Annotated in this window: 45 protein-coding genes and 1 pseudogene; 10 read left to right on the forward strand and 36 right to left on the reverse strand. The window is 62.2% G+C overall.

The features are described 5' to 3' along the window. Positions 1-111: 111 nt before the first annotated feature. Positions 112-501 (reverse strand): hypothetical protein, encoded by a 390-nt coding sequence (locus VGM51_13640; protein ID HEY3414078.1) that lies wholly within the window; start codon positions 499-501, stop codon positions 112-114. A gap of 380 nt (positions 502-881) precedes the next feature. Here VGM51_13640 and gspE point away from each other — a divergent pair, with 380 nt between their 5' ends. Both gspE and VGM51_13650 read left to right on the forward strand, forming a co-directional pair. Then, the gene (gene gspE, locus VGM51_13645; protein HEY3414079.1) at positions 882-2621 is read left to right on the forward strand and encodes a type II secretion system ATPase GspE; all 1740 of its coding nucleotides are present in this window, start codon (positions 882-884) and stop codon (positions 2619-2621) included. Positions 2622-2695: 74 nt separating this feature from the next. Then, entirely contained in the window at positions 2696-3790 is a 1095-nt protein-coding gene (locus tag VGM51_13650; GenBank protein ID HEY3414080.1) for a type IV pilus twitching motility protein PilT, read from the forward strand. Between the two features lie 96 nt (positions 3791-3886). On the opposite strand, the gene VGM51_13655 is transcribed toward VGM51_13650, so the two are convergent. Continuing rightward, a complete protein-coding gene (locus VGM51_13655; protein ID HEY3414081.1) occupies positions 3887-5179 on the reverse strand; it encodes an alpha-glucosidase/alpha-galactosidase in 1293 nt (430 codons plus the stop codon). 438 nt (positions 5180-5617) lie between these two features. Here VGM51_13655 and VGM51_13660 point away from each other — a divergent pair, with 438 nt between their 5' ends. After that, complete coding sequence (locus VGM51_13660; GenBank protein HEY3414082.1) at positions 5618-5917, forward strand: hypothetical protein; 300 nt, start codon at positions 5618-5620, stop codon at positions 5915-5917. A 154-nt stretch (positions 5918-6071) separates the two neighbouring features. Here VGM51_13660 and VGM51_13665 read toward each other — a convergent pair whose 3' ends face one another. From VGM51_13665 to VGM51_13690, 6 genes are all read right to left on the reverse strand, one after another. Beyond that, a complete protein-coding gene (locus VGM51_13665) occupies positions 6072-7178 on the reverse strand; it encodes a hypothetical protein (protein HEY3414083.1) in 1107 nt (368 codons plus the stop codon). Positions 7179-7352: 174 nt separating this feature from the next. Continuing rightward, positions 7353-10025 (reverse strand): pyruvate, phosphate dikinase, encoded by a 2673-nt coding sequence (gene ppdK, locus VGM51_13670; protein HEY3414084.1) that lies wholly within the window; start codon positions 10023-10025, stop codon positions 7353-7355. Positions 10026-10319: 294 nt separating this feature from the next. Further along, positions 10320-11087: an ABC transporter permease gene (locus VGM51_13675; protein HEY3414085.1), complete on the reverse strand. Its 768-nt coding sequence runs from the start codon at positions 11085-11087 to the stop codon at positions 10320-10322. Between the two features lie 10 nt (positions 11088-11097). Continuing rightward, positions 11098-11886 (reverse strand): ABC transporter ATP-binding protein, encoded by a 789-nt coding sequence (locus VGM51_13680; GenBank protein ID HEY3414086.1) that lies wholly within the window; start codon positions 11884-11886, stop codon positions 11098-11100. 27 nt (positions 11887-11913) lie between these two features. Continuing rightward, positions 11914-13950 carry an alpha-galactosidase gene (locus VGM51_13685; protein HEY3414087.1) on the reverse strand — a complete coding sequence of 679 codons (2037 nt, stop codon included), beginning with the start codon at positions 13948-13950 and terminating at the stop codon, positions 11914-11916. Then, positions 13947-15038, reverse strand: a complete 1092-nt coding sequence (locus VGM51_13690; GenBank protein ID HEY3414088.1) for a serine hydrolase domain-containing protein — start codon at positions 15036-15038, stop codon at positions 13947-13949. The genes VGM51_13685 and VGM51_13690 overlap by 4 nt, the downstream gene beginning before the upstream one ends. Positions 15039-15240: 202 nt before the next feature. On the opposite strand from VGM51_13690, the gene VGM51_13695 reads away from it, so the two are divergent. Then, a complete protein-coding gene (locus VGM51_13695; protein ID HEY3414089.1) occupies positions 15241-17733 on the forward strand; it encodes a zinc-dependent metalloprotease in 2493 nt (830 codons plus the stop codon). A gap of 7 nt (positions 17734-17740) precedes the next feature. On the opposite strand, the gene VGM51_13700 is transcribed toward VGM51_13695, so the two are convergent. After that, a complete protein-coding gene (locus VGM51_13700; protein HEY3414090.1) occupies positions 17741-18640 on the reverse strand; it encodes an alpha/beta hydrolase in 900 nt (299 codons plus the stop codon). Positions 18641-18788: 148 nt separating this feature from the next. Here VGM51_13700 and VGM51_13705 point away from each other — a divergent pair, with 148 nt between their 5' ends. Next, positions 18789-19742, forward strand: a complete 954-nt coding sequence (locus tag VGM51_13705) for an NmrA/HSCARG family protein (protein ID HEY3414091.1) — start codon at positions 18789-18791, stop codon at positions 19740-19742. Positions 19743-19851: 109 nt separating this feature from the next. Here the strand turns inward: VGM51_13705 and VGM51_13710 are convergent, their stop codons facing one another. From VGM51_13710 to VGM51_13730, 5 genes are all read right to left on the reverse strand, one after another. Beyond that, the gene (locus VGM51_13710) at positions 19852-21882 is read right to left on the reverse strand and encodes an alpha-L-arabinofuranosidase C-terminal domain-containing protein (protein HEY3414092.1); all 2031 of its coding nucleotides are present in this window, start codon (positions 21880-21882) and stop codon (positions 19852-19854) included. Between the two features lie 147 nt (positions 21883-22029). Further along, positions 22030-22605 carry a DsrE/DsrF/DrsH-like family protein gene (locus VGM51_13715; GenBank protein HEY3414093.1) on the reverse strand — a complete coding sequence of 192 codons (576 nt, stop codon included), beginning with the start codon at positions 22603-22605 and terminating at the stop codon, positions 22030-22032. Between the two features lie 39 nt (positions 22606-22644). Further along, the gene (locus VGM51_13720; GenBank protein ID HEY3414094.1) at positions 22645-22896 is read right to left on the reverse strand and encodes a sulfurtransferase TusA family protein; all 252 of its coding nucleotides are present in this window, start codon (positions 22894-22896) and stop codon (positions 22645-22647) included. Positions 22897-23161: 265 nt separating this feature from the next. Further along, the gene (locus VGM51_13725) at positions 23162-23938 is read right to left on the reverse strand and encodes a prepilin-type N-terminal cleavage/methylation domain-containing protein (protein ID HEY3414095.1); all 777 of its coding nucleotides are present in this window, start codon (positions 23936-23938) and stop codon (positions 23162-23164) included. A gap of 104 nt (positions 23939-24042) precedes the next feature. Continuing rightward, on the reverse strand, positions 24043-25599 hold the full coding sequence (locus tag VGM51_13730; GenBank protein ID HEY3414096.1) for a hypothetical protein: 1557 nt from the start codon (positions 25597-25599) through the stop codon (positions 24043-24045). A gap of 210 nt (positions 25600-25809) precedes the next feature. Here VGM51_13730 and VGM51_13735 point away from each other — a divergent pair, with 210 nt between their 5' ends. Then, positions 25810-27270, forward strand: a complete 1461-nt coding sequence (locus tag VGM51_13735; protein HEY3414097.1) for a metallophosphoesterase — start codon at positions 25810-25812, stop codon at positions 27268-27270. A gap of 243 nt (positions 27271-27513) precedes the next feature. Next, a complete protein-coding gene (locus VGM51_13740; GenBank protein HEY3414098.1) occupies positions 27514-29064 on the forward strand; it encodes a hypothetical protein in 1551 nt (516 codons plus the stop codon). A 79-nt stretch (positions 29065-29143) separates the two neighbouring features. On the opposite strand, the gene VGM51_13745 is transcribed toward VGM51_13740, so the two are convergent. Next, on the reverse strand, positions 29144-29902 hold the full coding sequence (locus VGM51_13745) for a LamG-like jellyroll fold domain-containing protein (GenBank protein HEY3414099.1): 759 nt from the start codon (positions 29900-29902) through the stop codon (positions 29144-29146). Between the two features lie 553 nt (positions 29903-30455). Here VGM51_13745 and VGM51_13750 point away from each other — a divergent pair. Continuing rightward, complete coding sequence (locus VGM51_13750; protein ID HEY3414100.1) at positions 30456-31262, forward strand: prepilin-type N-terminal cleavage/methylation domain-containing protein; 807 nt, start codon at positions 30456-30458, stop codon at positions 31260-31262. Positions 31263-31327: 65 nt separating this feature from the next. Here VGM51_13750 and VGM51_13755 read toward each other — a convergent pair whose 3' ends face one another. From VGM51_13755 to VGM51_13835, 17 genes are all read right to left on the reverse strand, one after another. Then, positions 31328-31714 carry a VOC family protein gene (locus VGM51_13755; protein ID HEY3414101.1) on the reverse strand — a complete coding sequence of 129 codons (387 nt, stop codon included), beginning with the start codon at positions 31712-31714 and terminating at the stop codon, positions 31328-31330. A 34-nt stretch (positions 31715-31748) separates the two neighbouring features. Then, positions 31749-32171, reverse strand: coding sequence for a DoxX family protein (locus tag VGM51_13760; GenBank protein ID HEY3414102.1), 423 nt, complete (start codon positions 32169-32171; stop codon positions 31749-31751). A 261-nt stretch (positions 32172-32432) separates the two neighbouring features. Then, entirely contained in the window at positions 32433-32873 is a 441-nt protein-coding gene (locus tag VGM51_13765) for a hypothetical protein (protein ID HEY3414103.1), read from the reverse strand. Next, positions 32870-33046 carry a hypothetical protein gene (locus VGM51_13770; GenBank protein ID HEY3414104.1) on the reverse strand — a complete coding sequence of 59 codons (177 nt, stop codon included), beginning with the start codon at positions 33044-33046 and terminating at the stop codon, positions 32870-32872. Before VGM51_13770 ends, VGM51_13765 begins: the two co-directional genes overlap by 4 nt. Then, a complete protein-coding gene (locus VGM51_13775) occupies positions 33027-33500 on the reverse strand; it encodes a PIN domain-containing protein (protein HEY3414105.1) in 474 nt (157 codons plus the stop codon). Before VGM51_13775 ends, VGM51_13770 begins: the two co-directional genes overlap by 20 nt. 8 nt (positions 33501-33508) lie before the next feature. Continuing rightward, positions 33509-34510 (reverse strand): KpsF/GutQ family sugar-phosphate isomerase, encoded by a 1002-nt coding sequence (locus VGM51_13780; GenBank protein ID HEY3414106.1) that lies wholly within the window; start codon positions 34508-34510, stop codon positions 33509-33511. Beyond that, the gene (kdsA, locus tag VGM51_13785) at positions 34503-35324 is read right to left on the reverse strand and encodes a 3-deoxy-8-phosphooctulonate synthase (protein HEY3414107.1); all 822 of its coding nucleotides are present in this window, start codon (positions 35322-35324) and stop codon (positions 34503-34505) included. The genes VGM51_13780 and kdsA overlap by 8 nt, the downstream gene beginning before the upstream one ends. A 318-nt stretch (positions 35325-35642) precedes the next feature. Continuing rightward, a complete protein-coding gene (locus tag VGM51_13790; GenBank protein HEY3414108.1) occupies positions 35643-35996 on the reverse strand; it encodes a nucleotidyltransferase domain-containing protein in 354 nt (117 codons plus the stop codon). Positions 35997-36046: 50 nt separating this feature from the next. Continuing rightward, positions 36047-37777, reverse strand: coding sequence for a heparinase II/III family protein (locus VGM51_13795; protein ID HEY3414109.1), 1731 nt, complete (start codon positions 37775-37777; stop codon positions 36047-36049). A 165-nt stretch (positions 37778-37942) separates the two neighbouring features. Then, complete coding sequence (locus VGM51_13800) at positions 37943-39223, reverse strand: Glu/Leu/Phe/Val dehydrogenase (GenBank protein ID HEY3414110.1); 1281 nt, start codon at positions 39221-39223, stop codon at positions 37943-37945. A gap of 58 nt (positions 39224-39281) precedes the next feature. Beyond that, on the reverse strand, positions 39282-39731 hold the full coding sequence (locus tag VGM51_13805) for a DinB family protein (GenBank protein HEY3414111.1): 450 nt from the start codon (positions 39729-39731) through the stop codon (positions 39282-39284). A gap of 101 nt (positions 39732-39832) precedes the next feature. Next, entirely contained in the window at positions 39833-40174 is a 342-nt protein-coding gene (locus VGM51_13810; GenBank protein ID HEY3414112.1) for a hypothetical protein, read from the reverse strand. 16 nt (positions 40175-40190) lie between these two features. Further along, on the reverse strand, positions 40191-40424 hold the full coding sequence (locus tag VGM51_13815; GenBank protein ID HEY3414113.1) for a thioredoxin family protein: 234 nt from the start codon (positions 40422-40424) through the stop codon (positions 40191-40193). A 16-nt stretch (positions 40425-40440) separates the two neighbouring features. Continuing rightward, positions 40441-41505, reverse strand: coding sequence for a permease (locus VGM51_13820; protein ID HEY3414114.1), 1065 nt, complete (start codon positions 41503-41505; stop codon positions 40441-40443). Between the two features lie 81 nt (positions 41506-41586). Further along, entirely contained in the window at positions 41587-41898 is a 312-nt protein-coding gene (locus tag VGM51_13825; protein HEY3414115.1) for a metalloregulator ArsR/SmtB family transcription factor, read from the reverse strand. An 18-nt stretch (positions 41899-41916) separates the two neighbouring features. Continuing rightward, positions 41917-42609, reverse strand: a complete 693-nt coding sequence (locus VGM51_13830) for an aromatic aminobenezylarsenical efflux permease ArsG family transporter (protein HEY3414116.1) — start codon at positions 42607-42609, stop codon at positions 41917-41919. Continuing rightward, complete coding sequence (locus VGM51_13835; GenBank protein HEY3414117.1) at positions 42609-43112, reverse strand: nitrophenyl compound nitroreductase subunit ArsF family protein; 504 nt, start codon at positions 43110-43112, stop codon at positions 42609-42611. Before VGM51_13835 ends, VGM51_13830 begins: the two co-directional genes overlap by 1 nt. Before the next feature lie 287 nt (positions 43113-43399). Here VGM51_13835 and VGM51_13840 point away from each other — a divergent pair, with 287 nt between their 5' ends. Next, complete coding sequence (locus tag VGM51_13840; GenBank protein HEY3414118.1) at positions 43400-43909, forward strand: hypothetical protein; 510 nt, start codon at positions 43400-43402, stop codon at positions 43907-43909. Between the two features lie 11 nt (positions 43910-43920). Beyond that, complete coding sequence (locus VGM51_13845) at positions 43921-44427, forward strand: hypothetical protein (GenBank protein HEY3414119.1); 507 nt, start codon at positions 43921-43923, stop codon at positions 44425-44427. Between the two features lie 454 nt (positions 44428-44881). On the opposite strand, the gene VGM51_13850 is transcribed toward VGM51_13845, so the two are convergent. The 4 genes and pseudogenes from VGM51_13850 to VGM51_13865 all read right to left on the reverse strand — a co-directional run bounded on the left by VGM51_13850 (position 44882) and on the right by VGM51_13865 (position 46303). Beyond that, complete coding sequence (locus VGM51_13850) at positions 44882-45058, reverse strand: hypothetical protein (protein HEY3414120.1); 177 nt, start codon at positions 45056-45058, stop codon at positions 44882-44884. Positions 45059-45276: 218 nt separating this feature from the next. Continuing rightward, positions 45277-45435: pseudogene (locus VGM51_13855) on the reverse strand (phosphomethylpyrimidine synthase ThiC). Between the two features lie 14 nt (positions 45436-45449). Beyond that, a complete protein-coding gene (locus VGM51_13860; protein ID HEY3414121.1) occupies positions 45450-45923 on the reverse strand; it encodes an antitoxin in 474 nt (157 codons plus the stop codon). Then, positions 45920-46303, reverse strand: coding sequence for a DNA polymerase (locus VGM51_13865; GenBank protein HEY3414122.1), 384 nt, complete (start codon positions 46301-46303; stop codon positions 45920-45922). Before VGM51_13865 ends, VGM51_13860 begins: the two co-directional genes overlap by 4 nt. Between the last annotated feature and the right edge of the window lie 153 nt (positions 46304-46456).

The following is a 46456-nucleotide window of genomic DNA, read 5'->3' on the forward strand; positions in this document are numbered from 1 at the left end:
GTCGAGCGGCTTTTTGCCTGGCTCGGCAACTACCGACGGCTTCTTGTGCGTCACGAATACCACTGGGATAACTTTCTCGGCTTCCTGCATCTTGGCTGTATGCTTATCCTGCTACGGCAGGGTTTTTGAGATGGCTTCTAGTGTGATCGTCTCCTTCAATCCGCCGGGTGTCGGCGCAAGGTTGAGGTTGGCATTGCGCCAAAGACCCGTCCATTTGGCGTCCGATGTCGTCGCCGATGTCAATACAGTTGACGTTCCGAGAGGACGGAACAACACGGCGCCTTTGTCCGTTTCCGCGCGCACCCATCCGTCCGTGTCGGACGGCAGATAGGATCTCAGCGTATTGTGCTCATTGGCGCGGGTGAATCCGGCCTTTGTGGTGCTGGAGAGGGCCGTGTCTATGGGCTGCCAGGATCCGTCCGTCGCCTTGAAATGGATGGGCGCTCCATGGACTTCCACGCGGTTGGCGCCGTCGGCCAGAAGAAGGGTGCGGGAGTTCATCGTGCGCCGTTCGGCAAGTTCACGAACGGCGGGAGATTCAGGCCCTGCTAATGCAGGGGGGGGGGGGGCACAACAAAATGCTGCCATGCCAAATGCGAGCGCGAACGGGTAACGCATACTGCCTCCATCGTAACGGTCGTGCAGCGAGTGCGAAGCGGCAACCGGCTCAAGTTGCCTCATGAACAAGGCTACCAAACAAACGGGAAATTGTCAATCGGCCGGAATCTATTACTTGCAGTAACGTATTCCGGGCTCTGATGCCGGATGCTCACATCCCGCCCCCACTCATGGAAAGACCTACATGAAAGGTGAGAGGTCGCTCTCCCGCCCGTTCATTACCGCGCGTGGCACACCCGCGTCTGGACATCTTGGCAGAAATCATGCTCGCAGCGCCCCGCAGAAAACGACAACTGGGTGATATCTTCGTAGACTTCGGGCTGGTCACATCGGACCAGCTGGAAGTCGCCGTCGAACGCCAGCGCCAGTCCAAATCACACGTCTCCATCGGTGACGTCCTCGTATCGCTCAACATGGTCGGCGAAAAGGACAAAGTCCGCTGCCTGGCCGAGCAGTGGGGCGTCCCCTTCATGGACCTCGTGGAGTACCAGCCCGACCCGGACCTCATGCGCCTCATCTCTCAGGAGATGGCCCGCCGCCTCAAATGCCTCCCCATCGCGCAGACCGACGGCCGCCTCACGCTGGCCATGAAGAACCCGCTCGATATCTATGCCATCGATGAGGTCCGCCTTATCTCCGGCATGGAAGTCGATGCCGTCATCGCCAGCGAAGAAGAGATCGCCGCCGCCGTCGCGCACGCCTACCGGGATGATAACGACGTTTCCGATGCGGTTAATACCGCCATCGCTGACCTCAGCGTGGGCGACGATTTCGGCATTTCCATCAACCAAAGCGACAAAGAGACCGACGAAGTCAGCCTCGACCAGCTGAAGAGCGCCGCCCAGGACGCCCCCGTGGTGAGGATGGTCAACCTCATCATCACCCAGGCCATCCAGGAGAAAACGTCGGACATCCACATCGAGCCGATGAAGGACCACGTCCGCGTCCGCTATCGCATCGACGGCATCATGCAAGAAGGCATGAAGCTCCCGAAAACGGCGCAAGCCTCGCTGGTTTCCCGCGTCAAGATCATGTCCGAAATGGACATTTCCGAAAAACGCGCCCCCCAGGACGGCCGCATTTCCCTGATTATCGACGGCAAAGAGTTCGATTTCCGCGTCTCGTCGCTCCCCAGCGTCTTCGGCGAGAAGATCGTCATGCGCATTCTCGACAAGTCCAGCATCAGCATCGGCCTCAGCAAACTGGGCCTGCTGCCGGACATGATGGAGAAATTCGAGCAGGTCATCACTCGGTCGTACGGCATTATCCTGGTAACCGGGCCAACCGGCTCCGGCAAGTCCACCACCCTGTACTCCGTCCTGAACAAGATCAACACCGGTGACCGAAATATCATCACGATTGAGGACCCCGTAGAATATAACCTGGCCGGGATAACCCAGGCCCAGGTAAATGTCCGCGCCGGCATGACGTTCGCCTCCGGCCTTCGAACCATGCTGCGGCAGGACCCGGACATCATCATGGTCGGCGAAATCCGCGACTCCGAAACGGCGCTGATTGCCACCGAAGCAGCGCTCACCGGCCATTTGGTCCTCTCGACCCTGCACACAAACGACGCGCCGGGTTCGATCACGCGCCTTGTAGACATGGGGATTGAGTCATTCCTCATTGCGTCGTCGCTGGCAGGGGTTATCGCCCAAAGGCTCTTGCGCACCATCTGCCCCAAGTGCAAAGAGGCGTACAGCCCTTCAAAGCAGGCAATGGTGAACCTCGGCCTGGAAGCGGACAGCAACGTTCAGTTTTTCCGGGGAAGAGGCTGCCCGCAGTGCAGGGGCACGGGCTACAAGGGGCGCGTCGGCGTGTACGAACTGATGTCCATCAACGACGAGATGCGCGAGCTGATCCTGAAGAAGGTTGGCGGGCCGGAATTGCAGCAAGCGGCGCTTCGCGGAGGAATGCGCACGCTGAGAGAAGACGCCATGGAGAAGATTCTCCTTGGCATTACCACCCTTGAGGAAAGCCTGCGCGTGCTCTACGTGGGCTGAAAGAGCATCCCGCCACAACGCCGTGGAACGGGATCCGGCACGGGTGATCCGCGCCGCTGATGAGGAGACAAGAGATGATCGCCGAACCGAATATCGCGCTCGCGGAACTACACCTGGACGACTTGCTGTCATACGCCATCCAGCATCGCGCCAGCGACCTTCACCTGACGGCAAACCTGCCGCCGATGGTTCGCGTTGACGGCAGATTACAGCGCTCCCCGTGGGACCACCTGCGGCCGAACGATATCCAGCGGCTGCTGTACGACATTCTGACGGGCGAGCAGATCCAGCGTTTCGAAGCGACTAACGAGCTCGATTTCTCCTACTGGATCGGAGAAGAGGCGCGTTTTCGCGGGAACATGTACCGGCAAAGGGGCTCGGTTGGCGCCGCTCTCCGCGCGATCCCGGTGAAGATTCCCTCGATGACCGAGCTGCATCTGCCCCGCATTCTGGAGGACCTGGCGAGCCTCCCAAGCGGACTGGTGCTGATTACGGGGCCAACGGGAAGCGGCAAATCCACCACCCTCGCCTGTTTGATCGACATGATCAACTCAGACCGCGATTGCCACGTGATGACGGTTGAAGACCCGATCGAATATATCCACAAGCACCGCAAGAGCATGGTGAACCAGCGCGAACTTGGCACCGACACGAACTCGTTCGGCAACGCCCTCCGCGCCGCCTTGCGCGAAGACCCGGACGTTCTCCTCATCGGCGAAATGCGAGACCTTGAGACGATTCAGACCGCGCTCACCATGGCGGAAACAGGGCACCTCGTCTTCGCAACACTGCACACACGAAGCGCGGCACAGACAATCGACCGAATCGTTGACGTCTTTCCGTCTCATCAGCAGTCTCAGATCCGGACGCAACTCGCATCCGGTCTGGAAGCGGTTGTGGGCCAGCAGTTGTGCTCCAAAGTGGGCGGCGGGCGCGTGGCCGCGTGCGAGGTTATGATGGCCTCCAGCGCGGTGCGCAACCTGATCCGCGAGGGGAAGTCGTTCCAGATCCCGAGCGTCATCGAGACGAGTTCGCGCGTGGGGATGCAGACGATGGATAAAGCGCTTTCGGAATTGTATCGCTCCGGCCAGATCACTCTGGATGAAGCGATGAGCCGCACCCTGGACCGGGACGCGTTGAAACGCCTGCTCGGCGGCGGGATGTACTGAGGTTCGGGGCTGAGGGCCGAGATGCGAGGGCTGAGGGGCTGTGCGCACCACCTTCGCCATCCCGGCCCTCAGCCCTTTCCTCTCAGCCCTATCCTCTCACCCCTGGAATTGCGGCAGCCAGGCCTCGTGCGCTGCGAACAACTCATCCACCATGCTCTGGATCTGACGGAGGTCCAGCATCGCGGCGGTGAGCGGATCGAGCGCGATGGCCTGGAATGCCTTCCGGGCGTTGCCCTCCAGCGCCGCCTCAACAGCCAGCGCCTGCACATTGATGTTGGAGCGGTTCAGCGCAGCCAACTGGTTCGGCAGATCTCCCACGAAACACGGGTGCAGTCCCGCCTTATCTACCAGAATGGGCACCTCGACGCAGCATCCGTCGGGTAGGTTCTTGATGAGGCCTGCATTCGGCACGTTTCCGTTGATGCGCGCCGGTATATTCGTTTCGCTGGCGCGGATGATCACGCTGGCGTATTCGAGTGAGCGTTTGATCTCCACAGGCTCCTCGCCCGCGGCCTGGCGCTTCACCTGGTCGTAGTGCGGCTGCCATCCGTCGCGGCAGAGGTCCAGGTAGTCCCAGCGCGGGGTGGCGAACTGCTCGATGAGGTCCTTGCGCTTGCGGAAATACGGCACGTACTCGCTCATGTGATGCGTGCTCTCGGTGACGTAGTAATCGAAGTGGCGCAGAACCTCGAAGCGTGTCTTGTCCTTCGCGAAAACCTCCGGGTCTTCCATCCCCTTCCGAATGATCGGATAGGCGTCACGCCCGTCGTACTCGTATTTCAGGTACCAGGCCATGTGGTTGATGCCGGCGCACCAGTAGGAAACCTTGCTGGAATCCAGGCCCAGGTAGCCCGCCAACTGCTCCGCGGTGCCCTGCACGCTGTGGCACAGGCCAACGGTCCGGATGGACGTCGCTTTGGTGACGCCCCAGCAGTTGATCGCCATCGGATTGCTGTACTGGAGCATGATCGCATTGGGGCAGAGCTCCTCCATTTCCCGCGCGATGTCCACCAGAACCGGCACGGTCCGCAGTCCGCGAAACACGCCGCCGGGTCCGAGGGTATCGCCAACGCTCTGGTCGATGCCGTACTTCAGCGGAATCGCGATATCGTGCTCAAATGGCGCGAGCCCGCCAACCTGGATCATCACGATTACATAGTCTGCGCCTTCGAGCGCCTTGCGGCAGTCCGTTGTGGCTTCGATTTTCGTGGGCAGATTGTTGTCCGCGACGACACGCCGTGCGAGCGATTCGATGACGCTGAGGCGCTCCGCATCGATGTCCATGAACGACAGCGTCGACTCACGCAGTTCGGGCCACGAGAGGATATCCAGGATCAGGTTGCGCGAGAAGACCACGCTTCCCGCGCCGATGAATGCGGTTTTCATAATGGGATCAAGTTTCGAGTTTCGAGTTCCTAGTTCCGGGTTTCGGGTTTCTGGTTTCGGGTTTCGGGTTTCGGGTTCCGTGTTCCGGGTTCAGGGTTCCCAGTTTTGGGTGCCGGGTCTCGGAACTTGGGACTAGGGACTCGAAACCTACTCCGTCACTTTGATTGTAGTTCGCAAATGGGGTGGTTGGCCCGATGAAACGACGTGGCGCCGCTGGTGATGCCTGTGCGGGTTTCCGGCATGACGACGACGCGGTCAGCATTCCGGGGCAACAGGCGCCAAACAAAACGTGGGGATATTGGCTTTGTTCATGGTCCCGGTAACATTCTTTGCGAAGGGGCCGGACACTGTGTTTCGGCACGCCTGGGTGATTACCGAAAGTCCTCGCGCCCGGGTGGGCGCAGAAAGAGAACGGTCAGAGGGATGAACCAAGGAACCTTGATGGCGATCGCGTTTTGGATCCTCGCGGTGGCGCTGTTGATCACTGTCGTTTCGGCGTTTGCCGCCGCGGTGCCTCACATCCGCAGCAAAGAGCCGGACGTGCCGGGTACAATGGCGGCGGATTTCCTTCCCGGCTTCGCGCTGATGATGCTGGCGCTGCTGGCGCCCGGCGGCCGGGGAATGACCGTGCAGACGCTCGCGCTCTTCACGATTGCATCCGGCGTCACGATGTACGCGGCGATACGGTTCGGGTCTCTCTCCCATACGAGCTCGGAGAAGAACGATCCCGACCGGAAGTAGCCACGAGGCCCTCGAGGTGAAGGCCGCCGATCAGCGTCGCGGGCGGCAAAATGCGGTCCCGGCCCTTGTAAGGAGGGCCGGGGCCGTTTCGGGTTTCAGGTGGCGGGTGTCGGCTGTCTGGCCGGAGCCCGGCGGCTGACACCCGCAACCTGGTCTATTCTTCGCGCGAGGCGCTGTTGCCCTTTTCCTCGGTTGCGGCCGGCAAATCTAGTTGGTCGCTGACCTTCCACCCCGGAGGCAAATAGCATTGGAGGTCCGGAAATACCTGCATCGCACTCCAGACACTTGGGGCGTTGTCTGGGTGTACGTATAGCGTGCCTCTGAGCCTGCAGCAAGACCAGTCCCACGAGTGCGGCACCATCACCAGACCCGAGATTCGCGACGATTTACCACTACGGAACAGACCGTTCGTTTGGCGGTGAGCGATTCCGCCGCCGCCAGGCCGAAGACGATCGAACGTGAACACCTCATCGCCGTAAAGCACGTTCGCCATCGTTTCTGGCCGGATCATCAGTTCCCAAACCGCCTGAAGAACCACCAGGTTCACCTGGCTGCGCCCTGGCGGGCGGGTGAATGTCTTGCCGGCTTTGCTCAGATCAGTGTGGACGGCTTTCCTCCTCACCGCTGTATTGATCTCACGCATCAACCCATTGGACGCGCTATACGCATCGATCACGCCAACTTCCATATGGCTGAGACGACTGCATTCACTGACACCATATTTAACAATGGGATTCACGGGGTCAGGCCAGCAATATGACAGAATATCCAAATCGTGTGTCGGTGGAGCCGGGCATAGGCTTCCAACTTCAGCTTTCAGGTGGGTCAGGAATCGATCCGCGTCTTGCCGCTGGATCCTATCCGATAGCCAGTAGTGCAACAACCAAGGCATTGATATGAATTGCAATCGCGCTTCGCACCTGCGTTGGAAATGGTCCTTTGCATCCCGACTCTCAAGCGAGCGGAGGCGTTTGACCTGGATGTCCAATCGCGTTCCGTCGGCAAAGCACCGGAAGTCAGGCGGTCGACTCTCGGTGTCCGGTTCGTACTCGACATTCGTGATCGATTCGTTAGCGAGTAATTCGCAGCACACCCCTGCCTCTAGCAGGACATCCATAGCTGCCTCGCCGCTCCGAGTGATCACGTTTTGGACAAGCCGATCGAATCCCGCCTTGTGGATTGCATTGATGAGGGAGTTCAAGGATCCCAACCGTACGGGATCATCCACTATGCCGGGGAAATCGGTGAACGAACGATGCATTCGGTGAAGTCAGGCATTTGGCATCGGTGCTCCATTGTTGGAATCAACGTAGCAAACAGCCCAGCACAATCACAAACGGCGGGCGGACCGAGTTGGTCCGCCCGCCGTTCTTTGGAAGACTGAGGCTGGAAGTTGGAGGTTGGAATCCAGCTTCCAACCTCCAACTTCTCACTTCTACTTGTCGCGCGAGGCGCTGTTGCCCTTTTCCTCGATCGCCGCCTGGGCCGCCGCGAGGCGGGCTACCGGGATGCGCTTCGGGGAGCAAGAGACGTAGGTGAGGCCCAGCTTGTGGCAGAACTTCACGCTGTCCGGCTCGCCGCCGTGCTCGCCGCAGATACCGAGCTTGATCTTCGGGTTCACCTTCTTGGCGTCTTCAACGCAGATCTTCATCAGGCGGCCGATGCCCTTCTGGTCGATGGTGTCGGTCGGGTCGTTCTTAAAGATCTGCTTGTCGATGTACAGCGGCAGGAACTTGCCGGCGTCGTCGCGTGAGATGCCGTAGCCCATCTGCGTCAGGTCGTTGGTGCCGAAGGAGAAGAACTGGGCTTCCTTGGCGATCTCGTCCGCGGTCAGGGCGGCGCGCGGGATCTCGATCATCGTGCCGATCATGTAGTCGACCTCAATGCCCTCCGCCTTCATGGTCTTCTTCGCGACCTTGATGAGCTGGGTCTTGAGGTAGGTCAACTCGGTCACGGTGGCGATCAGCGGGATCATGATCTCGGGATGAACGTCGATACCGGCCTTCTTGACCTCGCAGGCCGCGCCGATGATGGCGGCGATCTGCATGTTCACGATCTGCGGGAAGTAGATGCTCAGGCGGCAGCCGCGCAGGCCCAGCATTGGGTTCTGCTCGTGCATGTCTTCAACAGCGGCCAGAAGTTTGCTGGCCTTGGCCATAGCGGTTCCGCTGGCATTGCTGTCCATCATCTGGCGCATTTCCATCTTCACGGTGTCGGCGTGGGGGAGGAACTCGTGAAGCGGCGGGTCGATGAGACGGATGGTAACCGGCTTGCCGTTCATGGCGCGGAAGATGCCTTCGAAATCCTCGCGCTGAAGCGGGAGGAGCTTGTCGATGGCGGTCTGGCGGCCGGCGTCATCTTCGGCGAGGATCATGTCCTGCACGAGAGCGGCGCGGTCTCCAAGGAACATATGCTCCGTGCGGCAAAGGCCGATGCCTTCGGCGCCCAGGGCGATGGCGTCCAGAGCGTGCTCCGGCGTATCGGCGTTGGCGCGAACGCCAAGCTTGCGATACTCGTCGCACCAGCCCATGAAGGTGCCGAAATCACCGGTCATCGTGGCGGGTTCGGTTTCCAGTTCGGTGTTGTACACCAGGCCGAGCGTGCCGTCAAGCGTGATGATGTCGCCTTCCTTCACAACCACGCCGTTAGCCGTGAACTGGCGGGCGGTTTCGTCGATCTTCACCGCGCCGCAGCCGCAGACCGTGGGGATTCCGTACTGGCGGGCTATAAGAGCCGCGTGGCTCGTGCGGCCGCCGAGGCTGGTGAGGACGCCCTTGGACGCGAGCATTCCACCCAGGTCGTCCGGGTTGGTCTCCTTGCGGACGAGGATGACTTTCTTGCCTTCGGCCGCGTAGGCGATGGCGGTTGCGGCGTCCAGGGCCACGTGGCCGGAGGCGCCGCCGGGGCCGGCGTTCAGGCCCTTGGCGATTTCCTTGATGCCCTTCGCGCTTTTGATGCGCGGGTGGAGCAACTGCTCGAGGGCTTCCGGCGGAACGCGGACCAGGGCCTGTTCCTTCGTGATGAGGCCTTCGTTCACCTGATCGATGGCGATCTTCACCGCGGCAACGCCCGTGCGCTTGCCGGAGCGGCACTGCAGGATGAAGAGACGACCCTTCTCGATGGTGAACTCGATGTCCTGCATGTCGTGGTAATGAAGCTCGAGGTTGCGCGCGATGTCCGCGAACTGCTTGTAGATGGCGGGGAACTCACTCTCGAGCTCGGCGATTTCTTCCGGGGTCCGCACGCCGGCGACCACGTCCTCGCCCTGGGCGTTCTTCAGGAACTCGCCGAACAGCTTGTTCTCGCCGTTGGCGGCGTTGCGGGTGAAGGCCACGCCCGTGCCGCAGTCATCGCCCATATTTCCAAAGACCATGGACTGGATGTTCACGGCGGTGCCCAGGTCGTGGGCGATCTTCTCGCGGTTGCGGTAGATGACGGCGCGCTCGTTGTTCCAGGACTTGAACACGGCGACTACCGCGAGTTCCAACTGCGTGAGCGGGTTCGTCGGGAAGTCATCGCCCGTCACGTCCTTGAAGTACTTCTTGTAGAGCTCACACAGATCCTTCAGGCCGGCCGCGTCAACTTCGGTATCCACCTGGGCGCCGGTCTTGGCTTTCAGGGCGTCGAAGATGACTTCGAAATGGTGTTTGGCGAGCTTGGGATAGTCGCTGGAAAGGACGATGTCGCTGAACATCATGAGGAAGCGGCGATACGCGTCGTAAGCGAATCGCTCGTTGCCGGTTGCGGCGATGATGCCCTTGAGGGAGTCTTCGTTCAGGCCGAGGTTGAGGACGGTATCCATCATTCCCGGCATGGAGAACTTGGCGCCGGAGCGGACGGACACCAGAAGCGGGTTTTTCGCGTCACCCAGCTTCTTGCCCATGTCCTTCTCGATGACGGCAAGCGCCTTCATAACGTCGTCCCACAGTCCGTCGGGCAAGCGCCCGAGCTTCGTGTACTCGTTGCAGGCTTCGGTTGTGATCGTAAATCCGGCGGGCACCGGCAGGCCGATATTGGTCATTTCGGCCAGGTTGGCGCCCTTGCCTCCGAGGAGGTCACGCATCGAGGCGTTGCCCTCTTTGAAAAGATAAACTTGCTTCTTAGACATTACTGACTCTTCTCCTGATAGTGCGGGATGTCCGCGGGGGAGCCACCGGCGTGGATAACCGGCCTCCCCGATTGCCATTGATTGGAAATTCAAACCCATGTATGATAGACCCCCTGACGGGGGCAGGGGCAATGGGTGTGCAGAGACTCATAAGTGGCGAGGGGGCGCTCCGAGGAAGAGGGAGGCAGCGAACGGGCGACTTCTGCCGCGTTGGCTAAACGCAGGCGGGGGCTGGCAGGCCGGCGAAGGCCGGCCAATTATCGGCGGCTCGCATCCAAGCGGAGAATGGTCGACCTACCGAAGCGCCTTCTGGAACGACGTGACCGTGAGCGAGACGAAGACCACGAAGAGCACCGACGATGCCACGAAGCCCTCCCAGATGGCCGGGTTCGCCCAGTTCGACAGCACCAGCGCGCGAACCCCCTCAATGACGTACGTCACGGGGTTGTAGCCTGCCAGAAGCGCGAACGTCTTCGGCAGTAGCTGCTTCGGCGCCTGGGAGGTGGTGATGTACAGGAACGGGAATACGAGGATGAACATGGACTGCACGAGCCGGGCGTTCTGGGTCCGCAGCGCCGCGATCATACTGATGCAACTCCACGCCATGGCGAACAAAATGAGCATTGCGAAGATCGCCACGATCCCAAGAAAACCGGTGTTGAACTTCACGCCGATCGCCAGCAGAAGGACCACCACAATCGCTCCCTGTAAGGTCGCCTGTATCGCCACCTCGGTCAGCCGGCCGAGGACGATGGCGAGGCGATGGATGGGCATGATCAGCAGTTTTTTGAAGTACCCATTGGTGATGTCCTGCACGAGTTCGATTCCCGCATTGCCCGCAGCGAAGAAGACGGCCGTGAATATGGCAACCGGCGCAATGAACTGCTTGTAGGAGACGTGGGGAAAGCCCTTCACCTGCGCGAACGCCTGCAGCGACGCCGCATTTACAGCGAAGAAGAAGAGCGGCATGAAGAGCGACGGCAGCAACGCCAGCATCGGCCGCCAGATCTGCTTTGTACTGCGCACAGACAGGTAGAACCAGTCGGAAAAGAAATCTTTCATGGGTTTGTGGTTACCGGGCGCGCGCATACGGGTCCGGAGCGTTCGCATTGACCTCTTCGTCCGCCAGGTTGCTTCCCGTCGTCTTCAGGAAGACGTCTTCGAGGCTGCTCGCGTTATGCTCTGCCAGCAGGTGCTGGAGGGTGCCTTCCGTGACGATGCGGCCCTGGTCCATGATCGCGATGCGGTCACAAAGCGCCTCGGCCTCCTCCATAAAGTGGGTCGTCAGAAAGATGGTCATACCGTCGCGATTCAACTGGCGCAGGTGGCCCCAGATCAGTTGGCGCGCATGCGGGTCGAGGCCGGTTGTCGGCTCGTCGAGAAACAGGACTTGCGGATTGTGTATGAGCGACAGGGCCAGGTCGAATCGGCGGCGCATTCCCCCCGAATACGTTGATGCGAAGCGCTTGGACACCTTCTCAAGCTCAACGAGTTTGAGGAGTTTGCGTATCTGGGCGTCGATCTCATGCGGCGGCATGTGGTAGAGGCGGCCATGAAGCCGGAGCATCTCCTCCGCGGTCGCGGTTTCGTCGAGCCCCACTTCCTGCATCGCGAAGCCGACGCGCTTATAGATCTCGTTCGGGTGTTCGCTGAGGTCGAAACCATCGATGACAATGCGTCCGCTCGTCTTTTTGACGAGGTTGACGAGCATGTTCATCGTGGTGGACTTGCCGGCGCCGTTTGGGCCCAGGAAACCGAAGAACTCACCGCGCTCCACGGAAAATGACACCCCGTCCACGGCACGCGTACCTGTGGGATAGACCTTCACCAGGTCCTGGACTTCGATGATCTGAGAACTCATACACCTTTTAGCCCCGATTTGCGGCCGTTAGTTCCTTGCGGAGCGCCCAGCAGGCTCCAGTCTGAGTATGGTGCTCTCTGCCGGATCCAGAGCGATCACCGTGGTTCCAGAGGCACGCCAGGTGCGTCCGCTCCACAGGTCCGTGACCTGGTACGGACCGCGGAGCAGCCCCGCGCGGGCTAAATCCACACGCTTCGTGGCTCCGTCCTTGCCGTCGAAATTGAAGATTGCGAGGTAGTGGGCAGCGCGGGATTCGAGCGTCAGGACGTCCGGCGCCTTGCTGCCCGTGTTCCCCTCCAACGGTCGAAACGGGCGGCCGAGGCGCGCGACGGCATTGATCGCGGGATTCGAGAACCAGGTTTCCGCCAGGCGCTGTCCTTCCGGCTTTGTGAGATCGTCGCCTATCAGGAAGACCGTTCCGGCGACGGCTCCGGACGTCACGCGGCTCCGGTTTTCAGCGGCGCTATGCCCCTCCAGAACGAGGTGGTCGGGATCGTTATACGCGTAAAGGCGTCCGCTCATCCACCAGCCGTACGCCGCCGAATTCATCACGTATTCCGTCTCGCCGATGCCGCCGAAACTGTCGCAGGACACGCGCCGGGCGTGAGCGTACCGGTATGGGAACAGCGGCGCAATCGACTCGCTGACGAACATCGTCCACCCGATCCGGTTCAACAGGTAGCGCATGCCGCTGTTGTACGCCTGGATTCCGGTCTGGACGGACCTGTCGAAATGAACGCCGTTCGCCGAGCCGCCTTCAAGCGCGCCGTGGGTGAGAAAATCGAGCTTGATGTAGTCGAAACCGAGGGTCTTGAACCGGTCGATGAAGTGGTCGATGCGGCCGCGTGTCCCGGGGTGGGTCGGATCGAGCGCCATGCCGCCATCCATGGAAATGGGTGAGCCCGCCTTGGTCCGCGTCACGATGTCGCTGTACACGTACTTCGTGCCCTCGACGCGTTGCGAGAGGTTTTTGCCCCAGTAGATGAAGGGCGACCAGTAGATTCCCGCCTTCTGGCCGTTCGAATGTACGTGGGTTGTGAACTGCTTCAACTCCGCATCGCTCAGGTTGTCCCAGTACGAATCGAGATTGACGTATGTGGCTCCCCGGTTGTTGAAACCGAGGGGCTGGAGGCGCCGCGCGAGGTAATCGGATGTCCCGGCCGCTTTGGCGTAGTTGAGGCCAGCCTGCACCTTGCCCCAACTGTTCCAACCGAACGGCACGCCGCCCGTCCATTTCCGCGCCGGCGCCTCGGCGGCGTTCGCCGCCGCGAAATCCTCCATACCGGCGCGCCAGTCCGAATAGAACCCCACAAGGACCTTCGGCGAGAGTATGCGGTTCCCCGCCACGGCGCCGTGCGGTTCCACGTCGTGCGTCCCGCCGTCCGCCACGCCGCCAAAGACCCTGAGATCGTTCAGCCGGCTGCCGCTGCCGGAAAAGGCGACGGCGGTTTTCCAGGTATCGTGCGTCACGGAACCCACCACGATGCCGTTCCGGCTGGCGTTATCGTAGAACGCGCAGACCTCGTAGCTGACGCCGCCGGATTTCCATGGCGATGCATCGTAGCGAGCCCACTTGTCATTGTCGAACGGCACCTGCAGCGCTCGCACATCGATATGTCGAGCGAGCTCCAGCGCGCCGGGCGTGTCGTCCACCAGCGGGGCCATCCAGTTGGAGCGCAGTCCCACGCCGGCGAGTTCAATACGCAGGAGGACCGAACGACCATCGCGCAGGGTGAACCGCTGCCTCATGGTCGGCAACCCGCTCGCCGTGAGCGTTACAACCGTTTCCGGGCCGTTGGTGGCCGCCATCCGGACCCTGTAGTCCTTGCTGGTGAGGTAACGGCCCCCCACTCGGGCGGCGCCGTAGAAACGCGCTATCCTGCCCACCTGGCTCGAGGAGAGACTCGCTATACCTGTGTGGAGATCGTACTCAAGGCAGATATCTCCGCGGCGAAGCGTGAAAGTTTGCTCTGCCCGTTTCGCGGTGGATGCCGGCGCGGAATCGGCGCGCCCCGCGAGGAGCGTCACCAGCGCCAGCGTCAAAATGGCTGCGGTCCGCTTCATGGGGTTCGGGAAAGGGGCGCAAGGTCAGGGATGTACCTTGCGGCAATCCCGCGCGCGATCGAGAACGTGTCGGCGCCGGCCAGGTTGCAGAGCACGATGACACTGAGATGATCTTCGGGGAACCGGAGGATCGTCGAACCAAACCCGGACGAATGCGATCCGTTGTGATCCTGGTAGGAGTGGCCTGCCATGCTTCCGATGTCCCAGCCGTATCCGTAGTGGCTCATCGTTCCGTCGTTGAGGCGCGCCGGGGTCCACATCTCCTTGCGGGTCTCCGTTCGCAGCAGGTGGCCTTTGGAAAGGGCGATGTCCCATTTCGCCAGGTCGCGAACGGTCGAGAGAATCCCCCCGCCGGGGTAGCCCAGCACCGTCGGCGCTATGTAGTCACCGTTCACCCAGCGTATGCCCTCCATCTTGTAACCCGCAGAGCGGTGCGGCACAATTTCCGACCACGAATAGATGCTGGTCTCAGTCATTCCCAACGGCTCGAAGATGCGCTCGCGCAGCCAGTCCCCGTAAGGCTTGCCGGTGACTTTGCGGATGATCATGCCGACGAGCAGGTAGTTGGTATTGCTGTACTGATACCGGTCGCCGGGCGTGAAGTTGAGGGGCCGGGCCGCCGCCGCTTTCAGCACATCCTCGTCGTCAACGTCGAGGCGCAGGCTCTGGGTGGGCTCGTTGATGTAGTCCTTGATGCCGGAAGTATGCGTGAGCAGGTGGCGAACGGTGATGTCCTTCCATGCCGCCGGAACGCCATCGAGGTACCTGGAGATCGGATCGTTCACCGAGACCCGGCCATCCTCCACGAGCATGAGCAGGCCGGCCGCGGTGAAGGACTTGGTCATGGACTGGATTTGAAACACCGTGTCGGGTGTAACAGAGGTATTCTGCTCCAGGTTGGCGAAGCCGTAGCCGGCGACTTTCGCTATCCTGTCGTTCCGGATAACGGCGATGGAGACGCCGGGAATGTGGCGGCCCTTCATCTCGGCGCGGACATAATCGTCCACCTTGTCGGCGCGGCAATTGGCGGCGGCAAGCGCGATCCCCGCGAAAACGAACGCTCCGGCACAAACGAGGGACAGGCGCATGGGAATACCTCCAGAAAGCGGCTCACTGCGAATGATGGTGTCGGCTTCGGGCTCCCGAACTCAAGCGGCGAGCGAAAATGGGTACGCCGCATTTCCGAAGTTGCAGGGCATCGGCCGTACATAATGACCGTGACCGGGGTCTCCGGGCCCCGTCGCGCGCTGCGCACCGGCACGCGCGTATCTCACAATCGGAGGCGGTACCATGTTGATCTCGGGCGGCTGGGGTATGGGCTGGTTGCTGGCGCTCGCCGCCGTGTTGGCGCTCGGCGCGATCGGCGGATCCGAAGGCGCCGGGACGCGTGTTGATCAAATCGCGGATAGAACCGCGAAATGGGAGCGCCACGCGGGGCTGCTGACCACATGGCATGACCGCGAGGCCGGCCGGATATGGCTGCTTGTCCCACCACCCACCGATCGCGCGGGCACCGTGGGCGTGTTCATCTATGCGGAAAGCCTCAGCACCGGAATCGGCAACGTGGCGGTTGGGCTCGACCGCGGCGAAATCGGGCGCACATTCGTCGTCCGCCTGCGCCGCGTCGCGGGCAGACTCCTCTTTGAAGCGACGAATACCAGCTTCCAGGCTGTCTCGGAGAACCCGGCCGAACGCGCGTCCGTCTCACAATCGTTTCCGCCATCCATCCTGTGGGCCGGCCCGGTTGAGGCCGTTGACCGCGATGGTTCGGCGCTTGTGGACATCACGTCATTCATCGTGCGGGATGCCCGTGACGCCACGGCCAAGCTCGCAGACCAGGGGGGATACGCGCTGGATGCCAATCGCAGCGTTCCGGACCTGGAGAACTGCCTCGCCTTCCCGGACAACCTCGAGTTTGAAGCCATCCTCACGTTCGGATCGCCAAAGCCGGGGAAGAGCGTTACGGAGACGACGCCCGCACCGCCATCCGTTACGCTCGTCCAGCACCACTCGCTCGTGCGGTTGCCGGATGCCGGATACCGGCCGCGCGCCTTCGATCCGCGTTGCGGTTCGTACAGCATCCCATTTGTGAACTTCTCTGCGCCGCTTGACGGGCCTCTCGAGGTTCAGCACGTGGAGCGGTTCCGGCTACAGAAGGCGGATCCCCTCGCTGAACGCTCGCGGGCAGTGAAGCCGATCGTTTACTACCTCGACCCGGGTGTCCCGGAGCCGATCCGATCGGCACTGCTGGACGGAGCAAGGTGGTGGGAGAAAGCGTTCGAGGCGGCGGGGTTCATCGATGGTTTCCGCGTGGAGATGCTCCCGGACGGGGTGAATCCGCTGGACGCACGCTATAACGTCCTCGAGTGGATACACCGCACGACGCGTGGTTCGTCATTCGGGCGCACAATCACCGATCCCCGAACGGGTGAGATCATCAAGGGGCACGTCATTCTGGATTCGCAGCGCCTGCGGCAGGTACGCCTCGTTTTCGAAGGGCTCGCCGGCGCGGACAGGACCGGCAGCGGCGCTCCGGACGATCCAATCCAGCTCGCCTTGAGCCGCATCCGCCAACTCGCGGCGCACGAACTCGGCCACACGCTCGGCTTCGCGCACAACTTCGCGGCCAGTTCAACGCCGGATGGCGGTTCCGTGATGGACTACCCCGCGCCGCGCGTCGATATCACGCCAGATGGCGATCTCGATTTCACCCACGCATACGGGGTTGGCCTCGGCCCGTGGGACATACAGGCGGCGCGCTATTCATACACCGAGTTTGCGCCCGGCGCGGAAGAAGCGAACGGATTGCGGGACATCCTGGCTGATTCCGCCAAACGCGGCCTCCTCTTCATCGCCGACGGCGATACGCGCGGCGCCGAGTCCGCCAACCCGCGCGCTTCCATGTGGGACAACGGGACGGACCCGGTCAACCAGCTTCAGCACGAGATGCGCGTTCGTCGGATCGCTTTGGACCGCTTCGGGCAGCACAACGTGAAGCCCGGCACACCGCTCGCGCGCCTCGAGGAGACCCTGGCGCCTGTGTATTTCCACCACCGTTACCAGGTAACGGCGGCGCTGAAAGTGATCGCGGGGATCGACCACGGCACCGCGTTCCGCGGTGATCCGGCGCCGGTGGTGCGGATGATTGACGCGGATCGGCAAAAGAAAGCCCTGGACGCTCTGCTTGGATGCCTCGCGCCCGCGGAGCTGGACGTGCCGGAGAGCGTCCTCGAACTCCTGGCGCCTCGGCCGTATGAGTCGGACCGCAACACCGAGATGTTCCCCAGCGCCACGGGGCCGGCCTTCGATGCGTTGGGCGCCGTCCGAAGCGCCGCGGAGATGGTTGTCGCTGGGCTCCTTAACCCCGAGCGCTGCGCCCGGCTGGTCGATTTCCATCGCCGCCGCACGGATTTGCCCGGCCTCGAAGACATTTTGCACGCATTGACGGCTTTCGTTTTCGACGATGCAGCCATTGCCCCGCGCCTGGCCGAGGTGCGGCGGGCGACACAGGAGGTCGTTGTTGGCGGGCTCATCAGGTTGTCGGGCAATGCGACGGCGCCCTTAGCGGTCCGGTCGCGCGTGGACGCCGCGCTGACCCGCCTTCGAAATGACTTGACCGCCGATCCCGGATCCGACGAGACTCAGGCAGCCTTTAGTGGAACCATTGCCGGCCTCATCGGCCGCCACCTTACCCGCCCGCTCACGGCGTCCCCCGAACCTCCCGCCGCCCCTGTGCCTCCAGCCGGTGCGCCGCTGGGCTCGTGGGGCGAGGACGCCGTGTAGGCAGCGACTACCCCGCTTTGAGCATGCCGAGGTTCTGCAGCCAGTCTTTCAGCAGCGACGGCCACGTGGCGTCCGGCGCGTAGCGATTCAGTCCCATGCCGTGCGGCCCGGCGCGGTAGATATGGAGTTCCGCGGGCACTCCGGCTTTACGGAGCGCAGTGTAGAACATAAGGCTGTTCTCCACCGGCACCGCGTCGTCGTTGGTAGTGCTGAACAGGAATGTGGGCGGCGTATCGCGCGTCACGTGCTGCTCGGGGGAGTTCTCCGCGATGAGCGCCGCCGGCGCATTCGGTCCCAGCAGATTGTCACGCGACCCCGTATGAGTGTACGGCGACGTGAGCGTGATGACGGGGTACGCCAGCACGGCGAAATCCGGACGGCTGGTGACGCGGTCCAGCGGATCGGCGGCATTAGGCACGGCGTTCACCCATTTGGTGGCCGCGGACGCCGAAAGGTGCCCTCCTGCGGAGAAGCCCATGATGCCGATGCGCTTCACGTCGATCCCCAGGTCCTTCGCGTTCGCGCGCAGGTATCGGATCGCGCGTTGCGCGTCGCCGAGAGGGATCGGCTGCTTGTAGTCCGGGGCGTGGCGATAGCGCAGGACCGCCGCCGTAACACCGAACGAGGCGAACCATCGGGCGACCTCGTGGCCTTCGTGGTCAATCGCGAGCATGCCATACCCGCCGCCCGGGCAGACGACGACCGCCGCGCCGTTCGCCGTGCCGGCTGCAGGACGGTAGATGAAGAGCGCGGGGCGATCCGACTCCGCCTTGCCAAGCGCTCCCGGCGCCCCGTTCGGCCAGATCGCAACCTCGGGTGGCACGCTTGCCGGCGGCGTTTGTGCCGCCACGCCGCCGATTCCCACGACAGATGCCGCCGCCAGTGCCGCCAATTGCCTGCATATCATCGTTGAGTCCTCCCTCTCTCCAGTATGTTACCGGTCTTCCGGCCAGGTCAGGCCATCCGGGCGGGAACCACCGGCAGGCTCACTGAGTATACCCGTAGACACGATTCCCTTGCGGCGAATTCGCCCGATCCAACCAAGGAGTACAGATATGGCAGAAAAGAAGATCATCGCCGTTCTCGGCGCTACGGGGGCGCAGGGCGGCGGGCTCGTACGCGCCATCCTCGACGACCCCGGCGGCGGGTTCGCCGTTCGGGCTATCACCCGCGACGCCGGCTCGGACAAGGCAAAGGCACTGGCGGACGCCGGCGCGGAAGTCGTCTCGGCCGATCTGGACGATCCTGAAAGCCTGAACAGCGCGTTCGACGGAGCGTACGGCGCCTACTGCGTTACGTTCTACTGGGCGCATTTCTCGCCGGAGAAGGAACTCGCCGAGGCCGCAGCCTTGGCCCGGGCGGCGAAGCAGACGGGCTTGCAGCACGTTATCTGGTCCACGCTGGAAGACACCCGCAAATGGATCCCGCTGGACGACAACCGGATGCCCACGCTCATGGGCAAGTACAAGGTTCCGCATTTCGACGCCAAGGGCGAGGCAAACGCCTACTTCACGGAACAGGGCGCGCCCACAACGTTCCTGCTCACGTCCTTCTACTGGGACAACTTCATCTCCTTCGGCATGGGCCCGCAGCGGGGCCCGGACGGTACGCTGGCCATCACCATGCCGATGGGTGACGAGAAGCTTCCCGGAATCGCCGCGGGGGACATAGGCGGGTGCGCCTACGGCATCTTCAAGAGGGGTGGCGAGTTCATCGGCGCGACGGTGGGAATCGCAGGAGAACTCCTCACCGGCGCGGAGATGGCGGCCGCGCTCTCTAAGGCCCTGGACGAACCGGTGCGGTACAACACGGTGACGCCGGAGACATTTCGCCAATTCGGCTTCCCGGGAGCCGACGACCTGGGCAACATGTTCCAGTTCAAACGCGACTTCGCGACGTATTTCTGCGGCGTCCGCAACCTCGACACGGCGCGCTCGCTCAACCCGAAACTGCAGACGTTTGCGCAATGGCTGGATGCGAACAAGGCCGCCATACCGATCGACAGATAGGTCACCCGACGGTTTCATCCCGCGCATGATGCGGCACGACCGGCGTCTCGCAGGTCCCACTGCGGGGAACCGGCGGGACGCCGATCGTACCGTGATATCGGAGCCTTGCCTACCCCTTCTTCAGGCGAATCACGGTCACGCTGGCGGGAGGAAACTGGAATTCCAGCTTGCCGCCGGCGGGCCGCGCGTCCGTTTCGACCGGCTTCACGGCCTCGGGGTGCTCCTCATTGTTGGAGTCGGTGATCCGTTCAGAGCTTAACGTCTGCGCCTTGCCTGGCCCGGTGAAGCCGGCCACCGATATGGTTGCCGAAATCGGTCCGTCGATACGCCGGTTCACGCAGAAGAGGACTAAGGTTTCGCCGGACTCATCAAGCGCCGCGACGACGTCGAGATATGGGACGTTCGGGATGTTCGGGATCCGCGTGTTCCCCTCCTCCACGTCGTACTGCGCAACCTTCACGGTGGCCGGCGCGACGCGCGCGGCGCCGGCGGACGCGTACATTCGGAACGCCCAGTACGACGGTGTGCCGAACGCCTGACCCTTCGCCTTGTGGATTCCGTGGAAGTCCATCAGGCCGGTCATGGTGGAAACGGGGACGATGTCCGTATTCCGCAAGAACGTGTTCAGCAGGCCGCCTACGATCACCGCGCCGCCCATATTGGTGAACGACGGCACACGATCCGCCGGACCGTGGAAGAGCCATTCTGAGAAGGCTATCTGCGCGCGGCCCTTCCACCGGGGATCCGCCTCGAACTGGGCGTTCATTTCCTTGAGATGCCGTTCCAGGCCGATCGGCAGCGCGAAACCGGACAGGGTTACGAAATTGTTGGTTGCGTTCGGCTTCCGGACGTCACCCACCCCGTCGACGAAATGCGTGGCGAACAACTGGAATGTCTCGGGCGGCAGTTTCATCAACTCCGCGTTCCAGCCCCGGAAGTTGTCCGGATCCGCGCCGGTGGCGATCAGGCGCGCCTTCGGGTCGACCTCGCGGATGGCCTTCGAGAACGCGCCCGTCCGTGGCTCCAATTCCGAGAAAGCGGGGTAGCCGATCTGCCAGCCCGCACCCCACAGTTCGTTCCCCAGTTCCCAAAGGGCGCCGCCGTTGCGATCTCCCCATTTCCTGCTCACGTAGGCCACCCACTCGGCGGCCTCATGGGGTGTGCCGCTGCCGAGGTTCACGGCGATCTGAGGCTGCGCGCCCACCAGTTCGCACAAGCGGAGGAATTCGTCGGTTCCGAAGTGGTTGTATTCGGGGAACCCCCAACTCTGGTTGATCATGCTCACACGCTTGTCCAGCGGCCCCATGCCGTCCTTCCAGTGGTACCCGGACGTGAAATTGCCTCCGTACCTGATGACGGTCGTCTTCATGTCCTTGCACAGCGCCAGCACGTCCGGATCCATGTAGTCCACGTGGTCGGCCGGGTAGAGCATCACCTGGTCGAGCGACGCGCGTCCGCCGTTTTTCAGCACGATCACGAAATCGGCGGGCTGCAACGGCGCCACTGCGCCGGCCGGAAGCTCCAGCGTGAACCCGTACTTCGTCCAGCCTTCGCCCTTCATTTCGACAGTGGAACGGCAGTGAACCACGGCCGCCTCGTCGCGTTTCCGGAACGAAACCTCCACGTGCCTGTCGCCGGACTGGTATTTGGCGTAAAACCAGCCCACGTACTTCGTCGTCCGGTGGACCGGCAGGAAGACCTCCTGGCGGACACCCGTCTCGGCGTCCGGCAGCGCCATCACGAACAACGAGCGGAAGCTGTTGTACGCGTCGCCGAATCGCGGTTCGTAGCGCCACCCTTGATCGTCGTGCAGGGGCTGCCACGGCAGCGGGAGTCCGATCTCAGAGGCTCGGTTAAGCGCCGGGTTGCGGTCCGTCATCCGGCGGATGGCGCCGGCGCTGGAGAGGTAATCCTCGAAGGACGGGTTTTCCAGGATTTCCGCGGACAGGCCGCCCTGGATGCTGCGACCGATGGGCTCGAGGAACGAACCGAAGATCGTGCGCGGTATCGTCGCGCCGGACGGCCTCGTGACGTCCACTTCAACTTGCGCCGTGTTTTCCGGCGTCTGGGCGACCGCCGCGAGACACGAGACTCCAACCAACAGGAGCACGACGACGGTGCTCCAGGCACTCTGGGACATGGTGCGCAGACCCTCCGCTGGGACGTGGGTCCTCGGTTGAGCCGGGGCCCGTATGACACGACCCACTATAGGAATCCGCGACGCCGCCGGCCTATCCCACTTCTGTAGCGCTGCGGCGCTCACCGCCCATCGATTCGACGCCCGCCCTCAGACGAACAGGGTCGTCTTACTGGATGCGGCCTCGCCGAGAAACTTGCCCACTCCCGCCAGGGCCAGGCCCGGGTAATCGATCATCTCGTCCTTCGAGAACCCCATCAGACCCATGCTCATCTCGCAGACATATATCTTCACCCCCGATTCCGCCGCCTGCCCGATCAACTGCTCCAGGGAGAAGACGTTCTTCTTGCGCATCAGACCCTTCATCATGCCGGTGCCGAGCCCGCCCATATGCATGCGGCCCAGTTTGAGCTGGCGAGAACCCGTGGGCAGCATCCAGCCGAACATCCGGGAGATGATATCCTTGCCGCGGGGCCGTTTGGCCGGGTCTCGCAGCGCGGGCGTCGCCCAGAACGTGAAGAACATGACGACCTCTTCGAACATGGCGGCCGCTCCCGTGGCGATGATGAAGGCCGCCAGCAGGCGGTCCAGATCGCCGCTGAAGACGACCATCGAGAGCTTATCCTCCGGCAGCGACGACGTTCTGATGTCGTCAACCTGAGCCTGCAGATCGCACAACTGACGTTGCAGATCCCGGACACCGGTCGTTTCAATCATTTCCGTCATAACGATGCCTCCTGCCGGCACAACGCCGGGTAACCACGATCACTTTCGCCGCGTGACGAAAAGGCTTCGATATCCGTCCTTCGACAGGCTGCCCAGATATTGCTGCCCCGTCTTCTTGCACCACGCCGGGATGTCCTCCTGGCTGCCGGCGTCGCTCGACCGGATCTCCAGCGTCTGCCCTACTCCAACCCCGTCGATTGCCCTGCGGGCGGCCAGCAGCGGCCCGGGACATGCGACGAACCGCGCGTCAACCACGCTATCCGGTACTACAGCATTCAGTTCCGCCGTCATGAATCACCTCCAGATGGTTCCGCGCGTCGCGGGCCGGCCCCCAACGCGGCAAAGTCTCGAACCGCACCCGCCTCGCGACGCTCACAGATACCAACACCGATAGCGTACCATAAGTTCTTGACTAAGTCAATAGTTTTAGTAAGGTACTAGCTGGGGATGCGGCGGGCCGGGACGCGAAAACGGTGCAGGAGGCGCGTTCACGCCTGCACTGCACCGTCTTGAGGGGTTCTATGTCAGTTAATCGCGCCTCGGCGCGCTGAATGATCTACCAGGGGGTGGTGGTGTTGACGTTCTCTTTGGGCGGACAGATAGCGTGCTTGCCTTCCAGGGTGTGTTGGAACCAGTCGGCGTTCCGGAACCGGGCATGACCGTCGAGGTAAACGCTGTTCTGGCCGTTGTTGTGGCGATACGACAATTGGCCCCACACTTCCATCCAGGTGGTGGATCCCGGCTCTATGTAGGGCCCGCTGCTATAGGTGCGGTCCCCCCGAACGTTGGCGCTCACGACCTCCTTGGCGTCTTTACATTCGCCAATCATGATGATGCCGCTAGGATCCTTCCAGCGGTTGATGGGCGGGTTAATGGCGCCGGTGTCGCCGTAGTTGGCCAGGAACTCCTCGTTTTTCGCGTAATGCCCCCATATCTCTGGGAATCCGGACTTCGCATTCGTGGGATAGGGACCATTGAGGATGTCCGGCGGGTCGGTGGAATATTCGAGGCATTTATAGTTGGTGTACGTCTTCATGACCGGCCTGGGCGCGTTGGACGATGGGCAGGCGAAGACGTCCATGCTCTTGACGTAACTCATGAGGCTTGTGTGCCACTCATACCAGCGGTACACGGCGTGGCCGTCGTTGTCGTCGCAGTACATCATCATGGCCTTCCCCAATTGGTTCATGTTACTCAGGCAGGAAGTGGCCTGGGCACGGGACCTCGCCTTTGCGAACACCGGGAAGAGGATGGCCGCGAGGATCGCGATGATGGCGATCACGACCAGCAGTTCGATCAGCGTAAAGGCAGTTCGATTTCGTAAACGTGGCATTTTCACGGGCTCCATAATTGCGGATTTTCGAACGAGATTATGCCTGGCGCCCGATACAGGGAGACCGCAAGCAACCCTGCCGCAGCAACCATGCTCTGCCATAATCAAGGCCCCGCGATGAGGCCCATGGCCATCTCCGCGATGTAGTCGGCGTCCAGCAGGTCAACCTTGCCGTCTCCGTAGCGGACGCCCCTGGAAGTGATGTAGATTCCCGCCGGACCGACGGGCGCGATGTCGCCCGGAAGCGGGTCCGGCGTGATCTCGAGGGTAGTCTGAGCGAGCCCCGTGCCGCCGGCGATGGTGTAGTCGCCGGGACCGGCGAAGGCGCGAAGCCTCTGATTTCCGCCATCCAGAGCGTAGACCCACCCTTCCGCGTCGGTCGCCACGTCGCGCACGGGACTGCCGAGTCCTTCGATAACCGCTTCCGATTCGTTGAACGCCGTTGACGCCCGGAATACGCGGCCGTCAGTGGTGCTCAGGAACAGGTAATCGCGGGGCTCATCGATGGATATGCCGTAATACCCGGTGGAATTCGGGGGAAGCGTCGCGAGAAGCGAACCCGTGGCGCCGAACTTGTGCGCGTCATCCATCGTGGTGCTGACCATATACGAATTGCCCAGGGAGTCGCGGACGAAGTCCTGTATCCACGTAGAACCGGTGAAACCGGCCACAAGCGTCGGCGCAACGGAGGTGGCGGTCGCGTCGGCCGGGATGGTGCGTACCCAGAGCGAGTTCCCGGGAGCGAGGTCTTCTTCCGTCGTGTAGATTGTGCGCGTTGCGCCGGCGCCCTCCACCCAGACGCTGGAGACGCTGCCGTAGATGGATGTGCCGGCAGAGGTCTTCACAAGGCCGGTGCCGGACCGCGATCCGCCCGCTGGCGCTGGATACGCGAACACAGCCTGCACATTTGTTGCATCGGGCGCCGCGACGAAGAGCGCGGAGTGCGCATCGCTGGCGTCCGTAATATACAACCGCTCATCGGGGGCGACGTGAACCCGGAACGGACTGTTGGTGGAGGCTGCCCAGGGGCCCAGCGTTCCGATGTCCGCGTTGGCCGCCCGTGGAGACGCATACATGGGGGTCAGGTCGGGATTGAGGACGTACACGCCCTCCTGCGTGGTGCGCGCTCCCACTGTGCCGGCGGCGCCCTCGGCAACGTAGATCAGCCCGTGATGCACGCCGCCCGGAACGCGATTAATGTCGATGCCATTGGCGTTTGTGAACTTGAGGTTGGAATCATCCGAGGCGCTGACCTCGAAGTAGTCCGTCGCCGAGATTTCCACGCCGCGGGCCACCACCGAGACGGTGTACACGCCGGGAGGCGGCAAATCCGGCCCGTAGAACAGCACCGTGTTCGCGCCCGGCAACGCACCCGCCTCGCCAGGATAGCGCGTGACGGTCTTTGTGCCGCCAGCTGAAGTGAACTTGATGTCCACGCTTTGCAGCGCGCCGGGAACGTTCAGCCCGTCACCGCCGATGGAGTACGAAAGGCTCACACCGGTCGACGGCGACGCAGCGGGGGCTGTCAATGTCACGTTGGTCACAAAGATGCGAAGATCGCCGCAAAGCGCAGGGGAAGCGGCGCCGGCCAGGCATACCATGGCGGCCCCAAGCGCTATCAGGCGGGGGAAAGCCTTCCGCGAATTGGCCGACGGTTTCATCACGTGCACCTCGAGGTGTCTGAGCGGTTGACAGCGATCATCCCGGAGCATCACGCGCGGCAGCCCTATTGGGCCCGCCATCGGGCGCAACGCCTCATCGCCATCAATTATAGGAACTTCGTTTCGCTCTGTGCTAAAATTCGTGTGACAGGCGAAAGGTCTGTTGCCCCGGACGGTCCACATGGGATTGCCGGGAAGGAGATCCGTCACATGCTCAGCTTCCGCAGATTCCCGATCCGCGCGACTCTCCTCACCGCCTTGGCCGCATTGGCCTTCGGCATCGGTCTGGCGCACTCCGCATCCGCTCAGACCACTGTCAGTGTCGTGAAATACCCCTACCTTCTGTGGGTTACCGAAACCGAAGCCACGGTGATGTGGGAAACCGATTCAGCCGTTGCCGCCGCGGTGACTTTCACACCGGCGACCGGGACGCCCACGGTGGTCAACGTGCCGGCAACGGATACCGTCGAGCAGGCAAAGGCAACGTCTCTTTCGCGCGGGACCCGCTACACCTACTCCGTGGACATACCCGGGAAGCACCTCGGCGACGGCGCGTTTACCACCGACGATCGCACCGCAACCAAAGTGACATTTGGCGTCATCGGTGACAATCGGACGAAGCCGGACAATTTCCTCAACCTGAACACGCGGATGATGCGCCGCAACCCAGAACTGATCGTCAATGTCGGCGACGTGGTGACCAGCGGGCCGATAGTTTCCCAGTGGAACACCGAATTCTTCACGCCCAGCAAGGATGTGTTCCGCTATGCGCCCTGCTACGTTTCGATCGGGAACCACGAAGCCAACACGCCGCTTTTCCGCCGTTTCCTTCCGTATCCTGAGACCATCACCGGCAACCCGGTGGAGAGCCGCGGCCACTATTTCGCGCACTATCGCGGCAACTGCGCCTTTGTAGCGTTTGACGATTACTACAGCCTCTCGCCCGGCAGCCCGCAGTACGTATGGCTGCAGCAAACCCTTTCCTCTCCGGCTTTCCAGAGCGCGACATGGAAGTTCGCGTACTGCCACGAGCCGGCGTATTCCGACGGCTGGCCGGGATATGACGGCACGCCGGCGGTTCGGGATTACATCGTTCCGCTGCTCGAAAAGGCAGGCGTGGACGCGTTCTTCAACGGGCACACCCACTCCTACGAGCGGGCCATCGTGAATAACGTGGTCCACATGATCAACGGCGGCGGAGGCGCCGGCGACGAGTCCTGGGGCAGGAACTGGCCGCAGACCGTGAAGTATGGACTGATACTGCAGTACAGCACCGTGCAGGTGGACGGAGACAAGATGACCGTCACCTGTTACGACGACTCCAATAAGGTGTTCGACCGACTGACGCTGCAGAAGGGCGCCGCGCGAACGCTTCCGGGCGCTCCGGTATTCGTGCGCCCACCGGTATCGGGCCGGACGGGACGACAGATGGTCACGCTGAAATATCCATCCGGGTCCGGCCAAAGATACCGCTATCGGGTGGCTATCAAGGAGCGGACGACCGAGGATGGATTCTGGGAGCCGACGATCGTTATGTTCGACCCGACCGTGCCCATTTCGCTGCCGGTGGATTTCAAGACGCCCGGCACGTATCACGTGATGGCTCAGGCGCTTGACGCCCAGTATCTGGCCTCCGGCTGGGTGGAGTCCGGTCCCATCACCATTCAGTAGAACACAATCGGGCCAACCGTCTCGCGTTCGATGGCGCGGGTCAGGACGGTGGGCCACTCAGCGCACATTCCCCGGGCTGCGGGTTACGGCGTTGGCCGGGAATGTGCACCAATGACAATCAGCGCCACGAGGGACATGGGGGCGGCCTTTTTCGTGCCCCATGCGCCTTCGCGGTCGAACCCTGGAGCGAGAACGACTTCGATCCGGTCGCATTGCGACCACTCTATACACAGGGAGTATTGTATGAATGTATGGAAACGGCACTGTGCCAACCGCTGCGCGATTCCTCTTGCGGTGGGCGCCCTTCTCCTCTTCACCGGCTCGATGGCATTCGCCGGCTCTTTCGCCATCAAAGTCTCCAACCTGACGCTAGGACTGACGGTCCTATATCCGGGCCAGAGCACAACGCTTTCCTACACCCTGGCCGGAGCCGGGGCGAACGTGGCCGGCGGCATCGCCAACGTGAAGATCGACTTCCTGAGCGGCAGCACCTCGGTAAAGACGCTCACCATCCCCGGTGGAAGCATTGGCGCCACGCCCGGGGCCAACACGGTTACCCTTAACGCCGCGGACATCCCTGCGGGCGGCCCTTACGCGATTCGCGTGACGGCCACGGGAGGGTCCGTGACCGCCACCGGATACATCCCGGTGAGCAACCCCAACGACCCCAATATGCAGTTCAACAGCCCGAGAGGCATTGACATCAACCGCATTACGGGCAGCCCAAACAAGGGCCGCATCTACGTCACCGAAGGCGCGGGCGGCTCGCTGGCCAACCGCACAACGGTCGACGGCGTTTACATCCTCAATCCGGATCTCACCCCGGCGTTCGCGACGCCGAAAGTGACCAGCGCCGACATCGGCGCTCTGGGACCGTGGGCCGCATCCGCGAACAGCCCGTTCCGCCCCTCCGTGACGCCGGACGGAAGCATCCTCATCACCGACGCCAGCGACCCGCACTGCGCGCTGTTCGCCGCGGACGCCAACGGCGATAATCCCAAGGCGTTCTTCGCCTATCCCTACCCTGTCGGCGGCAGCCGGGACAACAACCTGGTTTACGATTCGCTGAATACGCCGCTCTATGGCAGTGTCAGCAACGCCATTGTCGAGGGCACGGGCACCAGCCGCGTGGTGTACACGTCTGACGAGGACCTGGCGCCGGGCAACAGCCTTCACAAATACGCCATCGGAACCGGCACGCAGGACCTCGCCATCGTTCCGACGGGCGTAACATCCTTCTCCGGCGTCAACTGGTACGAGGACTTTGCGAGGGATTCAGCAGGGAACTTCTACCTGGTCAGCGATGCCACGGACGACGCCAATAAACTGGACGCGAACGGCAACCTCGTGGCGACGCTCCCATCTACCGGCACGCTATATATGGGCATCTGCATCGACGAGGCCCGCGACATGATCCTCATCGGCGGCGAGAACGGCACCGTTTACCAGACCAATAAGGCATTTACCACCGTGACCCCGCTCTTCACCGGGCTCGGCAGTCTCGTACGAGACGTGGCGATCGACCCGGAAGGCTGGGTCTACGCCGTGGACTCGACGGATGCCACCCTGCACGTATGGGCGCCCGCGGGAACCTATGCGATCCCCAACGGGGCGGCGGACGGCAGCCAGACGCTCACAATCGTCGCGTCCCCCGTGCCTGGCGACGTATCTCCCATCGGTCCCACCGGGCTGTTTGTGGGGCCGAACGGAAAGCGCTATGGCGACGCTAAAGTCACCGTTCAAGACGCCGTCGAGGTCCTCCGGATCGCCGCGGGACTGGAGATGGGGCCGTAGCGGAGGTCACCGCTTGCCAACCATGCAGAATGGGCCGCCCGTACATGGGCGGCCCATTCTGCATCCGTCGTGCTGCGGTTCAGCGGGCCGTCTTGCGGCGGCGGAGCATTGGCAGAACGCCAACGGCAAGGAATGCCAGGGAGGAAGGTTCCGGGATATTGGCGCCCCCGAGGGTGGCAATCTCGCTGTCGCTGAGAACGCGATCCTCGAAAGAGAACCTCGAAAGCGAGCCGGCGTTGGTCTCGCCGTCATTGTCCGTCAGAATCTCGAAGGTCGGATCGAGGGACCAGCGTCCGTCAAGTCCGGAACCCAGCGTCTGCGTTCCGACGAGAGAACCATCGACGTACTTCTTGAGAGTGCTGTTGGCCAGATCGAACGTGAACATCAGGCGATACCAGGTATCGGTCTGGATCGACCCGTCGTAGACTCCACTGATTCCGAGACCGCCGGAGCCGTCGCGGAAAAGGTCGCCGTCGTTGGTATTGCTCGTGTTCGTCTGGAAGAGTGACGCATAACCGGAGGCGTTGATGAACTTGATGTCGTAGCCCAGCGTGTACTCGTTAAGATACGCGCCACCGCCATTCGCCGGGGCGTTGGTGGTGACGACGAGCCCCTGAGTATTGGTGGCCGCAGGGAAATTGTACACGCCCGAGGGCGCACCGTTGATCACGTCTGTGCCGAAGGTGCCGAAAGGATTGCCCATGAACAGGCCCATCTGGGCCGGTCCGGTGGAGGAAAAATCGCCGGGAGCGTCAAAATTGAAGACGCTGAGAGCGGCGGAAGCAGAGCCCGCTACGAGAACCGAAGCGAGCATCGCGACAGTGGTTCGGAGTGTCATAAGACGTAGCCTCTAACTAACCCATGTGCGTGAGTGCAAGAGGCAGACGCAGACCCCGGCAAGCGTGCTGCCGGGCTCTGGCGTACTGCATGCGCCAACAGATAATCAGTGGGGCGAAGCCATCGGGACACCAGGTTGTCACCGAATTCGCCCCGCGCCGGCTAACAGCACGGCGCCGGTGGCCCGTGAACGACGCCGAACGTGGCGGGCACCCAGAATCCGCCTTGGAGTTCGGTCGCACACGCGATTCCTCAGGAGAAGGCCCGTCCGTTGCGTCGGACGCGCGAACAGGGTTCCCCATCACGTATTTTCGTGCACAAATTGTGCCAGTAAGCTTCCAGGCACAAGCACGGCAACCCGCGCCGGCAAGGTGTCCTAATGCGATTCACAGATCCGGGAGGCCCATGTAGGCACGGGTGTGCGACATGGTGTAATATAATTGATAAAGGTGTGTTTCGCCCTGGCCCAGGACAAGCGGCCGCGTTCGGGCCGCGCATCGCCCGGTGGAACTGCTGAAAACGGCGGCGGGGCTCGCCGCGAGAGGGGTCTGGATATGAAGACGCGTGCGCAGGAGGGGTTCACCCTCATCGAGTTGCTCGTGGTCATCGCGATCATCGCCATACTGGCGGCGATACTGTTTCCGGTGTTCGCGAAGGCACGGATGCGCGCGCAACAGGCCACGTGCATTTCGAACATGAAGCAGATCGGCCTGGCGATGACTCAATACGTGACCGATGCCGAGGACCACTTCCCCGCGTGGAACCCGCCGGGGCTCAAGACATTCATCAGCGTCGAGGATTTCAAGGCAACGTACGAGAACGCACTCTATTTCGGTGGGGGCGTGGACATCCTGTCGCCCACCGGGGAGAAGGCGACCATCTCCCTGCAACTGGACCCCTACATCAAGTCCCGAGCCATCTGGGCGTGCCCCGCCGACTTCGGGCTGTACAGCATCGGTGACGGATGGCCGGGTGGCGCGAAGACACCGCTCTCGTTCAAGGACTGGCGGCTTCGAGCCGACCGGACGAAGAAGATCGGCGTCAGTTACGGCTACCGTGCAACGAACATCACCAACCCCGGATCGGCGGGCGGCGGCCAGGACAACCCCTATCTCAACAGGGTGGACCCGGCCGGGATTGCACTTGCGGCGTACTCCACCTCGGCGGTCAAACGGCCGTCCGACCGCGCCATGTTCTGGGATATGCGGGCGTGGCACGCCAGCAGCAAAAGCTCGACCGGCGCCGAGGTAGGCAACGGCAAGATCCAGATTCTATTCATCGACGGGCACGTAGCCACGGTGGCAACGAACCAACTGGGCTCAAGCGCCGCGTACTACTGGTCGGACTTCCGGGCGAATTGAGGGGTGGGCCGTGCAGTTATGCGCAGTGCGACCGCGGTTCGCGAATTACATTGGACTAAACCGCCTCAGCCGCCTCCCGTTCGGTGCTGATAGAGGCAGAACACATTGCCCGCCGGATCGCTGATACGGGCGGTTGTTTCCGGCGCATCGGTGGCGATCGGCTGAACCAGTTCGCCTCCGTGAGCGATGACCGCATCAACCGTTTCGGCCACGCTGTCAACCATGATCGAGACGAGGAGCCCAGGCTCCGATGACGGTTTTCGGCCTGTCACCCATGTGCCGCTCACTTCACCCACCGAGTCATCAAAGGCGATATCGCCGTCACCCCGCTCTCTGACGTGCCAGCCGAAGACCTCCTCAAAAAAGGAGGCAGAACGCCTAATGTCATCGGCCGGAATCTCGATGTAGCATATCTTGCCGTTCCCAAACGTGGGATGCGTACCGCTGTCCATTTCCGGAACTCCTTTCGCATGCGGTCCTTCGCTTTCACCCCCCGTTTGCTGCGCCACACCTCTTCCGCCGGATCAGCGCATCCAGGCTCCAGTCGCCGCCACCGTAGGCCGCCATAAACAGGTATATGAAGCAGAAGAGAATCGCCGGTTCACCGTGATTCAGGACCGGAAAGAAGGCTTTCGGGGCGTGGAACTGCCAGTAGGCGACGGCCATCTCGCCAGCCAGCACGAAGGCCACCGGACGGGTGAAAAGCCCAAGCGCGATCAGAACACCACCGAAGACCTCCAGCACGCCGCCAATCCATGGCTGCGTGCCAAACTGCGCTGCCCCAACGTGTGGCAGCATACCACCGAACCAGCCGAACAGCTTCAGACTTCCGGACTCGGCGAAGAGCAGACCAGTGATCACCCTCAGAAGGAGATACGCCGCGGAAATTGCCTTAGCCCTGTTCATCATTTGACTCCTTTGCGCGTTGTCAGGAATTCGGCGCGGCGTCCAGACGACTGGTTTTCGCCCAACCCCACTCCCGGATCCAGCGTTCCGTGGTACTCGAACGTTTGGACGATCCACCCATGTGGCGTGAATCCACGAAACCCGCCGCCGGAAGGGCGTGAAACCGGACAGCCCCAGCTGCCTCCGTAAACGCGCGCCGAAGCGCTAGAAGCGAGCAGGAGAAAGGGCGCCGGATCGTCCTGTATCTCCATTTCCCCCGTTTATTCAGACTCTAATCTGACGAACGGAGAGTGCTGCGAGGCGGCCCAGGTCTTCCTCGCTCTGCATGGCGCGCCATTCGCGGTGAAGGCTCTCACGGAAAGCGAGGACAGAATCACGGGAGGGGTCGAAACCGTCGGGGAGACCAGCGGCGGCGTCCCTCAAGGCATCGAGGGAGGCTTCCAGCGCCTGAATGGCGTAACTGCGATGGCCCCACTGGGCCATCTGACGGGCGATCAGGAAGCGGGCGAGCCCTTCCGCTAGGCGGGCGACTAGCCATTCCGGCTGCCCCACGGAGGCGCGGCGAACGGCCGTGGCCCGATCAAGGATGGTGTAGGCCTCATCCGCGAGGGCCGCGTCCTGGGCTGGCGACGCGTTCCAGACACGCGCAATATCGCTGGCGACATCTGCCGTATGGCCTGGACTGAGCGCTGAGGGAACGCTCATCGTGCGGGCGTCGTGGTCTGTTGCTTAGCGGATGTCAGGTTGGCGCGCATCGCGGCGGTTCGAGCGCCCCAGTATGCGGCTTCCTCCTCGACGGACAGGTCTTTGAGGCGCTCGCGTACAGCGTTGGACGCATCCCGTTTCATCTTCACGCAGTCAAAAGTCTTCTTCTTCATCCGATACCATCTCCAAGGGCGAGTGAATGCCTATCTCATGATACCCGCACAGTACGTTGACAGCGTTGTATCGGGGCACTTTGTCGAAATGCACGATGTGCTTGAAGTTCCAGCTCACGATGAAATCGCATCGTGACGTTGTTGCCGCGGCAACGTGCAAAGCATCTGTCCACGATCGTGCTGCAACCACGCCCGCTTCAACGTACCGGGATCGGAGGTCGAGGGTATCCGCGGTGATATCTATGATTTCAGCAGTTAGTCGAAGCCGTTCGAAAAGATCTTGCACGCGGAGCGGCGCAAACCGGATCTCGTCTTCCACCAGAGCTGATGTGACCAACGCGAAACGACCGTGCTCGACAAGGGACACGAACCGCTGAGAGGCATCTTCGAACTCCTCGTCGAAAACACCTCCGAACACCGACGTGTCTGCATACACGCGTGGAACATATCGCATCTCGTACCTCAGACAAGTCCGGCTTGCAGCAGGTCTTTGAGCATCAGCATTCCGACGGGGCGGCCTTCGGCGTCAACGACGGGCATGTCGCCGACGCGCCGGGTCTTGCCTTCGATGGCCGTTGTCCGGCTTTCGAAGGTATGCAGGCCTTCCGCCGCGAGGTCGTCCGGCCGGACGGTGAGCGGCATTTTGGTGACCGCTTCCGAGACCGGCTTGCTGAGCGCCGAGGCATCCTTGAGGAGCTGGCGGCGGACGTCGCCGTCCGTCACGAGGCCGGTCAAGCGGCGATCAGCATCTACTACGCACGCGGCGCCCGCGTTTGCGTTGGTGATGGCGAACATGGTGTCCAATAACGACGTTTCGCCGTGCACGATTGCCAGATCGTCACCGGTCCGCATGACATCGCGAACGCGCAGCAGCAGGCGCCGGCCCAGCGCGCCGGCGGGGTGAAGCATCGCATACTGCTCCGTCGTGAAGCCGCGCGCCTCCATCGTGCAGAGGGCGAGAGCATCACCCAGCGCCAGGGCGCAAGTGGTGGTACTGGTCGGCGCGAGATTGTGCGGGCAGGCTTCTACCGCCACGGAAGCGTCGAGCACCACGTCCGCCTTTTGCGCCAGGGTGGATGTTGTGTTGCCCACGATCGCGATCAGCGGCGCCCCCACGCGCTTCACGGCGGGAAGGATCCGCAGGACCTCTTCGGTTTCGCCGCTGTTCGAGATGGCAATGACCACGTCGGAGCCCGAGACCACGCCCAGGTCACCGTGAACGGCTTCCGCGGGGTGAAGGAACAGGCTCGGCGTGCCCGTTGAGGAGAGCGTGGCGGCGATCTTGTTGCCGACGTGACCTCCCTTGCCCATCCCGGTGACAACCGCCTTACCTGACGTATCGAGAAGGAGTGCCACCGCGCGATCGAACTCACCGTTCAAGCGTCCGGCCATGGCAGTGATGGCGTCCGCTTCCATGCTCAGGAAATGGCGGGCACGATTCGCCCACTGCGGTTGGTCAGCCACGTGCGGCCTCCCGGATACGCAGCGCGCTCACCAGCAGCGGCTCGAGTTGGTCCAGCGGCCATTGTGTCGCGGCGTCCGACCAGGCTTTGTCCGGATCCGGGTGGACCTCCATAAACAGCCCATCGACCCCAACGGCCATTGCCGCGCGGGTGAGCGCCGGGATGTGCTCGCGCATGCCTCCGCTGGAGGTGCCGGAACCGCCCGGCAGTTGGGCGCTGTGGGTGGCGTCGAACACGACCGGCCAGCCGAACGAGCGCATCACCGGCAGCCCCCGGTAATCCACCACGAGGTTGTTGTAGCCAAACGTTGCTCCGCGCTCCGTGAGCATGATGCCCGCCGCGCCGGCCCCTTCGAGTTTGGCGACCGCGTTCTTCATGTCCCACGGGCTCAGGAACTGGCCCTTCTTGACATTGACCACCTTACCCGTGGCAGCCGCCGCGAGCAGGAGGTCGGTCTGACGGCACAGGAACGCCGGGATCTGGAGGACGTCGCAGACTTCAGCGACCGGAGCCGCCTGGCAGCTCTCGTGGATGTCGGTCAGAACGGGCAGGCCAAATGCGTCTCTCACGTCTCGAAAGATGGCCAGACCTTCGTCGAGGCCGGGCCCGCGCGGGCCTGCACCGGACGTGCGGTTGGCCTTGTCAAACGAGGCCTTGAAGATGTAGCCGATGTCCAGCCGATCGCAGACGGCCTGGGTCTTCTCGGCAACGGCAAGGCACAGGTCTCGTGTTTCGGCCATGCACGGGCCGGCGATAAGGAACAGGCGATCGGCGCCGGCAGTGACGGGTCCAATGGGGAAGTTGTGAATGTTCATGTCAGGGACATGATAGCAGGGCGACGGCTACGCGCCGACTCCACGTCACACGACCAGTCACCGCATTGATTATGGTAAGCCCAATCGATGAGCGCTAAGGCGCACGCAGCGCCTAGAATCAGGCCCCACCGCATCCAGGGAACTGCGACCTTGTGTTCCGGCTGTGCCCTACGTGCTATGGTTATCGCGCCAATGCACCACACCACGGGCACGACTGGCAGCAATGGCGTTCTCCAGAGCACGCCCGTAAGCCCCACCGCGGTCAGGGCTGTACGAAATGCGACACCTCCTGTGAGCAGATGGCGCGCTTTGTCGTCATCATGCGCCTTTCGCAGCAGCAAGAGCGCCTGTTCCATCCAAGGCATACATCACCTTGCCTTCCCTGAGGGCGTCGTACAGGTAGGTCCCCGGAAAACTCGCCCAAGACGATAGCGTGTACTCCTCGCTTGCTACGAACACATCGGAATTGATTCCCGTCGGGCTCAGGGACCTCTGCAACCGCACCATCTCTGCGTTCTTGTTCGACAATTCACGCTCGATAACCAGGAAATCCACGTCACTGTCTTCGCGGGCGTCGCCGCGGGCGTACGAACCGAAAAGGATGACCTTCAACGGATTCGCTTCGCGCACCAGTATGTCCACAGCCTGCTGTATCTGCTCGTTGGTAAACACTGCCAGCTCCCTATAGAGAGATTAGCATCGGCCGATTTGAAACGTCCGCTTCACTTCCACTCCGCCAACGGCTTGACGTCGGGCGAACCCGGTTCGCCCGCGCCGGGGGAGAGGAGCACCACCACGCGGGCGCTCGACGTCTTGTCCGGCAGGCGAACGAGCAGTTTGGTGATGCCCTTGTTGGGGTTCTCCTTTGAGCCCTGTGTGGTCACGCCCACTTCGAAGCGAGCATTCGCAGGGGACAGTATGCGGGCCGTGAGGGTCTTTCCGGAACGCTTAAGCGTGGCGGTGGCGCCCGAGACCGAGACCTCGGCCTCCGTGTGCATCATCCAGACGTACTCGAGTGGCCTAGGCGCCGTCAACTCGTCCTGGATCAGCACGTCCCGCCTTCGGAGGAGGGCGATTCCGCGCTTCACTGTCGTCGCCTGCTTCGCATAGCCGGCGGAGAGGTCGGCAACGGCGAAGGCGCGTTGCGGTGTTGAGGAAAACGCGATAATCGGCGCTTTCGCCTTCTCCGCCTGGTTCGCGCCGTCCAGCAAGATGGTATTCTGGCCTTCGGTTTTCAGCCGGTAGTACGTGAAGCGCTGCTTACCGAAGTAGCCGGGCAGATTGTAGTCGTCGCTTCCGAGTTCCACCGCCCAGCGCACGCCATCGGCGTCCACCACGAAAGTCCCGAGGTCGAGGTGGCTATGGTTAGCCGCGTTGTCACCTCCCTTGAAGCCAACGAACGTGGCGTTGGGGTCGTCCCACGCGGTTAGGAAGAAAGCAGCCTGAATGCCCTTGTAGTACGCGTCCAGCGGTTCCTTATCGTCGACCGGCCCTTTGCCCTCCGGAGCGTACCACAGCACGTCGAGGGCGTTCGACCCGTTGGCCGAATGGCGCTCGATCCAGGCGTCCAAGGGCTGATGATACCGGCGCGCCATCCACATCAGGATCGGTGTGCCCCCTGCCTTGTCGCCCGCGTCCGCAAAGTTGAACGTCCGCCCGGTAGGACCGGCGAAATGCAGCCGAAATAGGCCCGATTCCTTGAACCCGGCGGCTTTGCTCAGTCCGAAGTCGGTCCCCAAAGCCGATTCCAATGCTGCAAGCATGTAGACGTTGTAGTCGGTGGCGTAGGTCCAGTAGCCGGGGCCCTCCGCCCAACCACCATCCGGCGCATAACTGGCCATCGCCATCGGAACGTTCTTCACGGCCTGCGACACAATGTAGGCCGCGAGATCCGGCTCTTCGTCCGCGACGGCGAGCGCGCCGATCGTCATTCCGCCGTTGCAGACCTGGTTCCAATTGAAGGCGGAGGTCGTCCACCAACCCTTCGCTCGATAGACCTTCTCGCCCTCTCTCAACCCAAGATTGACGATGGCTGTCCGGATGGTCTTCCTATCGTCGCGGTTAAGCGTGTCGTACAGCCAATCGTACCCGATCGCCATCGCGTGGGTCATCTCCGCGACGTCCAGGAAATGGCTGGGGTTCCAGTCTTTGAAGGCACAGGCGGTAAGCATCTCGGTGCGCGCACGATCGGCGAAGCGCTTATCGCCATCGAGGCGGTACATCAGGGCGAGCGCGTAGATGCGGTTCATGGCGCGGCGGCTCTGCGTGAGGAGGCGCGGCCCGATGAGGACGTGCTCCACGGGTGGCTCTGTGAGATACTGCTCGGCCGTCGCCCGCAGCTTGTCCCGCCACTCACGGGCCTGCGGGTATCGGGCGATCATATCCTTGCAGCGCTGCAAGTCCGAATCGAGGCCGATTAGCCGCGGGTGGCCCGGTCTGAGTGTGCTGAGCATGCCACGTTCCCGAGGGTTTGGCCGAGACGTTTGAGCCTTCGCGTATCCCGTAACGGTGATTAGAATAGCGCAAACCACCAACGAACCGACTCTCATGGTTTCTCCCTGACCATTGTCCCTGCGGGACCAGGCATCCCCCGAAGCGCGGTCGCAGGCCAGCGGCGCCTACGGATAGATGCCTCTGACGCGCAGGGCGTCCGCGGCGCGGCCGACACCCAGGGCCAGCGCGGCGGTTCGCAGATCGACGTTCAGGCTGCGTGACGTGTCGAACATCTGCTTGTACGAATGCCGCATTTTGGCGTCCAATGCGTCGTTCACCTGGTCCAGCGTCCAGAACAACTGGCTGATGTCCTGAACCCACTCGAAATAACTGACCAGCACGCCACCGGCGTTCGCCAGGATGTCCGGCACAACCGTGATCCCGCGCTGGTGGAGCACCACATCGGCCTCGCTGGTAATGGGGCCATTTGCGCCTTCCACGATGAGCTTCGCTTGTATGTGCGCGGCATTGGCCCTCGTGATCTGGTTCTCCATCGCGGCCGGGATGAGCACGTCGCAGGGCAGCAACAGCAATTCAGAGTTGGTGATGATCTCGCCGCCGGCATACTCCGTCACCGGCCTGCCGTTCGAGACGTGCTGAACCAGCGCCGGCACATCCAGCCCCGCGGGGTTGTAAAGCGCTCCGAAGACGTCCGACACCGCGATAATCCTGGCGCCCATGTCCGCCGCCGTTGCCGCAACGTTCTGCCCCACGTTTCCGAACCCCTGTACGACGATGGTGCTTCCCTTGATGGATGAACCGGCGTCCGAGAGAGCCGAGTCCGTGACGACCGCTATCCCGCGGCCGGTCGCCTCACGGCGTCCCAGGGAACCGCCCAGGTCCGGGTACTTGCCGGTGACGCACGACAGGGTTGTAACGCCCTTGTTCATGCTGTAGGTATCCGCAATCCACGCCATCTCGCGCGGGCCGGTGCCCATGTCGGGCGCGAGGATGTCCGTGTTGGGGCCGAACACCGGTGTGAGTTCACTGGTAAATCGGCGTGTGACGCCTTCGAGTTCGCGGACGCTGAGTATATGCGGATCGCACTCTACGCCACCCTTGCCGCCGCCAAACGGAACGTCGATGATCGCACATTTCCACGTCATCAGCATCGCCAATGCGCGCACCTCGTACAGAGACACCGATGGGTGGTACCGGATGCCTCCCTTGAACGGCCCGCGGCCTCCGTTGTGATGGACCCGATATCCGCGGAAAATCCGGATGTCGTTGTCGTCCATCCGCACGGGGAACTCGGTGATGAACTCCATCTGCATCGCGCCGAGCACGCGGCGGAGCCATGGTTCGAGGTGAATGACTTCCGCGGCCTTGGCCAGGCGCGCCTGGGCATCATCGAACATCACGCGGTCATCCTTCTGTTGTGTAGTGGGTGGGGCTGTGGCAATCATATGTGTTGCGCTCCTTGAAACTCGGCCGGGCTTTCACATCAATATGGCGCTTCCCGGATTAAATCATCAACGATATGTAGTTCAACTGGCCCACGTGGTAGGCGGTGTGGCGGACGATCTGCATCGCGAACCACAACGCATCCTGGTGGCCCTTGACCACAGGGCCAAGCGGTTCCCAGTCCGTCGCGCAAACGGCGTGCAGGCGCTTGGGCGGGAGGTCACGAAACACGGTGCGCACCCGGTCCAGCGATTCGTCGATGACCGCCTTGAGGGCGGCGCGGGAAATATCCTGGTAGAACGTCGGCCGCTCTCCGGAGTCCCCGGTTTCCATTCTGTTTGCATACGCGATGTTGCCCCGCGCGATGTGAAATGCAACCGCCGCTGCGGACGGGTTCGCGGGCGTCGGGTTCCAGTGCAAACGCGCGTCCGGGATTTCCTCCAGAACGGCGTTCAACGCGTCATAGGTCTCCACGAACTGCTTCCACACGGGTTTCAGTTCTTCGATCATCGTTTCCTCCAGGGTTAGACATTGCTGCGGGACGCGGAGCGGACCACGGGCCATCCTCCGGCGCTCACCAACCCGGTCAGACCTCCCTTGATTCGCGACACTTAGTTGTTCCAGCCCTCATCCCGGCACAAGGAAATAGCGATCGGGCGCGGCAGGGCGAGTCCGGCCGATACCTGCATCGCCTTGAATATCCCGACCGGCACGACGCATCCGCTGCAGCACCCCTTTAGCGAAGCGCGTGCGGCCCTGTGGATCTCCCCGTCATAGCCGGCCACAATTTCCGAATACGCGTCCACCGCCGGCAGCCTGCCCGCAAGCCCCTGTATGTTCTCACACGGCGAGGTTATCTGAAATCGGAAGTTTTGATCATCTTCGCAAGAGGCGGAAACGTCCGTCACGAATCCGCAGACGCCTGCGTCTATGGTCGCATTGGTGACTCTCATCGTTTGCCGTCCCCTCTTACGCCTTCAGCAGGGGCGCGATCTCCTGCGCCGAGGGAATCCTCCCCGCCAGCACGACCTTCCCGTCTACCACCAGGGCCGGAGTGCTCAACACGCGAAACTTCACGATCTCGCGGATATCCTCCACCTTTTCTATTTCGGCATCGACGCCCAACAACTCGACCGCGGCCTTCGTGTTCTCCGTCAGGCGCTTGCAGTTGGCGCAGCCGGTTCCAAGAATCTGTAGTTTCATGTTTCTGCCTTTCTGTTTAGAACAATGCGTTGAAGAGGTAGCCGACCAGGATGATGCCGGCGGCTACCACGCCGACAAACGTCGCTATGAGTCTCGGGCGCAGCACCCGGCGTAGGATGATGGTCTCGGGGAGCGACAGTCCGATGACGGCCATCATGAAGGCCAGGACCGTGCCCAGGGATGCGCCCTTCTCCAGCAGCGCCTGCACGATGGGCACGACGCCCGCCGCGTTGGAGTACATCGGCACGCCCAACAGCACGGCCGCCGGCACGGACCACCATGCCGATTTTCCCATCAGGTGGGCCATGGCGTCCGTGGGGACGTAACCGTGGATGCCGGCCCCCACCGCGATGCCGGCGAGCACGTATATCCACACCTTGCCGACGATGTCCCGCACGGCGGTGACGCCGCCGCGGACACGATCGGGCCACGAGAGGGTTTCGCCCTCGTACGCGGCGCCGGACGCCTGGAGTTCGTAGACCCACGGCTCCACGTGCTTCTCCATATGGAGACGGCCGATGACCCAGCCCGACACGATGGCGATGGCGAGGCCCGTGGTAACGTACGTTGCGGCGACCTTGAACCCGAAGAGGCCGAACAACAGCACCACGGCAACTTCGTTGATCATCGGCGCGGCGATGAGAAACGAAAACGTGACCCCCAGCGGAACACCGCTTTCAACGAAGCCGAGGAACAGAGGGATCGCCGAGCAGGAGCAGAACGGGGTCACGATGCCGAGCGCCGCCGCCATAACGTTGCCAACGCTTTCACGTTTGCCGGCGAGGATGGCGCGTGTCCGCTCCGGAGTGAAGAAGGTCCGGATGATGCCCACAAAGAAGACGACCAGCACCAGCAGCATCAGGACCTTCGGCGCCTCGAAGACGAAGAACTCCACCGCGAGCGCCAGGCGCCCGGCGGCCAGGCCGAGAACGTCGTACGTGAACCATTTCGAGAACGGGGCCAGCTGGTTGTAGAGAACGTACCAGAGAACACCCAGCCCCAGCGCCAGGCAGATGGCGCGTAGAGGCACGCGTTTCGCGGCCGCCGCCCGTTTCCCGACGGATGTTTGAACTGTCGACATCGTGTCCTCGATTCTATTTGGCCGAAAGACCAATTATACAGGCAATCGAGAGGCACGCGCAGGGGCGTGCCTCAAGCAGGATCAGGCGGCGCAGGCCATTTCGGCGCGGTCGGCGTCGAGGACGGCTTCCACACAGCCGAAGAACTGGGTGATGCACGGGACGCGCAGGCGGTAGAAGACCTGGAGGCCCTGCTTTCGGTCGATGACGAGCCCGGCCGCCTTCAGCACCGACAAGTGTTTTGAAATCGTGGACATATCGGAACCGACGATGGCCTGCAAGTCGCAGACGCAAATCTCGCCTTTCGCCAGGGCATCCACCATCATCAGGCGGCTGGGATGCCCCAGCGCCTTAATAATCCGCGACCGCTTCTCATAATCCGCCTTGTTCATCATCTGATCAGTTCCCAACCTCTACACCGCAACGCCAAAATCGTAAATGAGCGTGTAACAGACTCCCACCGCCAGAAAGATAAGAGCTGTGGCGCGCCGGGCCCAAACCTCGATGGCCGCCAGCCGCTCGAACACCGTATGAAGTGAGCGCGTACCCATCGCCACGAGAATCGCGAATACCAGCACGGGTACCGCCGTGCCTATACCATACAGCGAGGGCAGAACGATCCGTGACCCGTGCTGAAGCGCGAGCGGGACCAGACTGCCAAAGAACAACGCGGCCGACATTGGACAAAACGACAGCGCGAAGACCACCCCCAAGAGCCCGGCGCCCCAGACGCCACTTCGCTCCGCGCGACCCTGAAATCGCCCGCTCAGGGCCACACCCGGCAATCGGAACCGCACAATTTCGAGGAGCAGGATACCCACTACGATGAGCAGCGGACCCAGCAGACGGTTCAAGGGCTTCTGGAGAAATTGCGCCAGATCCGGGACGGACAACATGCTGGCAACCAACAGTATACCCAGTGCTGAGTAGGCCAGCATCCGGCCCCCCGTGTACAGCAGTCCCGAGAGGAGCACCTGGCCCGGGTTCCCCATGCGGTTGCCCACAAACGAGATGGCGACGATGTTCGTGGCCAGCGGGCAAGGACTGATCGAGGTCAGAACACCCAGCCAGAGGGCCGCAAGGAATGCCGGAAGGGTTGCCTCCATCACTTCGCCTTGAGGCTGGCCTTTACCTCGTCGCGAACGTAACTCTTGAAGGCCGCTTCATCACGCAGCAGGGTCCAGACCTTGTCCAGGTTTTTCCACTTGGCTTCCTTACCGTTGCGGACATCCGAAAGCACCACGGACTTGGTGAAGAGTTTGTAGTCCTTCATATAGTGCTCGTTGCCCGCCGTCTCCACGTTCACCACGCGCCATTCCAGCCGGCCGGCCTTCAGTTCGGCGGGGAAGTTATCCCGGATGGCCTTGTTCGTCCACGCCTCGATGGTGCGGCAGGATGCGCAACGGTAGTTGCCGTGAAAGTAGTACGCGATCAGCTTCCGCTGCAGCCTGGGCTCAGATTTTGCGGTAGATGAAAGCCTGGCGTTCGCAACGGAAATCAGGGGGCCGCCATAACAGGCCGCACCCCTGGGCTTAGGCGTGAGCGCGTTGTACGCGAGAGCGCCCGCGATGGCGAATGCGATAGCCTTACCGATCGACTTGATAATCATTTGCCTGCGTGTCCTCCCTGCACGCCAGCCTTACGCGGCCGGTGTATCTATGGCCATTGTATGGCTGTTTTGCCAAATAGTCAAACACTCGGCGGTTCCGTTGGGTCGTCGGTATCCCTCGATCGCGGATGCATGCCTCCGATCGAAGTGGCGGCTTGGTGACAACGCTTCAAACCTTAAGCTCGTACGCCTTTTCGAAGCCGGACCGCTATGATTCCTTAACGCCGGGCGGGAGGGCAGCGCATTGTGCAAGCGGTGTGGACGGCGCGGTCATCGAGGTGTGAAAGATGAGACTTAGGGAGGCTTTGACGCTCATTGGAGCGGTTGCCCTGGGTGGTTGCAGCCAGATCATGGAGCCGGGCTACGACCCGTTGGGGGGGCCCTACGACGCCAACGTCGAGCGCCTGAAGGCGGCCGTGTTCGAACACGAAAGCCCCATCGAGTTCACGATCTCCGATTCCCGCAACAACCGGTTTCAGCCGGGGCTCAGCATCCGGGCGAAAGCCGCTGTGCGGGCCGGAACCAGGTTCGAAGTTTGGGCCGTCGTGGCCGACGAAAAATGGCGGGCCAACGAGACCGAATGGGATCACAACACTGTCAGGTGGTGCCTCGCTCCGGAGCCCGGTGACGGAACAACGGTAGCCCCTGATACGGAACGGCGTCGCGGATACCGGATGGTGGCGCAGTACCGTGTGGAGAAGCCAGGCGTGTACCGGTTGACGTGCCGGGAGCGTCCGCGGGGCGCTGAGTCCGCTGCCCCGATCCGCGAGGAATCGGTTCGAATCGTCGTCGAGTAAGGGGTCGAAGCATGCTCACCGTCGCGCATGTGCTCGTGGGCGGAACGATCGGCAATGAGATCCGCCGCGCGCGGTACGCTCTCCCACTCGCCTTTCTCAGCCACTATGCCCTCGACACCGTGCCACACTGGAGCAACTGGGCGGTGTTCTTCCCGACCGTCGCCAACCAATACAGCGCGGAGGTGATTGGGGCGGTAGTTGATGTCACGCTTGCTGCCGGCCTGATCCTCGCCTCGACCCGGGGAAGGGCCAACCGTGCGCTGATCCTCTCATCGGCCGTGTTCGCCGCGGCGCCGGACGTGGACAACCTGCCAATCATCGGGACGTGGATGCGCGCATCGCCCGCCACCGCCCGGATCGTCGCCTTTCACCACAACATCCAGACCAACATCGCTCCGTCTCAATGGCTGTTGGGTGCGGGCCCCCTCGCGCTCATCGGCGCACTTGCGTGGTGGTCGTTTCGGCGATCTGGGAGAATGAACCACGGAGTCACAGAGAGCACAGCGGAGAAAGGGTGAAGCGCGGTCCGCGTCTCACCGCGATGCTACCACGAACCCTGTGAGCGGGCCTACGCTCCCAAGGCGCCGGTTGGGCTTCATACCAACGATATGCTGCCGACGCGGAAGTCGACCGTCAGGAGTCGCTCCCGTAGGAAATCGAGTCCAAGCAGTCCATCCACTGTGGCGGAGGGTGGCAAAGTATGCGCGACCACTGCAAGCCCCTCCAGCTCCATCCCGAATGCCTCCATTCGGTCAAGCGTCAGGCGAGGTAAATACTCAACCCCGCTGCCAGTCGTAACTTGAACACGATCACCCGAAGCGGCGGGATCATAACCAATCGCAACCAGAATCGCCGGTCGCACGAGCGTGCTCGTTGCGCCGGTGTCCAGCGCCAGGCGGGCTTCCTATTGGCCGGCCGGTCCCCAAATTGTCGCAGTGACGACCACGAGGCCGGATCTGGGATCGAAAGCACTCACAAGATGACCGCCGCGTCGTGGGGAATCGAACCGGTGTATAGAGTCGCGCCGTGTCGAGGGCGAACCGCAAGCATCTCGCGATCCACTTCGTCACGATCCTTGCTATGGAAGAGGACCTTGCCCTTCACGATTTCCCGGTTCTCATCCAGTTCCGGGTCTTCCAGCAGAACCAATCAGACTCGAACTTCTCGAAAACCGTCGCCAGTGTCATCACCTCACCCATACGCCAACCTCCAGACGCAATGAAGGGGAGCCGTTGGGCTCCCCTTCATGTTAGCAAACGCACTTCGTTCTACGCCCCCGGAGCGCCCGCCGGGACCTTGAACGTGTCCACCGGCTTCTCAGACGGCGATTCCGCCACGGCCAACTGGTGCATCAGTCCTCGGCCGCGTTGGCTGATCTCGTAGGCACAGAACTTGGGGCCGCACATGCTGCAGAAATGGGCGGCCTTGGCGCCTTCCTGCGGCAGAGTTTCGTCGTGCATGCTGCGCGCGGTATCGGGGTCGATCGCCAGATCAAACTGGCGCTCCCAGTCGAACGAGAAGCGCGCGGCAAGTGAGGCGTTCAGGCGCCGTCCAGATAGTCGGCAAAACCTGCCAGGCGAGCGCGGAGGCGGGGCCATAACTCCGTCAGTCCTCCGATGAGTTCCTCAATCCGAGCGGGCATAAGATTGTACGTATAGATGTTCCGGACAACGTGACGGAATCCAAGGTATGGCTGCAGTTTCACTGCTTCCGTTACGGAAATCAGCGCGGGGCGGACACCTTCTCTGGCCTCGGACATCTGGAACAAAAGGTCTCGATGCCAGGAATCACCGTCAGGAAGTTGCTGATCCACATGGCGCGCGATCTGTTCAAATACCCGTTCCAAACCCGAGTAGACAGAATGAAGACTCAGCGCCGCAGCTTTCAACAACAAGCTATCATCTTCAGGGCTGAGCCGCGCACGGTTCCACGCTTCCACGGCATCTGCCACCTCTTGGTCAAGAAAGGCAAGTTCCGTCCGGATGCGGCTCATCACGGCTTCGCGTTGCGTCAAAGATCAACCCCCGATCGCTCAATGGCTTCCCTGATTGATCCCTGCAACTCCTCGATGTCGACCACATCCACCGAGCGTCCTCCCAAAAGGGCATCTACATCGACCCATGCGGCGTACAGGGCTGCTCCACCGATACCCTCTACGGCCAGATCCACATCGGTCCGACAGTCAAACCACTCCCGATGGGCCAGCGAGCCGAAGAGGACTACACGCGTTGCCCCGTATTTGGTCTTGAGAAGTGTGGCGGCTTCTTTCGCCTTGGCGATCAAACGGTCCCGTTCCGCGACCTCCTCCGGCGACAGAACGGGCTCGGGACGCTGCTTCAGCGCCTCGATGTACGGCTTCCAGCCTTCCGGCCCAAGTTCCAGCGCGGTGGCCATCGCCTTGCCTCCAATCGGGTAGGCGGGGTCGTTACCGGCCCCGCCTCCCACACCACCCGGCATGCGGGTCCGCACCGGGCGGTTCACTCAGACTTAAGCGCGTGGTATCTCTCCGCGAGAGACGAGAATCCCATCTGGATGAGCTTGGCGTTA

It is taken from the genome of Armatimonadota bacterium (assembly GCA_036504095.1).
Taxonomy (GTDB): domain Bacteria; phylum Armatimonadota; class DTGP01; order JAKQQT01; family JAKQQT01; genus DASXUL01.

What these genes read in the sequence shown, in the direction of transcription:
- VGM51_13640 (HEY3414078.1), bottom strand. Translation starts at nt 501, where the DNA reads ATGAACTCCCGCACCCTTCTTCTGGCCGACGGCGCCAACCGCGTGGAA.
- gspE (HEY3414079.1), top strand. Translation starts at nt 882, where the DNA reads ATGCTCGCAGCGCCCCGCAGAAAACGACAACTGGGTGATATCTTCGTA.
- VGM51_13650 (HEY3414080.1), top strand. Translation starts at nt 2,696, where the DNA reads ATGATCGCCGAACCGAATATCGCGCTCGCGGAACTACACCTGGACGAC.
- VGM51_13660 (HEY3414082.1), top strand. Translation starts at nt 5,618, where the DNA reads ATGGCGATCGCGTTTTGGATCCTCGCGGTGGCGCTGTTGATCACTGTC.
- VGM51_13665 (HEY3414083.1), bottom strand. Translation starts at nt 7,178, where the DNA reads ATGCATCGTTCGTTCACCGATTTCCCCGGCATAGTGGATGATCCCGTA.
- ppdK (HEY3414084.1), bottom strand. Translation starts at nt 10,025, where the DNA reads ATGTCTAAGAAGCAAGTTTATCTTTTCAAAGAGGGCAACGCCTCGATG.
- VGM51_13675 (HEY3414085.1), bottom strand. Translation starts at nt 11,087, where the DNA reads ATGAAAGATTTCTTTTCCGACTGGTTCTACCTGTCTGTGCGCAGTACA.
- VGM51_13680 (HEY3414086.1), bottom strand. Translation starts at nt 11,886, where the DNA reads ATGAGTTCTCAGATCATCGAAGTCCAGGACCTGGTGAAGGTCTATCCC.
- VGM51_13685 (HEY3414087.1), bottom strand. Translation starts at nt 13,950, where the DNA reads ATGAAGCGGACCGCAGCCATTTTGACGCTGGCGCTGGTGACGCTCCTC.
- VGM51_13690 (HEY3414088.1), bottom strand. Translation starts at nt 15,038, where the DNA reads ATGCGCCTGTCCCTCGTTTGTGCCGGAGCGTTCGTTTTCGCGGGGATC.
- VGM51_13695 (HEY3414089.1), top strand. Translation starts at nt 15,241, where the DNA reads ATGTTGATCTCGGGCGGCTGGGGTATGGGCTGGTTGCTGGCGCTCGCC.
- VGM51_13700 (HEY3414090.1), bottom strand. Translation starts at nt 18,640, where the DNA reads ATGATATGCAGGCAATTGGCGGCACTGGCGGCGGCATCTGTCGTGGGA.
- VGM51_13705 (HEY3414091.1), top strand. Translation starts at nt 18,789, where the DNA reads ATGGCAGAAAAGAAGATCATCGCCGTTCTCGGCGCTACGGGGGCGCAG.
- VGM51_13710 (HEY3414092.1), bottom strand. Translation starts at nt 21,882, where the DNA reads ATGTCCCAGAGTGCCTGGAGCACCGTCGTCGTGCTCCTGTTGGTTGGA.
- VGM51_13715 (HEY3414093.1), bottom strand. Translation starts at nt 22,605, where the DNA reads ATGACGGAAATGATTGAAACGACCGGTGTCCGGGATCTGCAACGTCAG.
- VGM51_13720 (HEY3414094.1), bottom strand. Translation starts at nt 22,896, where the DNA reads ATGACGGCGGAACTGAATGCTGTAGTACCGGATAGCGTGGTTGACGCG.
- VGM51_13725 (HEY3414095.1), bottom strand. Translation starts at nt 23,938, where the DNA reads ATGCCACGTTTACGAAATCGAACTGCCTTTACGCTGATCGAACTGCTG.
- VGM51_13730 (HEY3414096.1), bottom strand. Translation starts at nt 25,599, where the DNA reads ATGAAACCGTCGGCCAATTCGCGGAAGGCTTTCCCCCGCCTGATAGCG.
- VGM51_13735 (HEY3414097.1), top strand. Translation starts at nt 25,810, where the DNA reads ATGCTCAGCTTCCGCAGATTCCCGATCCGCGCGACTCTCCTCACCGCC.
- VGM51_13740 (HEY3414098.1), top strand. Translation starts at nt 27,514, where the DNA reads ATGAATGTATGGAAACGGCACTGTGCCAACCGCTGCGCGATTCCTCTT.
- VGM51_13745 (HEY3414099.1), bottom strand. Translation starts at nt 29,902, where the DNA reads ATGACACTCCGAACCACTGTCGCGATGCTCGCTTCGGTTCTCGTAGCG.
- VGM51_13750 (HEY3414100.1), top strand. Translation starts at nt 30,456, where the DNA reads ATGAAGACGCGTGCGCAGGAGGGGTTCACCCTCATCGAGTTGCTCGTG.
- VGM51_13755 (HEY3414101.1), bottom strand. Translation starts at nt 31,714, where the DNA reads ATGGACAGCGGTACGCATCCCACGTTTGGGAACGGCAAGATATGCTAC.
- VGM51_13760 (HEY3414102.1), bottom strand. Translation starts at nt 32,171, where the DNA reads ATGATGAACAGGGCTAAGGCAATTTCCGCGGCGTATCTCCTTCTGAGG.
- VGM51_13765 (HEY3414103.1), bottom strand. Translation starts at nt 32,873, where the DNA reads ATGAGCGTTCCCTCAGCGCTCAGTCCAGGCCATACGGCAGATGTCGCC.
- VGM51_13770 (HEY3414104.1), bottom strand. Translation starts at nt 33,046, where the DNA reads ATGAAGAAGAAGACTTTTGACTGCGTGAAGATGAAACGGGATGCGTCC.
- VGM51_13775 (HEY3414105.1), bottom strand. Translation starts at nt 33,500, where the DNA reads ATGCGATATGTTCCACGCGTGTATGCAGACACGTCGGTGTTCGGAGGT.
- kdsA (HEY3414107.1), bottom strand. Translation starts at nt 35,324, where the DNA reads ATGAACATTCACAACTTCCCCATTGGACCCGTCACTGCCGGCGCCGAT.
- VGM51_13795 (HEY3414109.1), bottom strand. Translation starts at nt 37,777, where the DNA reads ATGCTCAGCACACTCAGACCGGGCCACCCGCGGCTAATCGGCCTCGAT.
- VGM51_13800 (HEY3414110.1), bottom strand. Translation starts at nt 39,223, where the DNA reads ATGATTGCCACAGCCCCACCCACTACACAACAGAAGGATGACCGCGTG.
- VGM51_13805 (HEY3414111.1), bottom strand. Translation starts at nt 39,731, where the DNA reads ATGATCGAAGAACTGAAACCCGTGTGGAAGCAGTTCGTGGAGACCTAT.
- VGM51_13810 (HEY3414112.1), bottom strand. Translation starts at nt 40,174, where the DNA reads ATGAGAGTCACCAATGCGACCATAGACGCAGGCGTCTGCGGATTCGTG.
- VGM51_13815 (HEY3414113.1), bottom strand. Translation starts at nt 40,424, where the DNA reads ATGAAACTACAGATTCTTGGAACCGGCTGCGCCAACTGCAAGCGCCTG.
- VGM51_13820 (HEY3414114.1), bottom strand. Translation starts at nt 41,505, where the DNA reads ATGTCGACAGTTCAAACATCCGTCGGGAAACGGGCGGCGGCCGCGAAA.
- VGM51_13825 (HEY3414115.1), bottom strand. Translation starts at nt 41,898, where the DNA reads ATGATGAACAAGGCGGATTATGAGAAGCGGTCGCGGATTATTAAGGCG.
- VGM51_13830 (HEY3414116.1), bottom strand. Translation starts at nt 42,609, where the DNA reads ATGGAGGCAACCCTTCCGGCATTCCTTGCGGCCCTCTGGCTGGGTGTT.
- VGM51_13835 (HEY3414117.1), bottom strand. Translation starts at nt 43,112, where the DNA reads ATGATTATCAAGTCGATCGGTAAGGCTATCGCATTCGCCATCGCGGGC.
- VGM51_13840 (HEY3414118.1), top strand. Translation starts at nt 43,400, where the DNA reads ATGAGACTTAGGGAGGCTTTGACGCTCATTGGAGCGGTTGCCCTGGGT.
- VGM51_13845 (HEY3414119.1), top strand. Translation starts at nt 43,921, where the DNA reads ATGCTCACCGTCGCGCATGTGCTCGTGGGCGGAACGATCGGCAATGAG.
- VGM51_13865 (HEY3414122.1), bottom strand. Translation starts at nt 46,303, where the DNA reads ATGGCCACCGCGCTGGAACTTGGGCCGGAAGGCTGGAAGCCGTACATC.